At 63.5% G+C, this 57,671-nt stretch carries 44 protein-coding genes and 2 tRNA genes (2 of these 46 cut by a window edge); 27 read left to right on the forward strand and 19 right to left on the reverse strand.

The features are described 5' to 3' along the window. The 3 genes from JAO73_RS16450 to arsS all read left to right on the forward strand — a co-directional run. Positions 1–568, forward strand: the 3' portion of a protein-coding gene (locus JAO73_RS16450; protein WP_198978233.1) for an NAD-dependent epimerase/dehydratase family protein. 431 nt of this gene lie to the left of the window's left edge; the window shows 568 of its 999 coding nt (coding positions 432–999); its start codon lies off the left edge, out of view; the stop codon is at positions 566–568. Then, entirely contained in the window at positions 561–1,400 is an 840-nt protein-coding gene (locus JAO73_RS16455; protein WP_198978235.1) for an SDR family oxidoreductase, read from the forward strand. The genes JAO73_RS16450 and JAO73_RS16455 overlap by 8 nt, the downstream gene beginning before the upstream one ends. A 128-nt stretch (positions 1,401–1,528) precedes the next feature. Then, positions 1,529–2,575, forward strand: coding sequence for an arsenosugar biosynthesis radical SAM (seleno)protein ArsS (gene arsS, locus JAO73_RS16460; protein ID WP_198978295.1), 1,047 nt, complete (start codon positions 1,529–1,531; stop codon positions 2,573–2,575). A gap of 70 nt (positions 2,576–2,645) precedes the next feature. Here the strand turns inward: arsS and JAO73_RS16465 are convergent, their stop codons facing one another. Next, complete coding sequence (locus tag JAO73_RS16465; RefSeq protein WP_233169249.1) at positions 2,646–3,272, reverse strand: TIGR04282 family arsenosugar biosynthesis glycosyltransferase; 627 nt, start codon at positions 3,270–3,272, stop codon at positions 2,646–2,648. Between the two features lie 399 nt (positions 3,273–3,671). On the opposite strand from JAO73_RS16465, the gene JAO73_RS16470 reads away from it, so the two are divergent. Both JAO73_RS16470 and JAO73_RS16475 read left to right on the forward strand, forming a co-directional pair. After that, a complete protein-coding gene (locus tag JAO73_RS16470; protein ID WP_198978236.1) occupies positions 3,672–5,882 on the forward strand; it encodes a T9SS type A sorting domain-containing protein in 2,211 nt (736 codons plus the stop codon). Between the two features lie 66 nt (positions 5,883–5,948). Next, positions 5,949–8,174, forward strand: a complete 2,226-nt coding sequence (locus JAO73_RS16475; protein ID WP_198978238.1) for a T9SS type A sorting domain-containing protein — start codon at positions 5,949–5,951, stop codon at positions 8,172–8,174. A gap of 80 nt (positions 8,175–8,254) precedes the next feature. Here JAO73_RS16475 and galB read toward each other — a convergent pair whose 3' ends face one another. Next, complete coding sequence (galB, locus tag JAO73_RS16480; RefSeq protein WP_198978239.1) at positions 8,255–10,732, reverse strand: beta-galactosidase GalB; 2,478 nt, start codon at positions 10,730–10,732, stop codon at positions 8,255–8,257. A 244-nt stretch (positions 10,733–10,976) separates the two neighbouring features. Between galB and JAO73_RS16485 the strand changes: the two genes are divergently transcribed. Together JAO73_RS16485 and JAO73_RS16490 are read left to right on the forward strand one after the other, a co-directional pair. Continuing rightward, positions 10,977–13,814 (forward strand): TonB-dependent receptor, encoded by a 2,838-nt coding sequence (locus JAO73_RS16485; RefSeq protein ID WP_198978241.1) that lies wholly within the window; start codon positions 10,977–10,979, stop codon positions 13,812–13,814. A gap of 57 nt (positions 13,815–13,871) precedes the next feature. After that, positions 13,872–15,398: a beta-helix domain-containing protein gene (locus JAO73_RS16490; protein ID WP_198978242.1), complete on the forward strand. Its 1,527-nt coding sequence runs from the start codon at positions 13,872–13,874 to the stop codon at positions 15,396–15,398. Between the two features lie 97 nt (positions 15,399–15,495). Here JAO73_RS16490 and JAO73_RS16495 read toward each other — a convergent pair whose 3' ends face one another. From JAO73_RS16495 to mutS, 4 genes are all read right to left on the reverse strand, one after another. After that, positions 15,496–16,857: an RCC1 domain-containing protein gene (locus tag JAO73_RS16495; RefSeq protein WP_198978244.1), complete on the reverse strand. Its 1,362-nt coding sequence runs from the start codon at positions 16,855–16,857 to the stop codon at positions 15,496–15,498. Between the two features lie 182 nt (positions 16,858–17,039). Next, a tRNA-Leu gene (locus JAO73_RS16500) sits at positions 17,040–17,122 on the reverse strand. Positions 17,123–17,211: 89 nt separating this feature from the next. Further along, positions 17,212–17,287 (reverse strand) — tRNA-Gly (locus tag JAO73_RS16505). Positions 17,288–17,418: 131 nt separating this feature from the next. Further along, on the reverse strand, positions 17,419–20,106 hold the full coding sequence (mutS, locus tag JAO73_RS16510) for a DNA mismatch repair protein MutS (protein WP_233169255.1): 2,688 nt from the start codon (positions 20,104–20,106) through the stop codon (positions 17,419–17,421). A gap of 222 nt (positions 20,107–20,328) precedes the next feature. Between mutS and JAO73_RS16515 the strand changes: the two genes are divergently transcribed. From JAO73_RS16515 to JAO73_RS16525, 3 genes are all read left to right on the forward strand, one after another. After that, positions 20,329–20,862, forward strand: a complete 534-nt coding sequence (locus tag JAO73_RS16515) for an RNA methyltransferase (RefSeq protein WP_198978249.1) — start codon at positions 20,329–20,331, stop codon at positions 20,860–20,862. Between the two features lie 146 nt (positions 20,863–21,008). Then, positions 21,009–23,864 carry a M36 family metallopeptidase gene (locus JAO73_RS16520; RefSeq protein WP_198978250.1) on the forward strand — a complete coding sequence of 952 codons (2,856 nt, stop codon included), beginning with the start codon at positions 21,009–21,011 and terminating at the stop codon, positions 23,862–23,864. Positions 23,865–23,978: 114 nt separating this feature from the next. Further along, the gene (locus JAO73_RS16525; protein ID WP_198978251.1) at positions 23,979–24,419 is read left to right on the forward strand and encodes a hypothetical protein; all 441 of its coding nucleotides are present in this window, start codon (positions 23,979–23,981) and stop codon (positions 24,417–24,419) included. A gap of 78 nt (positions 24,420–24,497) precedes the next feature. Here the strand turns inward: JAO73_RS16525 and JAO73_RS16530 are convergent, their stop codons facing one another. After that, positions 24,498–25,268, reverse strand: a complete 771-nt coding sequence (locus JAO73_RS16530; protein ID WP_317173424.1) for a TerC family protein — start codon at positions 25,266–25,268, stop codon at positions 24,498–24,500. A gap of 87 nt (positions 25,269–25,355) precedes the next feature. Further along, entirely contained in the window at positions 25,356–25,847 is a 492-nt protein-coding gene (locus JAO73_RS16535; protein WP_190928636.1) for a YajQ family cyclic di-GMP-binding protein, read from the reverse strand. Positions 25,848–25,949: 102 nt separating this feature from the next. Between JAO73_RS16535 and JAO73_RS16540 the strand changes: the two genes are divergently transcribed. Continuing rightward, positions 25,950–26,417 carry a GNAT family N-acetyltransferase gene (locus JAO73_RS16540; protein ID WP_198978253.1) on the forward strand — a complete coding sequence of 156 codons (468 nt, stop codon included), beginning with the start codon at positions 25,950–25,952 and terminating at the stop codon, positions 26,415–26,417. Here JAO73_RS16540 and JAO73_RS16545 read toward each other — a convergent pair. Next, positions 26,414–26,719 (reverse strand): Mpo1-like protein, encoded by a 306-nt coding sequence (locus JAO73_RS16545; RefSeq protein ID WP_198978254.1) that lies wholly within the window; start codon positions 26,717–26,719, stop codon positions 26,414–26,416. The genes JAO73_RS16540 and JAO73_RS16545 overlap by 4 nt on opposite strands. A 106-nt stretch (positions 26,720–26,825) precedes the next feature. Between JAO73_RS16545 and JAO73_RS16550 the strand changes: the two genes are divergently transcribed. Beyond that, positions 26,826–27,302, forward strand: a complete 477-nt coding sequence (locus tag JAO73_RS16550) for a PaaI family thioesterase (protein WP_317191239.1) — start codon at positions 26,826–26,828, stop codon at positions 27,300–27,302. Positions 27,303–27,373: 71 nt separating this feature from the next. Here JAO73_RS16550 and JAO73_RS16555 read toward each other — a convergent pair whose 3' ends face one another. Together JAO73_RS16555 and JAO73_RS16560 are read right to left on the reverse strand one after the other, a co-directional pair. After that, positions 27,374–28,372: an NYN domain-containing protein gene (locus tag JAO73_RS16555; RefSeq protein WP_317173422.1), complete on the reverse strand. Its 999-nt coding sequence runs from the start codon at positions 28,370–28,372 to the stop codon at positions 27,374–27,376. 407 nt (positions 28,373–28,779) lie between these two features. Further along, positions 28,780–29,520 (reverse strand): metal-dependent hydrolase, encoded by a 741-nt coding sequence (locus tag JAO73_RS16560; protein ID WP_198978256.1) that lies wholly within the window; start codon positions 29,518–29,520, stop codon positions 28,780–28,782. A gap of 227 nt (positions 29,521–29,747) precedes the next feature. Between JAO73_RS16560 and mfd the strand changes: the two genes are divergently transcribed. Further along, positions 29,748–33,161, forward strand: a complete 3,414-nt coding sequence (mfd, locus tag JAO73_RS16565) for a transcription-repair coupling factor (RefSeq protein WP_198978258.1) — start codon at positions 29,748–29,750, stop codon at positions 33,159–33,161. 74 nt (positions 33,162–33,235) lie between these two features. On the opposite strand, the gene JAO73_RS16570 is transcribed toward mfd, so the two are convergent. Then, positions 33,236–33,601 (reverse strand): VOC family protein, encoded by a 366-nt coding sequence (locus JAO73_RS16570; protein WP_198978259.1) that lies wholly within the window; start codon positions 33,599–33,601, stop codon positions 33,236–33,238. Positions 33,602–33,752: 151 nt separating this feature from the next. On the opposite strand from JAO73_RS16570, the gene JAO73_RS16575 reads away from it, so the two are divergent. The 3 genes from JAO73_RS16575 (at position 33,753) to JAO73_RS16585 (ending at position 35,342) form a co-directional block, all read left to right on the forward strand. Continuing rightward, a complete protein-coding gene (locus tag JAO73_RS16575; RefSeq protein WP_198978260.1) occupies positions 33,753–34,094 on the forward strand; it encodes a hypothetical protein in 342 nt (113 codons plus the stop codon). A 99-nt stretch (positions 34,095–34,193) separates the two neighbouring features. Continuing rightward, positions 34,194–34,883, forward strand: a complete 690-nt coding sequence (locus JAO73_RS16580) for a DUF6624 domain-containing protein (RefSeq protein ID WP_198978261.1) — start codon at positions 34,194–34,196, stop codon at positions 34,881–34,883. A 9-nt stretch (positions 34,884–34,892) separates the two neighbouring features. Next, entirely contained in the window at positions 34,893–35,342 is a 450-nt protein-coding gene (locus JAO73_RS16585; RefSeq protein WP_198978262.1) for a GNAT family N-acetyltransferase, read from the forward strand. Between the two features lie 51 nt (positions 35,343–35,393). On the opposite strand, the gene JAO73_RS16590 is transcribed toward JAO73_RS16585, so the two are convergent. Continuing rightward, positions 35,394–36,095 carry a DsbA family oxidoreductase gene (locus JAO73_RS16590; protein WP_198978263.1) on the reverse strand — a complete coding sequence of 234 codons (702 nt, stop codon included), beginning with the start codon at positions 36,093–36,095 and terminating at the stop codon, positions 35,394–35,396. A gap of 154 nt (positions 36,096–36,249) precedes the next feature. On the opposite strand from JAO73_RS16590, the gene JAO73_RS16595 reads away from it, so the two are divergent. Both JAO73_RS16595 and JAO73_RS16600 read left to right on the forward strand, forming a co-directional pair. Continuing rightward, a complete protein-coding gene (locus tag JAO73_RS16595; RefSeq protein WP_198978264.1) occupies positions 36,250–37,236 on the forward strand; it encodes an aldo/keto reductase in 987 nt (328 codons plus the stop codon). 80 nt (positions 37,237–37,316) lie between these two features. After that, positions 37,317–37,802, forward strand: a complete 486-nt coding sequence (locus JAO73_RS16600) for a YdeI/OmpD-associated family protein (RefSeq protein ID WP_198978265.1) — start codon at positions 37,317–37,319, stop codon at positions 37,800–37,802. A gap of 75 nt (positions 37,803–37,877) precedes the next feature. Here the strand turns inward: JAO73_RS16600 and JAO73_RS16605 are convergent, their stop codons facing one another. Beyond that, positions 37,878–38,315 (reverse strand): DUF2141 domain-containing protein, encoded by a 438-nt coding sequence (locus tag JAO73_RS16605; protein WP_198978266.1) that lies wholly within the window; start codon positions 38,313–38,315, stop codon positions 37,878–37,880. A 190-nt stretch (positions 38,316–38,505) separates the two neighbouring features. On the opposite strand from JAO73_RS16605, the gene JAO73_RS16610 reads away from it, so the two are divergent. From JAO73_RS16610 to JAO73_RS16620, 3 genes are all read left to right on the forward strand, one after another. Then, positions 38,506–38,922 carry an META domain-containing protein gene (locus JAO73_RS16610; protein ID WP_198978267.1) on the forward strand — a complete coding sequence of 139 codons (417 nt, stop codon included), beginning with the start codon at positions 38,506–38,508 and terminating at the stop codon, positions 38,920–38,922. Between the two features lie 90 nt (positions 38,923–39,012). Further along, entirely contained in the window at positions 39,013–40,344 is a 1,332-nt protein-coding gene (locus JAO73_RS16615) for an NAD(P)/FAD-dependent oxidoreductase (RefSeq protein ID WP_198978268.1), read from the forward strand. A 127-nt stretch (positions 40,345–40,471) separates the two neighbouring features. Beyond that, complete coding sequence (locus tag JAO73_RS16620) at positions 40,472–40,879, forward strand: VOC family protein (RefSeq protein WP_198978269.1); 408 nt, start codon at positions 40,472–40,474, stop codon at positions 40,877–40,879. 14 nt (positions 40,880–40,893) lie between these two features. On the opposite strand, the gene JAO73_RS16625 is transcribed toward JAO73_RS16620, so the two are convergent. Continuing rightward, positions 40,894–41,496, reverse strand: coding sequence for a DUF4136 domain-containing protein (locus tag JAO73_RS16625; protein ID WP_198978270.1), 603 nt, complete (start codon positions 41,494–41,496; stop codon positions 40,894–40,896). A 324-nt stretch (positions 41,497–41,820) separates the two neighbouring features. On the opposite strand from JAO73_RS16625, the gene JAO73_RS16630 reads away from it, so the two are divergent. Together JAO73_RS16630 and JAO73_RS16635 are read left to right on the forward strand one after the other, a co-directional pair. Next, complete coding sequence (locus tag JAO73_RS16630) at positions 41,821–42,657, forward strand: alpha/beta fold hydrolase (protein ID WP_198978271.1); 837 nt, start codon at positions 41,821–41,823, stop codon at positions 42,655–42,657. 206 nt (positions 42,658–42,863) lie between these two features. Further along, entirely contained in the window at positions 42,864–44,195 is a 1,332-nt protein-coding gene (locus JAO73_RS16635; protein ID WP_198978272.1) for a Gfo/Idh/MocA family protein, read from the forward strand. A 191-nt stretch (positions 44,196–44,386) separates the two neighbouring features. On the opposite strand, the gene JAO73_RS16640 is transcribed toward JAO73_RS16635, so the two are convergent. Further along, positions 44,387–47,257, reverse strand: coding sequence for a TolB-like translocation protein (locus JAO73_RS16640; protein ID WP_198978273.1), 2,871 nt, complete (start codon positions 47,255–47,257; stop codon positions 44,387–44,389). Between the two features lie 180 nt (positions 47,258–47,437). Between JAO73_RS16640 and JAO73_RS16645 the strand changes: the two genes are divergently transcribed. Then, positions 47,438–47,989, forward strand: coding sequence for a YceI family protein (locus JAO73_RS16645; protein ID WP_198978274.1), 552 nt, complete (start codon positions 47,438–47,440; stop codon positions 47,987–47,989). Positions 47,990–48,132: 143 nt separating this feature from the next. Next, positions 48,133–48,579 carry a hypothetical protein gene (locus tag JAO73_RS16650; RefSeq protein WP_198978275.1) on the forward strand — a complete coding sequence of 149 codons (447 nt, stop codon included), beginning with the start codon at positions 48,133–48,135 and terminating at the stop codon, positions 48,577–48,579. 17 nt (positions 48,580–48,596) lie between these two features. On the opposite strand, the gene JAO73_RS16655 is transcribed toward JAO73_RS16650, so the two are convergent. The 3 genes from JAO73_RS16655 to JAO73_RS16665 form a co-directional block, all read right to left on the reverse strand. Continuing rightward, positions 48,597–49,601, reverse strand: a complete 1,005-nt coding sequence (locus JAO73_RS16655) for a fatty acid desaturase (protein WP_198978276.1) — start codon at positions 49,599–49,601, stop codon at positions 48,597–48,599. Positions 49,602–49,696: 95 nt separating this feature from the next. Beyond that, complete coding sequence (locus JAO73_RS16660) at positions 49,697–52,210, reverse strand: TonB-dependent receptor plug domain-containing protein (protein ID WP_198978277.1); 2,514 nt, start codon at positions 52,208–52,210, stop codon at positions 49,697–49,699. Positions 52,211–52,283: 73 nt separating this feature from the next. Further along, positions 52,284–52,682, reverse strand: a complete 399-nt coding sequence (locus tag JAO73_RS16665) for a hypothetical protein (RefSeq protein WP_190928583.1) — start codon at positions 52,680–52,682, stop codon at positions 52,284–52,286. 349 nt (positions 52,683–53,031) lie between these two features. Here JAO73_RS16665 and msrA point away from each other — a divergent pair, with 349 nt between their 5' ends. Both msrA and JAO73_RS16675 read left to right on the forward strand, forming a co-directional pair. Then, complete coding sequence (gene msrA / locus JAO73_RS16670) at positions 53,032–53,712, forward strand: peptide-methionine (S)-S-oxide reductase MsrA (protein WP_198978278.1); 681 nt, start codon at positions 53,032–53,034, stop codon at positions 53,710–53,712. Between the two features lie 141 nt (positions 53,713–53,853). Then, on the forward strand, positions 53,854–57,671 hold the 5' portion of the coding sequence (locus JAO73_RS16675) for a PAS domain-containing sensor histidine kinase (protein ID WP_198978279.1). Its footprint extends 412 nt past the window's final position; only the first 3,818 of its 4,230 coding nucleotides appear in the window; the start codon lies at positions 53,854–53,856; the stop codon falls past the right edge of the window.

The following is a 57,671-nucleotide window of genomic DNA, read 5'->3' on the forward strand; positions in this document are numbered from 1 at the left end:
CGACTACATGGACAGCAAGTTGGCTGCTACCGAAGTGGTGCGCCGGGTCGTCCGGGCTGAGCAGTTGCCCGCCGTGCTTGTGCACCCCACTTTCATGCTGGGGCCCGGCGATGCCAAACCCACCTCCAACGCGCTGCTGCTGGAGCTGTACCGCGGCCGCCTGCCCGGCTACCCGCCCGGCGGCAAAAACTACGTGCACGTGCGCGACGTGGCCGTGGCCACTGTGCACGCGCTACGCATGGGCCGGGTGGGCGAGTCGTACATTCTGGGAAATGAAAACCTGAGCTACCGCGAAGCTTTCCGGCTGATTGCCGGCTGTTTAGGCGTAGCGGCTCCGCGCTGGCCCATTCCGCCGGGCCTGGCCACAATCTACGGGCAGCTCTGCGACGTAAAGACCTGGCTAACCGGCCGGCCGGCCCAACTGAATGTGGCCATGGCGGCCGTAGCCAACGACGGTCATTACTTTACCGCCCAAAAGGCCGTGGCCGAACTGGCCCTGCCCCACACCCCCATCACCCAAGCCGTTGCCGAGTCCTTTGCCTGGTTTAAAGCCCACCACTATGTCTGATGCCGGATTGGCCGGGCGCTCCGTTCCATTTGCCGGCCGGGTGGCCATTGTCACGGGTTCGGAGTCGGGCATTGGGCGCGAAACGGCGCGTCTGCTCTGCGAAAGCGGAGCTGCCGTGGTGCTCAACGGCCGCAACGCCGAGCGGCTGGCCCACACCCGCGCCGCCCTCGAAACGGCCGGCCACTCAGTGGCCAGCTGCGTGGCCGACGTGACCGACTACGCGGCCTGCGAGCAGCTCGTCAATACGGCCATCGACGCTTTCGGCCGGCTCGATATTTTGGTGACCAACGCCAGCATCTCGCAGCGCGCCTACTTTGCCGACATGCAGCCGGAAGTATTCAAGCAGGTGATGGACAGCAACGTGTACGGTTCGGTGTTTCCGCTCAAAGCGGCGCTGCCGCATTTGGTGAAGTCACGGGGCAGCGTCACGTTTATTTCTTCCATTTCGGCTCTGAACGGCATGCCCAGCGGTTCGGCCTATTGCGCGGGCAAGGCGGCGGTGGCCAACCTGGCCCACACCCTGCGGCTGGAACTGGCCGATACGGGCGTGCATTTTGGGGTAGTGCACATCGGCTTCACCCAGAACGACCCCGAAAAGCGCGTGTTGGCCGCCGACGGCCAGCCCGTGCCCATTGCCCACCGCCCGCCGCGCTGGCAAAAAAGCCAGGCCCAGGTGGCGGCTATTATTTTGCAACACATCCGTCGGCGGCGGCAGCGCACCGTTATTTCGGCCCTGGGGCAATTGATTGTGCTGGTACACACCTACTTTCCCCGCCTCGGCGACTGGGTGGTGCGAACCACCATGCGCCGGATGCGACATTTTTACGAATGACGGGGTTGGTAAATCTGCCAGCTTCGGCTTTCTCGTAAGGTTCGGCAGCCGGCTTCGCCCAATAACTTGCGCGGCCTTATGCGGTTGCGTTTAGCCGCACTACCTGTGTTCTCCCCTTAAGTAGCATGATTAAGTCCCTCAAAGCCACCGGCAACCAGCTTGCCGATTCTGCTTTCCAGCTCACCGTGCTGCGCCGCGAGGTGGCCGAAACGCTGCACCTGCCGCTGTTTCATGAGAAGCTGCGCGACGCCGGGTTGTTTCCGCTGCAGCCCGTGGCGCCGGCCGTGCTGCAAATCAACGTGGGCAAGATGTGCAACCAGGTGTGCAAGCACTGCCACGTAGACGCCGGCCCCGACCGCAAGGAAATCATGACCCGCGAAACGATGCAGCACTGCCTCGACGCGCTGGCCCAGACCGATATTCCGACCGTTGACCTGACCGGTGGCGCCCCCGAGATGAACCCCGATTTCCGCTGGTTTGTGGAAGAAATCAGCAAGCTCGGGCGCAAGGTGCTGGTGCGCTGCAACCTCACCATCATCGTGGCCAACAAGAAATACCACGACCTGCCCGAGTTTTTCAAAAAGCACGGCGTGGAAGTGGTGAGCTCGCTGCCCTTTTACAGCGCCGCCAAAACCGACAGCCAGCGCGGCGACGGCGTGTTCGAGGACTCCATCCGGGCGCTGAAAATGCTGAACGCCGTGGGCTACGGCCAGCCCGGCTCCGGCCTGGTGCTGAACTTGGTATACAATCCCGCCGGCGCCTTCCTGCCGGGCTCGCAAAAGGGCCTACAAGACCAGTTCAAACGCGTACTGCTGAAGGACCACGGCATCGTGTTCAACGAGCTGTTCGCCATCACCAACATTCCCGTGAGCCGCTACCTCGATTACCTCATCGAGTCGGGCAACTACGCGGGCTACATGGAAAAGCTGGTGAACGCCTTCAACCCCGTGGCCGCGGCCGGCGTGATGTGCCGCAATACCATTTCGGTGGGCTGGGACGGCGGCCTCTACGACTGCGACTTCAACCAAATGCTGGACCTGCACGTGGCCAGCACCGTGCAGCACATCCGCGACTTCGACGCCGCTGCCCTGGCCCAGCGCCCCATCGTCATCAACCAGCACTGCTACGGCTGCACGGCCGGCAGCGGTTCCAGCTGCGGCGGCACCGTGGCGTAAACGTCGCAGCTGCATAAAAAGAGCGGGCGATGCTTCATCGAAGCATCGCCCGCTCTTTTTATGCAGCTACTTATAAGGCCTTGGCTGCGCGCCAGGTAGCCAGGTCACGGCCGGAATCCACGTCGTGCAACATGGGCAGCTGGGCCACACTCAGACCCAGGCGGGCGGCATCGGCTAGGGTGTCGGGCAGTACGGTGGCGGTGCTCCAGTCTTTATTGGCGAATAGCTCCAGGTGCAACGCATTTAATCCTAATAGATAGTAGCCGCCGTCGTCGGCCGGGCCTACCACCATGTCGTGGCTGGCCAGCGCTGCAAAAGCGTCCTGAAGCAGCTGCTGGGTCAGGCCCGGGCAATCGGTGCCAATGATGGCGACCCGCGAGGCACCACCTGCAAACGCTTGTTCGAAGGCGTGGCTCATGCGTTCTCCGAGCGACTCTGCGGGCGGCTGCACTCGCCAGGGCAGGCCGGGCCATTCGGGGCGCGGGGTGCTGGCGTCGGCGGCGGGCGCGGGCGCTTCGGCCAGCCACACCGTGGCGGGCACCTGCGCGGCCGTGACGGCGGAAGCGGTGATGGCTAATAATTCGCGGTACACGGCCAGGGCGGCTTCATTGCCAATGTCGGCCGCCAGGCGCGTTTTTACGCGGCCGAGGACGGGCTCGCGGGCAAATACGAGGAGGTGGTTGGTGGGAGATGACAAATCAGAGCGGCTGATAACGGAGGGGTTGAAAACAGTAGCAACGAAAAAAAGCCGCTTACGGCTTTCCCAAAGCTCGCACTTTACGGACAAAGCCTTTCTGCGCGTGGCTTTGGGCGTGATGGGCCGGCAGCAAGGTGTCGTTGCTGGTAAAAATCATTACATATTCGCCAGGAAAAAATATTAAGCCATTGACTTAGTAACGATTACGGTAAACCGCAATTTCCCATATCAATTATTTCACACATTTTCAAGCAATTCCCCTAAAGAATGGAACCAAAATTGCGCATAGCATAACCACCATACTCAGGGCTTATTCTCAACTTCTTCCGCAGCCATTACGCTGTGTTGAGGCCAGGACTCAAGTGCCTGTAGCATCCTTCCACTTTAGCCGATTTTTGTATGAAGAACCGTCTACCTTCTGTTCTTTTCTCGCTGTTTTTCTGGGTTTTTCTGGGCGGCCTGCCGGCGGCACAGGCGTCGCACCTGCTGGGCGGCGACATGACCTACAGCTCGTTGGGCAATAACCAGTACCGCGTCAGGTTCCGCGTGTATCAGGACTGTTCGGGCGCGCCCACCACGGCTTTCACGCTGGAATGCCGCACCGGCGGCTGCAACACCCTGGCAACGCTTACGGCACCGCTCGTGCAGCAGGGCGCCGCCTTTGAGCCGGCGCCGCTCTGCGCCACCACGGCCGGCACCTGCCAGAATCCGGCATCTGCCTACGCCCTTTTTCGCTTCGTGAGCTACGAAGCCACCGTGACGCTCCCGCCGGGCCAATGGACGCTGAGCACCGTCCAAAACGCCCGGCCCGTCCTGGCCAACATAGTATCTGGTGACCTATACGCCGAGGCCTACCTCGACAACCGGGGCAGCGGCGTAAGCAACAACACGCCGCACTTTGATGCCGACGACATTCCGGTGCAGTACATGTGCTGGAAGCAGCTCACCACCTTCAGCTTCTCGGCCCTGGAGCCCGACGGCGACTCCGTGGCGTACTCGCTGGCGGCTCCCCTGCAAGGCTGTGGCATGCCGGTTACTTATAAAGCAGTGCCTCCTCCATTGGAGCAGTTTCCCACACCCGGCCCTTGCATACTGACTATTCCCGGGTTTTTACCGGGGGTTTATTCGCCCACCTACCCCATCCGCCTGGGCATAGACACAGTCGGTGCCTGCCCCGTCAGAACGGGCGTGGTGCGCACCCTGCGCTTCAACCGCGAAGCCCGCACCATTACGCTTATGCCCGGCATCTACAACGCCGCTGCCACGTCGGCCAGCGGCGACAACAAGTACCTGCTGGCGGTGCAGGCCGACGAGTACCGCCGGGTGAATGGCGTGCTGCGGCTGATTGGCCGGATTCGCCACGAGATTGTTTTCATCGTGGTAGACTGCGGCGGCAATTCTGTGCCGAATGCCGTGCAGGTCGCCAATCAAACTGCCAACTCGGGGGCCCGCATCATCAACACGCCGGACACTACCCGGATTGATGTGGAGGCCTGCAGCTACTCGCGCCTGACGCTCGACTTCACCGACCCCGACAACCTGCGCGTGCCCAGCGTCGGGCAGCTGCTCACCGTCACGGTTCCGGCTGATATCAATACCAACCCGCTGCTGCTGGCCGGGGGCGACGTAGGCACGTTCAGCCTGAGCGGCAACGGCACCGCGCGTCCGCAAGGCACCCTCTACCTGCAGCCGCTGGCTACGGCTGCGGGGCGCACCGTGCGCCTCAACGTGCGCGTGGAAGACAACGGCTGCCCCGTGAAGGGCCGGCAAAACCGCGTGATTGTCATCAACGTGCGGCGGAGCGTGCGGGCGGGCATCGTGCCTGCAGGAGGCTCGGCCCCTGCCGCGGCCGTGAGCCTGCCGGCGGGCAGCACACTGGTGCTACGAGGGCTGGCCCAGCGGCCGGACTCCTTGCGCCGGCTGGCCACTGGCACCACCGTGGCCCAGGCCTACGGCTACCAGTGGCGGGTGCAGGGCAACGGGCTCGACCCGGCCCAGGCCAGCAGTGCGGCCACCACGGTAGCCCCCACGATGAACAGCCGCTATTTCCTGACCGTAACTCCCGCCGGAGGCTTTGGCCTGGGCTGCGCCGACACCACGTCCATCCTGGTGACGCTGGTGCCGCCGCTGGCACCCGTCGTAACGACCAACGGCACGACGCTGAGCAGCAACTACGCCACCGGCAACCAGTGGTACCTCAACGGACAGCTAATTCCGGGCGCTACGGGCCAAACCATTACGCCCACCGCAGGCGGCGTCTACACGGTAGTGGTGACGGTGGTGGTTGGCGGCGTACCCTACACCTCGCCGCCATCAGCGCCGCGCACGGTGCTGGGCACTCAGCGCGCGCTGCCCGGCAGCAGCCTGAGCGTGACCCCCAACCCCACACCCAACGGCCGCCTGAGCGTCACCCTCACTGGCTACGCCCAACCCGTGACACTGGCCGTTTTCGACGCCCTGGGCCGCCAGGTGATGGGCTTCGCCGTCAGCAAGCCCAACCCGCAGGGCATGACCCAGGAGCTGGATTTGAGCAGCTGCGGCAAGGGCATGTACCTGCTGCAGGTGCGCACGGCCGCCAGCCTCGAAACCCGCCGCATCGTGCGTGAATAGGATTATCAGACAATCGCAGGCATCCTATTTCCTGTTATTGATTCACTATCCTTCTCAATTTTCTCGATGAAAAAACCTCTATCCTTCCAATTCCTTTTTTTGCTGCTTGGTCTGCTCCTGGGCAGCGCTCGCGAAGCGTGGGCGTCACACCTCTGGGGTGGCGACATCACGTATGTGTCGTTGGGCAATAACCAGTACCGCGTCAAATTCCGGCTGTACCGTGACTGCAGTATACTGGCCCCCGGCCCCAACGACTTCCTGCTATCCTGCCGCAATGGCGGCTGCAACGCCACGGCTACCGTCACTACCCAACTGGTGCAGCAGGGTCCGACCGAACCGGCCACTCCTTTCTGCGCGGCGCTGTCGGCGGGGCCCTGCCAGGGCCCCGCGGGCCTGCCCAACTACGACATATACCTATGCGCGGCAACCGTAACCCTGCCCCCTGGCAACTGGACGCTGAGCACCTCTAGCAATGCTCGTCCGACGATGGCCAATGCGGCGGCCGGCGACTTATACGTGGAGGCCACGCTCGACAACCGCAACCAGGGCAGCACGGCCGTGGCCAACAATTCGCCCCAGTTCGGCCCGCAGGACGTGCTGGTTCAGTTCGCGTGCCGCAACCAGCCCACTACGCTTTCCTTTCCCTGCACCGAGGCCGACGGTGACTCCCTGGCGTATACACTGGCCGCGCCGCTGCGCGCCTGCGGCACGCCCATCACCTACAATGCTTACCCGGTGCTAGCTCAGACGATGGTGCTTACCAGCAACCCATTGTGTGTCTTCAACTTTCCCGGCGGCGCTGGCCCGTACAGCCCTACTAACCCAATTGCCCTAGGCGTCGACACGGTTGGTACGTGCCCTGTTTTAACGGGGGTGCCGCGCACGCTTAGCTTCAACCAGCGGGCGCGCAGCGTTACGTTCACACCGAACGTATTTGATGCTACAGCCCCGCCAGTTCTGGGAAACAATAAATACCAGCTTGCCATGCTCATCACGGAGTACCGCCGCATCAACGGCGTGCGCCGCGTCATCGGCACGGTGCGCCGCGAGGCGACGGTGATTGTGATAGACTGCGCCGGCAACCTACCGCCCAACCCGCCCACGGTGAGCACCCAGGCCGTGGGCTGCACCTTTAACAATGGTCCCGATACCGTGCGCATCGACGTGCGGGCGTGCAGCTACGCCCGCGTGCAGCTCAACATCAGCGACCCCAACAACCTGCGCACCCCCAGCGCCAACCAGCCCCTCACCGTGAGCGTGCCCGCCGACCTCAGCACCAACCCGCTGCTACTGGGCGGGGGCGACGTGGGCACGTTCAGCCTCGTGGGCAATGGCACGCCCGCGCCGCGCGGCACTTTCTACCTGCAGCCGGCGCCCGCGGCGGCGGGCCGCACCGTCTACTTCACCCTGCGGGTTGATGACAACGTGTGTCCCTATCCCGGCCGGCGGAGCCAAGTGGTGGCCATCCAGGTGTTTCGCGGCTACACGGCGCTCATCACCAACCCGGCCATGGGCGCGGGGCCGATGACTATTTGCCGGGGCAGTTCGCTGGCGCTATCGGGCGTGGTGGTACGGCCTGATTCGGTGCGCAACCTGGCCATGGGCACCACTCTGCGGCAAACCTACGCCTACCAGTGGAGCACCAGCTCCGGCGGCGACGGCCTGCCGGCCGTGACCACCACGCCCAGCATCAGCGTAAACCCCACGCTGACCACTCGCTACTTCCTGCGCATCACGCCCAATGTGACGTTCTGGCCGGGGGTGTGTGAAGACACCACCTCCGTATTGGTGCGGGTGCTACCGGGGCCGCCCGCGCCCACTGTTTCGCGTAGCGGCACGCAGCTCACCAGCAGCGCCCTGACCGGCAACCAGTGGTACCGCGACAACGTGCTGCTACCCAGCGCCACTGCCCGCACCCTCACGGCCACCACCAACGGGACCTACACCGTCACGGCCACCGTCGTGGCGGGGGCCACAAGCTGTACCTCGCCCATGTCGGCACCACTCACGGTGCTCTCGGCGGCGCGAGCCCTGCCCGGCAGCAGCCTGAGCGTGGCGCCCAACCCCACCCCTGACGGCCGCCTCAGCGTCACGCTCACCGGCTACGCCCAACCGGTTTCGCTGACGGTCATGGATGCCCTGGGCCGCCGCGTGAACGAAACCACAATAGCAGCGCCCAACCCGCAGGGCGCCACCCGCGAGCTGGATTTAACCGGCTTCGGCGCGGGCCTGTACCTACTGCAGGTGCGCACGGCGGCCAGCCTAGAAGTTCGCCGCATCGTGTGTGAATAGCCTTTTATCACCCGCTTTTCGGCAATAAAAAAGCCGGCTGCTTTCGTCAAGCAGCCGGCTTTTTTGCTTTTACAGAAGACTTACTTAGCAGCCGTCTTCAGTTGCAGCGTGCCGGCCTGCAAGCCGGCGCCAGTCACTTTCAGCTGCACGTCGCCAGCCTTATTGCCGGCCTGCACAATGGCCACCATCTGGCCGTGAAAGGCGTGCATCTGCGGCTGGTGGAACAGTTCCAGGCTGGTGGGGTCGCCGTTGGCCATGGCGCGGAAGCGGCCGGCGCCGGTTACGGCTACCTGCAACTGGTCGGCAGCATCGGGGCAGAGGTTGCCGTCTTTATCTTCTACGCGGGCCGTGACGTAGGCCAGGTCCTGACCGTCGGCGGCGAGGGTGCTGTGGTCGGCCACCAGCCTGATGTGGTGGGGCTGGCCGGCGGTGCGCACGGTTTCTTCGGCCACGGCCTTGCCCTGAGCATCGTAGGCCACCACTTTGATGCTGCCGGGCGCGTATTTTACGTCGTTCCACATCAGGCGGTAGCGGGTTTGGGGCTTGTCGGACTTGGCTTTGGTTTGGCGGCCCTGGCTTACGCCGTTCACGAACAGCTCGGCTGAAGGGTAGCTGGTGTAGCAAAACACGGGCGTGGTCTGGCCCTCGCGGCCGGGCCAGGTCCAATGCGGGAGCAGGTGCACGGTGGGCTGGGCGGTGTTCCAGCGGGCGCGGTAGAGGTAGTACCGGTCTTTGGGCATACCGGCCAGGTCCAGCATGCCGAACATGGAGCTGTGCGAGGGCCACTTCTCGTCGTAGGGCGTGGGCTCGCCGAGGTAATCGAAACCGGTCCACACAAATTCGCCGATGACATTGGCAATATCGTCCTGCTGCACAAATTCCTCGTCTGGCGTCTGCGACCAGCTGCACGCCTCCAGGTCGTAGGACGAGCATTGGTTGTCGTCGTACTTCTTCTCCTTGGCCGTCACCACCGGAAACTTGTAAACGCCCCGCGAGCTCACCGTGGACGCCGTTTCCGAACCCAGCAGGAAGCCCTGCGGCAGCTTGCTCAGCGCCTCGGCGTAGCGGTGCGGCTTGTAGTTGAAGCCGGGAATTTCCACCGCTGGCGCCATGCCGTACTTGAAGTCGTCGTCGAAACGGTCCATGCCCGCCGCGATGGGGCGGGTGGGGTCTTCGCGGCGCACGATGTCCTGCAGGCGCTTGGCCAGGATGGGGCCGTTGGGGTTGCTCTGGTCGGGCACCTCGTTGCCGATGCTCCACATGATGACCGAGGGGTGGTTGCGGTCGCGCTGCACCATGTTCACCAGGTCCTTTTCGGCCCATTGGTCGAAGTACTGGCTATAGCCGTTTTTCACCTTCGGCGCCTTCCACTCGTCGAAGGCCTCCACCATCAGCATGAAGCCCATTTCGTCGGCCAGCGCCACCAGCTCGGGCGCGGGCATGTTGTGCGAGGTCCGGATGGCGTCGCAGCCCATGTCCTTCAGCAAGGCCAGTTGCCGGCGCAAGGCGGCCGTGTTCACGGCCGCGCCCAGCGGGCCGAGGTCATGGTGGTTGCACACGCCTTTGAACTTGCGCGGCTGGCCATTCAACGAAAAGCCTTTGCCCGCTTCAAACTTGAAGGAGCGCACGCCGAAGCGGGTACGGTACTCATCTTTTAGCGTCTGGCCGGCATACAACTTGGAAGCAGCCGTGTACAGCACCGGCGTCTCGGGCGACCACAGTTTCGGCTGCGGCAGGTCCAGGTTTTGCTCAAACTCAGGCTTGCCGGTAGTCCCTAGGTTGCTGGTGGTAGTGGCCACTACTTTGCCGGCCGCGTCGCGGATTTCGGTCACGAGGCGCAGCGCCGGGCGGGTGCCCGTCGGCACTGCTACCTGCGTGCGCAGCTTCACTTTGGCCGACTGGGCCGTGATATCCGACGTGGTGAGGTAGGTGCCCCACACCGGAACGTGCACGTCGTCGGTCACGATGAGGTGCACGTTGCGGTAGAGGCCGGCGCCGGGGTACCAGCGCGAGGCTTCCGACTGGTTTTGCAGGCGCACGGCCAGCGTGTTGTCGGCGCCCGCTTTCAGGAAGGGCGTGATGTCGAAGGAAAACGAGTTGTAGCCGTAGGGCCAGCTGCCCACCTCTTTGCCGTTCACGAAAACGTGGGCGTTGCTCATGGCCCCGTCGAACAGCAACACGGCCCGCTTGCCAGCTTTGAAGCCGGGCACGGCCAGCTTGCGCCGGTACCAGCCCGTGCCGATGAACGGCAGGCCGCCCGTGCGCCCGGCTTTTTGGGTGGCCGTCTTTTCGTTGTTCTGCTCGATTTTGACCGTTTGCAGGTCGTTGTTGCCGTCAAACGGGCCGTAGATGGCCCAGTCGTGCGGCACGCTCACGGTCTGCCATTTGGCGTCGTTGAAGCTGGGCTGGGCAGCGTTGGGCTGCTCGCCTTTGGTGAATTTCCAGTCGGTGGTGAGCAGGTATTCCTGGCGGGCCTGGGCAGCGGCGGGCAACGTCGGCGCCAGCAGGGCCAGAGCGGCCACACCATGCAGGGCCCAACGGGTGAGAGAATGATTCATGCTAAGTCGGATAGGTGGGGCCGACAAGTTACCCTTGCCGGAGCGGGCAAAGGTCTGCCTTCTGCTGCGAAGCCGCAACGCTACCGCCTTACTACGCAGATTACCGCAGCCTTTCACCGGCCCTTATTAACTCCTTGCTGAACAATAATTTGCTGCGCAATAAACCCCGTATTACCGGACGTAACATTATAGTAAACCAGACAGCATATTGTGGCAACAGGAGACGGGGACCTTTGCACCCATTATGCAAAACACCAGTATCCGCAGCATTTTTTCGCTTATTCTGTGCCTGGTTTCGATTGCCTCGGCCGTCGCGCAAGGCACGGGCAGCATCAAGGGCACGTTTAAGGACGGGACCACGCAGGAAGCCATCATCGGTGGCACAGTACGCCTCGAAAACAGCACCATTGCCGGGCCCACCGGCATCGACGGCAGCTACTCGCTGGAGAAAGTACCGGCGGGCAAATACACGCTGGTGATTTCCTCGGTGTCGTACAAAACCGTCTCGATTCCCAACGTGGCCGTGACGGCCGGCAAGACCACGGTGGTCGACGGCAACCTACAGGCCGACACCAAGGCGCTGGACGAAGTGGTGGTGAACGGCGTGCGCCGCACCAACACCGAAATCTCGGTTATCAACGAAATCCGGCAGGCCAGCGTGGTGGTCAGCGGCGTGTCGTCGGAGCAGATTGTGAAAACCCAGGACCGCGACGCGGCCGAGGTGGTGCGCCGCATTCCGGGCGTCACCATCGTCGACAACCGCTTCATCCAAGTGCGCGGATTGAGCGACCGGTACAACACCGTGTGGCTGAACGACGTGAGCGCGCCCAGCTCCGAAACCGACCGCAAGTCGTTTTCCTTCGACATCGTGCCCAGCTCGCTGCTCGACCGCGTGCTGGTGTTCAAAGACCCCTCGCCGGAGCTGCCGGGCGACTTCGCCGGCGGCCTCGTGAAGGTGTACCTGCGCAAGCCGGTGTTCAACGAGAAGCTTCTGACGGTGAACTACTCCACCGGCTTCCGCGACGGGACCACGGGCCAGGATTTCTACACCGACAAGACGCAGGCCGGCGACGCTTTCGGCTTCGGCGCCACCAAGCGCGAACTGCCCAACGGCTTCCCGCAGCTGAACTCGGCCTACCAGCAATACGAGCGGGATTTCTACGCCCGGCAGCTCGAAAACACCTTCGCCATCTACAAAATGAAGGCCATGCCCGATGCGCGCTTCAACCTGTCCTACCTCGACCAGTTCAAGCTGGGCGGGCTGGAAATCGGCAGCGTAACCTCGCTGAACTACACCAACGCCTACACGCACTTCAACATCGACCGCAACCTGTACGACGTGACGGGCAAGCGCACCGACCAGTTCAAGGACGACCAGTCGACCAACAACGTGCGCCTCGGCGCCATCCAGAACTTCAGCCTGCAGCTTGAAAATGGCGGCCGCCTGGAGTTCCGCAACCTGTTCAGCCAGCAGGCCCGCAACCAGCAGGTGACGCGCCAGGGCCTCGACGACAACGGCACGCTGAACCGCCGCAGCTACCAGGCCGGCTACCAGGGCCGCACCACCTACACCAGCCAGCTGGCCGGCACGCACATCTTCAACAAAGAGAAAACCCACTTCGACTGGGTGGGGGGCTACGGCTACTCCAGCCGCAGCGAGCCCGACCTGCGCCGCGTGTCCTACCAGGTGTCGCCCTCCACCGGCGACAACCGCCCCGCCACCCAAACCGTGCTCACGCCCGGCGCTGGCCAGGTGGACGTGAACAACGCCGGCCGCCTCTACCAAAACCTCGACGAGCACATCTTCACCGCCACGGCCAACCTGAAGCAGAAAGTGGCTCTCGGCGCCCGCGAGATGGAAGTGGCCGGCGGCACCTACCTCGAATACCGCAAGCGCAGCTTCAACGCCCGTGCCTTTGGCTACTCACTGAATGCCAACGGCATGCAGGGCCTGAAGAACGAAGACGTGGGCAATATCTTCAACCCGCAGAACATTGGCAGCGACGGCTTCCGGGTGGACGAAGACCAGAACTCGACCTACCACTACTCGGCCACCAACGAGCTGGAAGCCGCTTACGTGTCCTTCAGCCTGCCGCTGGGCGAGCAGGTGAAGCTGCTGACCGGCGCCCGCTACGAGCGCAACGTGCAGTCCATCAGCACGGGCATCAACGGCCAGCCGGTGAAGCAGGACGTGACCACCAACTTCGTGATGCCCTCGGCCAACCTGAGCTACAACTTCAGCGAGAAAAGCCTGCTGCGCGCCTCTTACGGCCGCACCCTGAACCGCCCCGAATTCCGCGAAGCCGCGCCCTTTTTCTTCTACGACTTCGATTTCAACGTGCTGAACTACGGCTCGCTGTACCTCAAGCCCGACAGCCCGCTGAAAGTGGCAACCATCGACAACGTCGACTTCCGCTACGAGCTGTACCCCTCGGCCGGCCAGCTCATCCACATCGGCGCGTTCTACAAGCACTTCACCAACCCCATCGAAAACGTGGTGGTGCTGACCTCGAACCTGGCCTACACCTTCGCCAACGCCCCCAGCGCCTATGCCTACGGCGTGGAGCTGGACCTGAAAAAGGACCTGGAGTTCCTTACTCCCAGCCTGAAAAACCTGTCGGTGGTGTTCAACGCCTCGCTGATTAAAAGCCAGGTCAACCTCGGCGACAACATCGTGGCCTGGAACAAGAAGCGCGCCCTGCAGGGCCAGTCGCCCTACGTCTTCAACGGCGGCCTGTACTATCAGACGCCCAACAACAGCTGGCAGGTGGCGGCCCTCTACAACGTGTTTGGCCCGCGCATCCTGTTTGCCGGCAGCGACCAGTACCCCGACGTGGTGGAGCTGCCGCGCCACACCATCGACCTGACGCTGACCAAAACCCTCACCGACCGCCTCTCGCTGAACGCCGGCGTGCAGGACCTGCTCAACCAACGCACCAACCTGGTGCAGGACTACAACAACGACAAAACCTACTCGGCCGCCGACCCCTCGCTGAGCAGCTACCGCCGCGGCACCTACTACACCCTGGGCCTGCGCCTGAACCTGGAGCCGCGCCGCGCCGCCACCACGCCCCTCCCCTAGCACTCCCCGACTGGCTTTTGCCCCTCACCCCGAACTGGCTTTCACTTTTCCCCTTTTATGAAAAAGAACACGCTTTCGCTCTCCTTCGCCGCCCTGTTGCTGCTGGGTGTGGCCTCGTGCAGTAAGAAAGACATCACTCCGGCGCCCAACATGACGGGCAGCGGCACTTCCAACCCCGGCGGCGGCGGCACCAACAGCGGTAACGCCGTGGTGGTCGACGCACCCATCACCACCAGCACCACGTGGTCGGCCAGCAAGCAGTACCTGCTGAAAGGCTACGTGTACGTGCGCTCAGGCGCCACGCTCACCATCGAGGCCGGCACCATCATCAAAGGCGACAAAGACACCAAGGGCGCCCTCATCGTGGAGCCCGGCGCCAAGCTCATTGCCATCGGCACGGCCACCAAGCCCATTGTCTTCACCTCGAACCAGCCCAAAGGCTCGCGCAACTACGGCGACTGGGGCGGCGTCATCCTGGCCGGCAACGCGCCGGTGAACACGCTGGTGGGCGGCAACCGCCCCACCATTGAGGGCGGCCCCACCACGCAGTACGGCGGCACCAACGCCACCGACGACTCGGGCACCCTGCAGTACGTCCGCATCGAGTTCGGCGGCGTGGCCTTCTCGCCCAACAACGAGGTGAATGGCCTCACGCTGGCCGGCGTGGGCAGCGGCACCACCCTCGACCACATCCAGGTATCGTACAGCGGCGATGATGCTTTTGAGTGGTTTGGCGGCACCGTGAACGCCAAGTACCTGGTGTCTCACCGCACGTTCGACGACGACTTCGACACCGACAACGGCTTCTCGGGCAAGGTGCAATTTGCCATTTCGCTGCGCGACCCGCTGCAGGCCGACCAATCGGGTTCCAAAGCGTTTGAGTCCGACAACGACGCCAACGCTTCCACCAACGGGCCCCAGACTTCGGCGGTGTTCTCCAACGTCACGGCCATCGGGCCCATCCTGAACCCCTCGGGCTCCACCTACAGCCCGCAGTACACGGCCGGCGCGCACATCCGCCGCAACTCGGGCATCAGCATCATGAACTCCGTGATTATGGGCTACCCCACCGGCGTGCTCATCGACGGCGCCCCCACGGCCGGCACCATTGCCCGCAACGATGCCCGCTTCAAGAACAACATCGTGGCCGGCTCCCTCACGGGCTCCAACTCGGTGGGCGGCCAGCGCAGCATCCTCTACGTGGGCCCGAGCGGCGGCGCCGGCAGCCTCACCGTCAACAACGTCATGGCGTCCGACTCCTCGGCCTGGGGCGCCGCCATCGGCCCGCTCACGTGGTTCAAGGCCAGCACCAACCGTCGCTACGCCACCGCCGACAACGTGCAGCTCCTGAACCCCTTCAACCTGACGGCTCCGAGCTTCCTGCCGCGCACGGGCTCGCCCATCGTCACGGTATCGCCGGCCACGGCGCCCGTAGCCCCCGCCAGCTTCACCGACATCAAGCTGACCGATGCATTCTTCACGCCGGTCAACTACATCGGCGCCCTGGCCGACCCCAATGCCGCCGGCGCCACCAACTGGCTGGCCTCCTGGACCAACTTCGACCCGCAGAACACGGACTACTAAGTCAGGAAGCGCCCGCCGTTTCGGCGCTACTTACTGCAAAAGCCAGGGCCGCATTGGCCCTGGCTTTTTGTTTTGGCATAGCGGAAGCGGGCTTATGTCATGGTCGGCAGAAGCGTACCGTCCGCGTAGCGTTTCCTGTTTGCAAGCGCAGCACGTACCAGCCCGGGGCCAGTTCGCTCACCGGAATTCGTCCTTGCGTGGCGCCGCCCAGCGCTTGGCGCCACAGCCGTTGGCCCGTGAGGGAAAAGATTTCCACGCACGCGTCAGCCTCCGGCTTCGGCCCGGTGTACGCATAGTGTACTTCGTTTCCGGAAGCCACCGTGGGGAACAGGCTGAACTCACGGTCTGCAGCGGTGCGGGCCACCGCCAGGGGCCCGTTGGGGCCAAAGATTTGCAACGGAACCGTGCTGTAGGCCGGAATGCCCAGCTGGCCCCAGTTGTTGTTGCCCCAGGCCCAGAGCGAGCCGTCTGTTTTCAGGGCCAGGGTGTGGCCCTCACCGGCCGAGATGCCCGCGGGCAGCCACGTAGCCCCGGCGCCCACCTGCACCGGGCTTGTCCGGTTAGTGGTGGTGCCGTCGCCGAGTTCGCCGGAGGTGTTGATTCCCCAGGCCCAGAGCGAGCCATCGGCGCGCACAGCCACGGTGTGATTGCCGCCCACGGCCACGCCCCGCCACGTGGTGGCGGTTCCTATCTGCACGGTGGTGGGCCGGTCCACGGTGGTGCCGTCGCCCAGCTGCCCCACGCCGTTGCCGCCCCAGGCCCAGAGCGTGCCATCGGCGCGCACGGCCACCGTGTGAGAATAGCCAACGGCCACATGCTGCCACGTAAACGGCCCGCCAACCTGAACCGGGGTGTTGCGCTGCACCAGCGTGCCGTCCCCTATCTGGCCATACATGTTATTGCCCCACAGCCACAGGGTGCCGTCGGATTTGATTGCGGCGGTGCAGTCGGCCCCAGCGCTTGCGCTTTGCCAGCTACCCGCCCCGAGTTGGGCTACGTTAACATAGAGGGCGCCGCTCCCGTTGCCCGCTTGCCCGTACTGATTACGCCCCCACACCCACAGCGTACCGTCGGTCCGAATGGCAGCCGTGTGGTAATTGCCGGTCGAAACGCTGCGCCAGGTGGTGGCAGTGCCCACCTGAATGGGATTATTGTACTGCGTCACCGAGTTCTGCCCCACTTGCGCATAGGCATTGTTGCCCCAGCCCCAGAGCGTGCCGTCGGCCTTCACGGCCATGGTGTGGATGTACCCCGCAGCCGCGGTCAGCCAGCTGGCCGTGGTTATCCGGACGGGGACGCGGCGGTTGCTGGTGGTGCCGTCGCCGAGTTGGGCGTTATCGTTGCGGCCCCACGTCCAGAGCGAGCCATCGGGCCGCACCGCCACCGAGTGGAAAGCCGGCTGCGCCACCGCTAGGCACGGCAGCAGCACAAGGCAAAGAATTCGTAAAATGTGTTTCATGCAAAGGGCACGCTATGGAAAAACGCTCCAAGGTAAGTGCCAATGCGTATCGAATGAGTTAGCCTCCGCGCCGCAAAGCCCTTGCAGCCAGCTTCTCACCCGCCTGTGGCCCCTCGTTCTCCCTGTGGTTCTATAAAGGGCAAAGCCCCCTTTGCATCGGGGCAAAGGGGGCTTGCTTATCGTACCGGAGACGGGACTCGAACCCGTAAGCCCGTGAAGGCAAGGGATTTTAAGTCCCTCGTGTATACCATTCCACCACTCCGGCGTGGGCTGGCATCGGCCAAAATTAACCCAAAAACCGTAGGGTTGGCGGTAAACAAAAAACGCTGCCCGAAGACAGCGTTTTTTTATTCTTGGAGCGGGAGACGAGGTTCGAACTCGCGACCTCGACCTTGGCAAGGTCGCGCTCTACCAACTGAGCTACTCTCGCGGGGGGTTCAGAACTACTTTCGTAGCGCTGAATGGTGCGACAAAGGTAAGGCGTTTTTTTGGCGACGCAAGGGGTGAAAGTGGAATTTCTCTTTACCGAAGCCTTTCCGCTTCATTTTCAGGCCGAAAAAATTATCCTTTGCCCAAGGTCAGTTTCAGTTCGTTCAACTTCATCAACGCTTCGATGGGCGTGAGCGTGTTCACGTCGAGGTGCTGCAGCAGCTCCCGAATGCGCTCCAGCGCCGGGTCCGAGGGCTCGAAGATGCTGAGTTGGGCGCGCGGCGCCGTGGCCACGGCCGCCGTGGCGCGCGGCTTGGGCTGGGCCGGCACCTGCGCCGGCGGCACCGCCAGGGCTTGGCGCCCGCCAGTTGCGTCAATGCCGGCCAGCACGTCGTCAAACTCCGTGGCCCCGCTATCCTCCGCTCCGGCGCTGGTGCGCTCCACTTCCAGGTGGTGCATGATTTCGTTGGCCCGCAACACCACCGAGGTGGGCATGCCCGCCAGCCGCGCCACGTGAATGCCAAAGCTGTGCTCCGAGCCGCCGGGCTGCAGCTTGCGCAGGAATAGAATGCGGCCGTCGGCTTCCTTCACGGCCACGTTGTAGTTGCGTACCCGCGGGCAGTCGTCGGCCAGCTGGTTGAGCTCGTGGTAGTGGGTGGCGAAGAGGGTTTTGGCCTTGGCTTTGGGGTTGTTGTGCAGGTGCTCCACAATGGCCCAGGCGATGCTGATGCCGTCGTAGGTGCTGGTGCCGCGGCCGATTTCGTCCATCAGCACCAAGCTGCGGTCGGAGAGGTTATTCAGGATGGACGCCGTTTCGGTCATTTCCACCATGAAGGTGCTTTCGCCCTTGCTCAGGTTGTCGGAGGCGCCCACACGGGTGAAAATCTTGTCGATGATGCCCACGGTGGCTGCATCGGCGGGCACAAAGGAGCCTATCTGGGCCAGTAGCACAATGAGGGCCGTCTGGCGCAGCAGCGCCGACTTGCCGGCCATGTTGGGCCCGGTTATCACCACAATCTGCTGCTCGTCCTGGTCGAGGCAGATATCGTTCGGGATGTAGCTTTCGCCGGGCGGCAGCTGGCGCTCAATCACGGGGTGGCGGCCGGCTTTGATGTCGAGCACGGTGCCGTCGTTCACCACGGGCTGTACGTAGCGCTGCTGCCGCGCCGTGAGCGCAAAGCTGGCCAGGCAGTCCATCACGCCAATGGCGCGGGCATTCTGCTGAATCTGGGGCACGAAATCCAGCGCGGCCAGCACCAGCTCATTGTAGATGTTCTGCTCGATGACGAACAGTCGCTCCTCGGCGTTGAGGATTTTTTCCTCATAGGTTTTTAGCTCCTCGGTCACGTAGCGCTCGGCGTTCACCAGCGTTTGCTTGCGAATCCAGGACGTGGGCACTTTGTCTTTGTGCGCGTTGGTCACTTCGAGGTAGTAGCCAAACACTTTGTTGTAAGCCACTTTCAACGACGAGATACCGGTGTTGCGCTGCTCCCGCTGCTGCAGCTGCAACAGGTAGTCTTTGCCCGAAAACGCCAGGGCGCGCAACTCATCTAGTTCGGTATCGATGCCGGAGTTTAGCACGCCGCCCTGGTTGGTGAGGATGGGCGCGTCGGGCTTGATTTTGGTGAGGATTTCCTGGCGCAGCGTGGCGCAGGGGTTGAGCTGGTCGGCCAGCTTCACCAGCGCTTTCACGCCGGAAGCGGCCAGGCGCTCGCGCATGGGCGCCACAGCTTCGAGGGCGCGGGCCAGTTGGAGCAGCTCGCGCGGGTTCACGCGGCGCACGGCCACTTTGGAAATGAGGCGCTCCAGGTCGTTTATCTGGCGCAGGTGCTGGGTAAGGTCGGCCAGCAGCTCGTCGTCGGCCACCAGCGCGGCCACCGTGTCCAGGCGCCGCTGAATCTGGCTTACCTCCTTCAGCGGCAGCACTATCCACTTGCGCAGCAGGCGCGCGCCCATGGGCGTCAGGGTCTGGTCGAGCACGTCGATGAGGGGCACGCCGCCGGGGTGCTGGGCGTGCACCAGCTCCAGGTTGCGCACCGTGAAGCGGTCGAGCCACACGTACTTGTCTTCTTCCAGGCGGCCGAGGCTGGCGATGTGCTGGATGTCGGTGTGCTTGGTTTCGGCGAGGTAGTGCAGGATGCAGCCGGCCGCAATCACGCCCTCTTTCAGGCCATCCACGCCAAAGCCCTTCAGCGAGGTGGTGCGGAAGTGCCGGGTCAGAGTGTCGTGGGCGTAGTCGGGGCCGAAAACCCACTCATCGAGCGCATAGGTGCAATAGTCGGGGCCGAAAGTCTGCTCAAACTCGCCGCGGCTTTTCTTGCAGAACAACACTTCGGCGGGGCTGAAATTCTGCAGCAGCTTGCCTAGGTAGTCGAGCGTGCCTTGTGCCACCAAAAACTCGCCGGTACTAATATCCAGAAAGGAGATGCCCGCTTCTGACTTGCCGAAGTGAATGGCCGCGAGGTAGTTATTGGAGCGGCGTTCGAGCACGTTGTCGTGCATGCTCACGCCGGGCGTCACCAGCTCGGTGATGCCGCGCTTCACGAGGCCCTTGGCCTGCTTGGGGTCTTCGAGCTGGTCGCAGATGGCCACGCGCTGCCCGGCGCGCACCAGCTTGGGCAGGTAGTTGTCGAGGGCGTGGTGCGGAAAGCCCGCCAGCGGAATCTCGTTGGGCGTGCCGCCGCCGCGCTTGGTGAGCGTGATGTCGAGGATGCGGGCGGCCGTCACGGCGTCTTCGCCGAAGGTCTCATAAAAGTCGCCCACCCGAAACAGCAGCACCGCGCCGGGGTGCTGCTGCTTGAGCAGGTAGTACTGTTTCATCAGGGGCGTGTCGACGGGCGAGCCGGGCGCAATGTGGTCGGGGCCCACGGACTTGATGACGAACTGTTTTTTGGGAGCAGACAAAACGGAAGCAGTAGGAACGCGCTTCGGCGCATTCAATCGTTGAAATAATCGGCCCGGCCGGGCTTTCATCCCCCGCCGCAACATCGGCATCAACGCCAAATGCGCCGCGGCGCGTTCCGGCACGAATACCTTTGCCCCATGCGAAAACTCACAATGGCCGAGCTGAACCGGGCCTCGGTTGATGACTTCAAAAGTACGCCCAAAAGCCCCGTGGTTTTGGTGCTCGACAACGTGCGCAGCATGCACAACGTGGGCGCCGTCTTCCGCACGGCCGACGCTTTTGCGCTCGAGAAAATCTACCTCTGCGGCATCAGCCCGCGTCCGCCGCACCGCGAAATCACCAAAACGGCTTTGGGCAGTGAAGATTCGATGGCCTGGGAATACCACGCCGAAACCGGGGCCGCCGTGGCCGCGCTAAAAGCCGCCGGCTACCAATTGGTGGCCGTGGAGCAAACCACCGGCAGCGTGCCGCTGCCACAGTTCCAACCCCAGACCGACCGGCCCCTGGCCCTGGTGTTGGGCAACGAAGTATTCGGCGTCGACGACGCCGTGCTGGCCCTGTGCGACACGGCCGTGGAAATCCCGCAGTTTGGTACCAAGCATTCGCTCAACGTGGGCGTGGCCGCCGGGGTAGTGCTGTGGGACGCCTTGGTGAAGTTGCGCGTGGTGTAACTCCGCTGCAACTTTTCCCAATATCTACCTCCCTTATGCTTTCCAAATGAAAAGATTATATTAAATTTGGCAGTGCTGTCTTGCCCAAAGGCAGGTTCATGTTTTAATGCTGTTGTAATTTCCTCTTCACCCTCTTTTTTCTTTATATGGTTTTTTCCTTTACGAAGTCCCATGGCGGGTTGCTGCTGGCGTTGGCGCTGGCGCTCCCAGGGGTGTCCGTAGCGCAGTCGGGGGCGCCGTCGGCACAAGCGCTGGCGTATTTCACCGCTCAGGGCGAGCGTCAGGGCCTGCACGGCGGCGACGCCACCAACCCCTCGGTCACGAGCTCTTATTTTGACCAGAGCAGCGGCCTCACCCACACCTACCTGCGTCAGCGGGTGAACGGCGTGGACATCTACGGCGCCGTGGGCGACGTGCACACCGACCGCTCCGGCAAGCCCGTGCTCATGCACCAGGGCTTCGTTGTTGACGCCGCCCGCTTGGCGCCGTCGCCCGTGCCCACCCTCACGCCCGAGCAGGCCGTGAGCGCGGCCGCCAAGGCCCTGCAGCTGCCTAAGCCCGTGGGCCTCACGCTGGTGCGCGACGCCCGCGCCGCCGACGGCTTGCTGTTCAACAACGGCGGCATCTCGGAGTACGACATTCCGGTGCGCCTGCTGTACTTCCCCGTCAACGGCCAGCTCAAGCTGGTGTGGGACGTGAACATTGCCCAACTCGACCAGCAGCACCACTGGACCGCGCGCGTGGACGCCCACACCGGCCAGTTGCTGGACAAAACCGACTTCGTGGTGAGCGAGGAAATCTCGTTCCAGCAAATCACCGCCCGCGCCCTGCGCTCGCGCCCGGCGGCCGTTACCGCCCCCTCGGCCAACCGCGGCGGCCTGGGCGCCGCCAACAGCATGACCGTGCTGCCGGTGCCGGTGGAAGCCCCGACCTTCGGTACCCGCTCGTCGGTGCCTTTCCCGGGCGCCACCAGCGCCAATGCGGCCTACTCGCCCTACGGCTGGCAAGTAGCTGACCCCCGCGCCACGGTGGCCGGGGCCAGCATCTTCCCCACCAGCTACAGCCGCCTCGGCGCCGGCGTGTACCTCACGCGCGGCAACAACGTGGCCGCCTACGACGACAGCCCGTCCACAACCAGTGGCAACGGCAACCTCCTCTCCAACACCAACTCGCCCGATGGCGGGGCCACGTTGGACTTCGACTTTCCCTTCAACCCGTCTACTTCGCCCAAGCTTAGCTCGCCGGCCATCATCACCAACTTGTTCTACTGGAACAACATGTTGCACGACGTGATGGCCAGCAAGGGCTTTGACGAGGCTTCGGGCAACTTCCAGTACAAGAACGCCGGCACCCAGGGCCTGGGCGGTGACTACGTGCGCGCCGAGTCGCAGGACGGCAGCGGCCGCAACAACGCCAACTTCTCGACCCCGGTAGACGGCCAGCCCGGCCGCATGCAGATGTACCTGTGGGACAATGCCCTGCGCCCCTCCTTCACCATTACGGCGCCGGCAGCGCTGGCGGGTTCCATCAACTACGGCACGGCTGACTTCGGCCGTTCCATCGCCACGCTGCCCGCGGGCATCTGCGGCACCATTGTGGCCGTCAACGACGGCGTGTCGGGCAACAGCGGCCTGCACGGCTGCGCCACGCCCTACCTGAACACCCGCGACGTGAGCGGCAAGATTGCGCTGATTATGCGCGGTGGCTGTGCTCAGCTGACCGGTGGTGCGCGCACGCCTAGCTCGTTTGCAGGCAAGGTGCGCCGCGCCCAGCAAAACGGCGCCATCATGGCCATCATTATCGACTCGGTGGCCACCAACACGGTGCTCTCGAATATGACCGGCACCGACACGGTGGGCATTCGCATTCCGTCCATCTTCCTGTCCGGCGTCGATGGCGCCCGCATCCTGGCTTCGCTGCGCGCCGGCACCCCGGTAACGGGTTGCGCCACGGCATCGCCCGATTACGACGGCTCACTCGATAACGGCATTGTATCGCACGAATTTGGCCACGGCATCAGCAACCGCCTCACCGGCGGCCCGTCAAACTCGAACTGCGTGACGCAGCAGTACCTGCCCAACGGCAGCAGCACCGCCGCTACTACGCAGTGCATGGGCGAAGGCTGGAGCGACTTCTTCGCGCTGTGGATGACCACGCGCGTGGGCGACTTGGGCCGCACGCCGCGCGGCACGGGCACGTACGTGGTGGGCGAAGCGCCGACCGGCGCGGGCATCCGCTACAAGACCTACACCGACGACATGGCCGTCAATAACTACACCTATGGGGTGGTGGGCACTGGCAACTATAACGAAACCCACGCCCTTGGCGAAGTATGGGCTACGGTATTGTGGGACCTGAACTGGCAGTTCATCTACCGCTATGGTTTTAACCCGGATTTCCTGGCCCAGACCGGCGGCAACAACCAGTTCCTGAAGCTGGTGCTGCAGGGCTGCAAACTGCAGGTGTGCAACCCCGGCTTCCTCGACGGCCGCGACGGCATCCTGCGCGCCGATTCGCTGCTGAACAACCACGCCAACTCGGCCCTCATCTGGACGGTATTTGCCCGTCGCGGCATGGGCAAGAGCGCCCAGCAAGGTCCCCGCGTAGCCGTGAATGGCTACCCCAACGGCCTTCCCGGCCTCACGGGCATTGTGGCGGCCTTCGATATGCCCACCGGCGTGCGCCCCGTGTCGCTGCTGAACCCTTCCACCATGCCGCTGGGCACCCAGAGCGCCAGCGCCATCAACGGCAGCCTGGTGTCGGCCTACCCCAACCCGGCCCAGAACGTGCTGACCGTGCAGGCCCAACTGGCCAGCAAGTCGCAAGTACAGGTGAGCCTCATCAACCTGGTGGGCCAGGCCGTGATTTCGACCACGACCAACGTGGCCGACGTGCAGCGTGGCCTCGAGCTGAACACCAGTACGCTGGCAGCCGGCTTGTACGTGGTGCGCATCACCACGTCGGAAGGCATCTTCACGACCAAAGTGCAGGTGAAACACTAAGCGCGTAGCCTTTGCCACTCGCTGCAAAAGCGGGCCCGACGGAAGCGTCGGGCCCGCTTTTTTGTTGTAGGCTTTTCCACCTTTCGGCTGCGCAGCTGCGGGCCTTCTTCTCCCATGACCATTTCATCCGTTCACACCCCCACCCGTCCCGAGGCCGCCGCGGCCCTGCTGGCCCTACGGCCCGTAGTGCCCAGCGCCGAGCCCGCCCCTGCGGACGAGAGCTCCGTGGGCCATTTCCTGCACGCCACGTTGCGCCCGGTGCTCAAGCTGCAAAACGACTTGCTGCTGGCCGTGGTGGCCGATTTTGTGCTCGACCACCACATGCCGCTGGCCACGGCCAGCCCCACCGACCAGCAGCGCCAACTGGCCGAGTTGCTGTCCCGCAACACCAAGCTGCGTTACACGGTGGTGGGCATGGTGTCGGGCATGTTCACGGCCGACGAGTACGCCTTTTACCGCGCCCACCGCTCCGAGCTCAATCGCCGCCTGCTGGAACTGGCCCAGCGCCGCGTGCTGGACCAGACTGCTGCCGTGGTGGCGCTGGCGGCTACGTAACCGATAGGATAGCCGCAAACGAAAAGCGCCCCATTAACCGGAACTCCGGCCAATGGGGCGCTTTTCTGTTGAAATACTTTAATCGAACTTCGAGTCGCGCAGGTGCACGGGCTTGCTCTTTTTGCGCAGGCGCAGGTTGAGCAGCTCCACCACCAGCGAAAAGGCCATGGCGAAGTACAGGTAGCCTTTTTCTACCTCTTTGTGGGCGGCTTCCATCACCAGCATGAAGCCAATCATGATGAGGAAGGACAGGGCCAGCATCTTGATGGTGGGGTTGTTGTTCACAAAATTGGCCACGGCCCCGCTGAAGCTCAGCATGATGCCCATGGCGCAAATCACTGCCGCAATCATCACCAGCACGTTGTCGACCAGGCCCACGGCGGTGAGGATGGAGTCGAAGCTGAACACGATGTCGATGACGATGATTTGCAGAATCACGCTCATCATGGTGGCTTTGGGGCCTCCACCGGCTTCGTCCTCTTCCTCGCCCTGCAGCTTGGTGTGAATTTCGGTGGTGCTCTTGTACATCAAAAACAAGCCCCCGGCCAGCAGAATCAGGTCGCGCCCGGTCACGCCGAAGGGCTGGTCCAGCCACGGAAAATCGGGCAGGTGAAACAGCGGATTGCGCAGGCTCACAATCCAAGAAATACTCAGCAGCAAGCCAATGCGGAACATGAGTGCCAGCAGCAGCCCAATGGTGCGCCCGCGCGCCTGCAATTCTTTCGGCAGCCGGTTGACGACGATGGAGATGAAAATGATGTTGTCGATGCCCAACACGATTTCCATGAACGTGAGGGTCAGCAGGCTAACCCAGGTGGCGGCGTGGGCAAAAGCTCCGAAATCGTACACTGTTTTGAATAAAAAATGAGGTATGCAGCACGAGGAATGAGCTAAATGGGAATGCTTCATTCCTCATTTTCCGCCCCTCCGTGTTCGCTAGGATTTCATGTTCACGAATTGCAGGGGCAGGCCGATGTCGGCCTTGCGCAGCACGGCAATGGCGGCCTGCAGGTCGTCGATTTTTTTGGACGTCACGCGCACCTGGTCGTCCTGCATCTGGGCTTCCACCTTCACCTTGGCGTCCTTGATGGCCTTGATGATTTTGCGGCCGAACTCCTTGTCGACGCCGGCGCGCACCTTGATGGTTTTCTTGATGAGCTGGCCGCTGGGCTGCTCGTCGGCCGTGAAATCGAGGCTGGTGCCGTCGATGCCCTGCTTCACCACGCGGCCCAGCAGGATGTCTTCGAGGGCCTTGATGCGCATGGAGTTTTCGGACGACAGCAGGATGGTGTTTTCCTTTTTGTTGAGTTCGATGCCGCCCTTGGTGTCGCGCAGGTCGTAGCGGGTCTGGAGTTCTTTCTGGGCCGTGTTCACCGCGTTTTCCAGGGTTTGCGGGTCCACTTTGCTCACAATGTCGAAGGAGGCCATAGCGGGAAGAGAAGTAGTTTTGGAAAGAGAAACCGGCCGGGGCCGGGGCGTAAAGGTAACGCCCCGCACGGACCGGGGTTGCCCGTTCTTCATTCTTTCCTCATGGCTTCCGTTCCTGCCGTTCGTCCGCCCCGCACGCCCGCCGAGTGGGCCGCCTACTACCAGCTGCGCTACGAGGTGCTGCGCCGCCCCTGGCAGCAGCCCCGGGGCTCGGAGCGCGTGCCCGCCGACGACGAGCCCGGCACCCTGCACGCCCTGCTGCTGGCCGAGGAAACCGCCGAAACGCCCACGGCCCTGGCCGTGGGCATGCTGCAGCCCACCGGCAGCGGCCACCAGGGCCAACTGCGCTTCATGGCCGTGGCGCCTGCGGCGGCCGGCACCGGCCTGGGCAGCCGCGTGGTGGCCTACCTCGAAAGCCAGGCCCGGGCCGCCGGCCTGCGCGAAATCATGCTGCACTCGCGCGACTCAGCGGTCGGCTTTTATGAAAAACACGGCTACGCGGTGGTGGAGCCCTCGCACACGCTGTTCGGGGTCATTCCGCATTTTCTGATGCGCAAGCAGCTCTTCTAGAACTTTTCGCGGCCGCGCCACAAGTCGGCGTAGAGTTTAAAATCGCCGAGCAACGAATACCAGGGGTGTTGAAACGTGGCCGGCCGGTTGTGCTCCACGAAGAAATGCCCCACCCAAGCCAGCCCGTAGGCCGCCACAATGCCCGCCACCAGCCACTCCCACCGGCCCGTCAGGACCAACAGCACGAAGCAAACCAGAAAAAGGGACGTGCCGATGAAGTGCAGCACCCGCGTGCCGCGACGGCTGTGCTCGCGCAGGTAGCGGGGGTAAAATTCGGCAAACGTGAGTGGCAGGGCTGACATGGGCTACGGAAGCGGCAATTGGGCCCGCAACCTTCCCAAGTTCGGCAAATGCCGCGGATTTTCGCCCAACTTGCCACCTCAACCGCTTCACTTTCCTCAGGTACCCGTGTCCGAATCCCGCCCCGCTCCCACCCTGGCCGCCATGGTGGCCGCCTACAACCACATGAACCACTACGGCCGCACCAACGGCATGGCCCTGACCGTGCCCGAGCCCGGCCGGGCCGAATACCGCATGACCGTGCGCGACGAGCACCTTTCCTCCCCTAACACCTGTCACGGCGGCGTGCTGGCCGGCCTCATGGACGCGGCTTTGGGAGCGGCCGCGCTGTCGCTGGCCTTCACCACGCTTGAATTTGTGTCGACGGTGGAGTTCAAGATGAATTACCTGCACGCCGTGCACCTGCACGACGAGCTGGTGGCCCGCGGCACGGTCGACCACGCCGGCAACACCTTGGTGGTGAGCAGCTGCGTTATCTACCGGGTGAAAGAAGGCCAGGAAGAGGTGGCCGTGGCCCGCGGCCTGGGCACTTTCAACCGCTACCCGGCCAACAAGCGGGATTTCGCCAAGCTGGTGCTGCAGTAACCCAGCAGTGAATCAATAAAAAAGCCCCGGTTCCATACGAACCAGGGCTTTTTCAATAAAGGCGTAGCGTTTTACAGCTCGGCCGAAGCGTGCACGCTCACCGGCTCGTAGTCGTCCTCGCCGTCGCTCATTTGCGGGGCGGGCACTTTGCGCACGTTGCGGGCGCAGTCCTCGTCGCGGTGGTTGCGGCCCACGGTGAATTCCACCCAGTCGCCTTCGCGCAGGTCGTTGAAGTCGCCTTCGGTCAAATCAGCGTAGCTGAAAAACAGGTTGTTCGGCGGCATCACCACGAAGCCGAAGCCGTTTTTTAGGTTTTTGATGGTGCTCATGCCCAGCGTGCCCACGGGGCCGGCGGCGGTGGGGCCGGTGGGGCGGGCCAGCTTGGGCGCAGCGGCCGTGCTGGGGGCAAAGGCGGCTGGCTCGGTCTGGTTCACAAACAGGGCTTCCACCACTTCGTCCTGCTGCTGCAGGCCGCGGTCGATGACGTCGTGCATGGCCACGGGGTAGGTCACCTGCTCCAGCAGCTGCTGCGAGGCGCGCGTCACGCGGGTTTCGCCCTTGAAGTCTTCGTATTTGAAATCCCAGTTCAGCAGCATCACGCGGGTGCCCACGGTGTTGAGCTTGCGGATGAGGGGCACGTAGTCGCTGTCGCCGGCGATGAGCACCACCACGTCGAGGGTTTTGTGCAAGGCCAGCTCCAGGGCTTCGAGCGAGAGCCACACGTCGATGCCTTTTTCCTGCAGGCGGCCGTCGCGGGTTTTGAGGGCCATGTAGTGCGTTTGCACGCCCAGGTTCATCAGAATGTCGTCGAGCAGGCGGTCGTGAAACAGGCGGTCCTTGTCGCGGGCTTCGGTGGCGGAAAGGCGGCCGCGGAAGAAATGGGCGTCGGTGATTTGAGCCAGACGCACGTCCACGTCTTCTTCTTCGGCTACCTGGTGGCGGATGTATTCGTGCAGTCCTTCGAGGCTAATGCGGGCCTTGCGCTCGTGCTGGAAATAGTAGTAGTCGCTAATTTTTAGAAAATAGTTGCCGTCATAGAAGACACCAACCCGAATCAAAGGGCTGTTCATCTGGTTCATGAGTATGGAATGGGGTAAAGTTAGAAAAAGTGTTTTGAGTGGGACAAGTTGTTGTGAATGAAGCAGAACGGCCGCCGCCACCGCGGCGCCGAAGCTCCGCGGTACAGTTTGCCAGCCAGGATAGCACTACTTAGTGGAGCGGAAGCCGGCCTGGTATAGTGGCCGGCGGCTCGGAGGGTCTAGTTTAATGGTAGCGTAAAAGGATGACTCGGGGCGGTATCGATTGAAAACGCTGGATAGTAGCACGTATCAATGCGAATACAGCCGTAATTCGTCGGCATATCTGCTGCGAAGCTAATGGTCTTGGCTGACTTATGCAACAGTAGGCTACTCAGGCCCAAACGCCGTGCCGGAGCCGCTTCGGGTCAGGCGCCAGCGTGGCGTTGTGTTGCAGTCGGTTAGAACCCCATGCGGCCCACCACCAGCCCCAGCACCAGCAGGCCGTAGCCGGCGCAGATGGCCACCTCCAGCATGTTGCCCGAAGCCGACCCGGTGCTGATGAGCGGTATCTTGAAAGAGTAGTCCGATACGGGCAAAAACCACCGCACGCCCGCTTTGGTGAGGGTATCGGCCACGAGGTGCGAGGCGTAGCCGCCGCCGGCAAACAGGGCCACGCCGTGCCAGCCCAGGTGCTGGTTGGCCAGGTGGCCGATGTACGTCCACAGGCCCGTGGCCCATATGGTGTGCGTCCAGGAGCGGTGCGCGGTGAAAGGCGCCAGCGCCACAAACGTTCCCAATAAGCTTAGCCACAGTTGCTCGGTGTAGAGGCCCGCCACCACCGTGCCCAGCCCCGTGAACAGCAGCGCCAGCCGCCGCGCCGAGCCCCCCTGCATGCCCACGCCAATGAGCCCAAAGGCCAGGGCCACCGTGTAATACAGCCGCTGCTCCGAGCCCACGCGCAGCTGGAAATAAGCGTAGGCAGCAATGGCCAGCGCGCCGGCGGCAAAAGCCCAGCGCACGTAGTTCTGCGTGAAGCCGAGGCGCTTGCTGAGGCGGCTCTCGGGGTGGTCGAGGTCGGGCGCAAGGCTAGAGAAGCCGGCCAGCGCAATGCCAGGCACCGAAAACGGCAGGCCGGGCACCAGCCCCGCAATGGCCACGCCGGTGATGAGGCCAATGGCCAGGTGAGAAGAGCCGCGCATTGCTTTATGGTTGCTGATTTCTTGTGGGTAGTGTGAAGGCAAAACAGGTAACTAGCAACCAGCAACCAGCAACGAGAAACCAGCAACCAGAAACGTGTGACCAATGGCCGCGAAGCTACGGGCAGCCTTGGAAACCTTCGCCACCTTTGCCGTGTATTTACCCCCGCAGCCCGACCAGGATTTTCCTTGGCCGGGCTAGTTCATTTGCCCGCCTAGCCCACTTTTCTGTGCAAGTAGCCGATTTTCTCCGCCTCTATCGCCTTTCGCCCGAGCTGCAAACTCTGGCCGCCCGCCTGCGCGGCGCCGCCAAGCCCGACCCCAGCAGCGTGCGCCTGCATCTGCGCGGCTTGGTGGGCAGCCAAGACGCTGTGGTGGCCGCCGCCGTGGCCCACGGCCAGCACCCGCACGTGTTCGTGCTGCACGACAAGGACGAGGCCGCCTATTTCCTCTCCGACCTGCAGCATCTACTGCCGGAAGGGCCCGAGGCGCTGCTGTTTCCCAGCTCCTACAAGCGGGCCTACCAGTTTGATGAGACCGAAAATGCCAACGTGCTGATGCGCGCCGAAGTGCTGAACCGCGTGAACACGACGCGCAACGCCGGCACCGGCAATAGCGTGTTTATTGTGACGTATCCGGAGGCGCTGACCGAGAAGGTTATCAACCGGCAAAGCCTGGTAAAGAACACCTTCAACGCCAAGGTGGGCGACAAGCTGGACGTGAATTTCCTGGGCGAGCTGCTGGGCGAATACGACTTCGAGAAAACGGATTTCGTGTACGAGGCGGGGCAGTACGCGGTGCGCGGCGGCATCGTGGACGTGTTCAGCTACGCGAATGAACTGCCCTTTCGACTGGAATTATTCGGCGATGAAATCGAGAGCATTCGCACGTTTAATCCGGAAACGCAGCTGTCAGTGGAGCCGCGGCCGAGCATCAGCATCATCCCGAACGTGCAGACTAAAATGCTGCACGAGACGCGGGAGGCTTTTTTCGATTTTCTGCCGCGCACGGCCTGCATTTGGCTGAAAGATGTGCGCCAGACGCTGGACGTGGTGAGCGAGCTGTACGAGAAGGCGGAGGCCAACTTTGAGCAGATGCTGAGCGAGGCGCACGGCATGCAGATTGTGAGCAAGCCGGCCGATTTGTTTGAATCGGGCAAGAACTTCAAGAAGCTGCTCGATGAGTTTGCGGTGGTGGAATTTGGCAAGCGCTTCCACTTCAAAAATGCCGAAACCTTCCAGTTCACGGCCAAGCCGCAGCCGAGCTTCAATAAGGAATTTGAGCGCATGGCCAAGAACCTGCGCGAAAACCAGTTGCGCGGCTTCACCACCATCATTGCGGCCGACACCGTGCGCCAGGCCGACCGGCTGCGCACGATTTTCGACGAGCTGGACAACAACGTGAAATTCCAGCACCTGCTGCTGGCGCTGCGCGAGGGCTACGTGGACGAGCAGCTGGAGCTGGCCGTGTACACCGACCACCAGCTATTTGAGCGCTACTACCGAGCGCAGGAAACCAAGAAATTTTCGAAGAAGAAAGCGCTGACTTTGCGCGAGCTGAAAACCCTGCAGCCCGGCGACTACGTGACGCACCAGGACTACGGCATCGCGCGCTTTGCGGGCTTGACGCAGGTGGATATTAACGGGCAGATTCAGGAGGCCATCCGGCTGGTGTACCGCGACGACGATGTGCTGACGGTGAGCATTCACGCCCTGCACAAGATTGCGAAGTACAGCGGCGCGGAAGGCTCGCCGCCCACCATGAGCAAGCTGGGCTCGCTGGAGTGGGAGAACAAGAAGAAGTCGGTGAAGAAGAAGGTGAAGGACATTGCGGCCGACCTTATCCGGCTGTATGCCAAGCGCAAAACCGCGCCGGGCTTCGCTTTCTCGCCCGACGGCTTCATGCAGGCCGAGCTGGAATCGAGCTTCATTTACGAAGACACGCCCGACCAGGCCAAGGCCACCGAAGACGTGAAAAACGACATGCAGCAGCCCCACCCCATGGACCGGTTGGTGTGCGGCGACGTGGGTTTTGGCAAGACCGAAGTAGCCATTCGGGCGGCTTTCAAGGCCGTGGCCGATGGCAAGCAGGCGGCCGTGCTGGTGCCCACCACCATCCTGGCCATGCAGCACTACAAGACCTTCCGCGACCGACTAGCCACGCTGCCCGTGACGGTGGAGTACATCAACCGATTCAAGACCGCCAAGCAGATTAAGGAAACGCTGGCGCGGGTAGCCGAAGGCAAAACCGACATTCTTATTGGCACGCACCGGCTGACTAACAAAGACATCAAGTTCAAGGACCTGGGTTTGTTGGTGATTGACGAGGAGCAGAAGTTCGGGGTGAAAACCAAGGACAAGCTCAAGGAGCTGAAGGTGAACGTGGACACGCTCACGCTCTCGGCCACGCCCATTCCGCGCACGCTGCACTTCTCGCTGATGGGCGCCCGCGACCTGAGCGTAATTGCCACGCCGCCGCCCAACCGGCAGCCGGTGCAAACGGAGCTGCACGTGTTCGACGAGATTCTGATTCGTGACGCCGTGGCGCGGGAGCTGAAGCGCGGCGGGCAGGTGTTCTTCGTGCACAACCGCGTGAAAGACCTCGACGAGCAAGCTGCCATGATATTGCGCATGGTGCCCGATGCCCGCATCACCACCATTCACGGGCAGATGGAGGGCGACCTGCTGGAAAAGCGCATGATGAAATTTGTGGAGGGCGAGTACGACGTGCTGGTGAGCACCAACCTCATCGAGTCGGGCCTCGACATTCCCAACGCCAACACCATCATCATCAACCGCGCCCACCTGCACGGCCTGAGCGACTTGCACCAGATGCGGGGCCGCGTGGGCCGCTCCAACCGCAAGGCCTACTGCTACTTACTAACGCCACCGGTGGCCAACCTGCCCTCGGATGCGCGCAAACGCCTGAGCACGCTGGAGGAATTCTCGGATTTGGGCGCGGGCTTCAACGTGGCCATGCGCGACCTGGACATTCGCGGCGCGGGCAATCTGCTGGGCGGCGAGCAGTCGGGTTTCATCAACGACCTGGGCTATGAAACCTACCACCAGATTCTGGACGAGGCCGTGACCGAGCTCAAGGAGACCGAATTCCGCGACTTGTTCCTGGGCGACTCCACCCAGCGGCTGCAAGCGGCGGCCGGTGCGGGCCGCTCGCGCGAGTGCAACGTGGAGACGGACCAGCAGGTCCTCATTCCTGAGAAGTACGTGAGCAACGTGTCGGAGCGCCTGCAGCTCTACGCCAAGCTCGACCGCGCCCAGAAGCCGGAGGAGCTGCAGAAGCTGCTCACGAGCATGACGGACCGGTTCGGCCCGCTCCCGCCCGAGGTGGAACAGCTGGCCGACATCGTACGGCTGCGCTGGCAGGCCTGCAAGGTGGGCTTCACCAAAATCACGCTCAAGCGCGACACGCTGAAGGGCTACCTAGCCGCCAGCGAGGAGCACAAGGCCTACTTCCAGGGCGAGCAGTTCGGCACCATTCTCAACTACGTGCAGACGCACCCGCGCACGGCCAAGCTGAAGGAACACAAGGAGCAGCTCATCGTGACGTTCGACGAGGTGCGGTCCATTCAGCAGGCCAAGCGCGTGCTCAGCGAGTTGGGCAGCGAGGAAGCCGTGACGGCATAATGCTGAACAGGACCCGTATTACTGCCAAGACGCGACCCTCCGCGTCTTGGCAGTGACCGACGGGCCAGCCTGCCCTACCGAGCAAACTCCCCGATGTGCCAGAGCACGCCGGAAGGGTCGTGCACGAAGCATTCTTTGCCCCAATCGAAGGTTTTGACTGGCAGGAGCCGCACGCTGGGATAGGCGACAGGCAGGTCGAGGGCCACGAGCTGGGCCCAGTATTGGTCCACATCTTCTACTTCCAGAAACACCATCGTGTTGTCGACCCATTCGGCCACGTAGGCGTTCTGGAGGTAGAAGGCAAAGCTTCCCGCCGAAAACACCGACAGCGTGGGCGACAGCACCTGTTCGCGAAAGCCCAAGGCGGCGTAAAAGCTGCGGGAAACGTCGAAGCTGCGGGCGCCGATGAAAGGGCGCATGGACTTGATAACCGGCTTCATGCGAAAGCATAAACGATGAGCCGACAAGATACCGGAACGGGCAGAAAGACCGTGCAAGCGGGTTAGCTAAATCGTAGGGTTTTCAAGCCAACGGTGCTCCCGCAAATGCCGTAAGACCCACAGTTCCTTTCCGCATTTCCCTTTCCTTTTTATGAAAAAGCTCCTCATCCTGGCCGCGCTGGCGGCGGGCGTCACCACGGCTTCGGCCCAAACCACGCCGCCTTCGCAGGGCAAAACCAGGTCGGCGGCGCAACGCGCGTCCAGCAGCAACTCCGACACCCCGGCGCCGACGGCCACCACCATCGCGCCCAACACGAAGGTGAGCGGCAAGCGCACGGGCCAGAAAATCAACACCGCGCCGGCCACGGGCGCCACGCGCGCCTCGCGGTCCAGCTCCACCACCCAGTCGGCGCGGCAGGGCGGTGGCACGGGCAGCGGCAACATCGAAACGATGTCGAAAAACAGCAACGCTAAACCGGGCGCGAAGAAATAATCCGCCGGAATTAATCGTTGGGGCCGGCCCGTTGTTAGCGCAGCGGGCCGGACTTTTTTGTCCGGCCCGTATCTTGCCCACCCGCCTTTATTGCCGCGTATGAAAGTTGTTGTGTTGGTGACGTTGCTGCTGTCGGCGGCGGGCTCGGCGCGGGCCCAGGCCGCGCCCAATCCGGCGCTCAAGCGCGAGCTGGACAGCATTTACACGGCCGACCAGCGCTGGCGCCTGATGCTGTTTGACCGCCGCATCAGCCGGCGCCCCGACTCGCTGGCCACGGCCTTGGGCGTGACGAAAGTCCGCCTGCTGCCCTACATCATGCGCCAGATGCAGCACACCGATTCGGCCAACCTGGTGCGCGTGCGCGCCATCGTGAAGCAATACGGCTACCCCGGCAAGTCGCTGGTGGGCGAGCCCACCAACGAGGCCGTGTGGAACGTCATCCAGCACTCCGAAGTCATCAAACAGTACCTGCCCGTTATCAAAAAGGCGGCTGACAAGGGCGAGCTGCCCTTTCGGCTCTATGCCCAGATGCTGGACCGCCAGCTCATGCGCGACGGCAAGCCCCAGCTCTACGGCACGCAGGGCATGAGCTACAGCCACACCGACCGCGCCACTGGCCGGCGCGAAGGCCAGCCGCCGTTCATCTGGCCCATCAAAGACCCGGCGGGCGTGAACGAGCGGCGTCGCCAGGCCGGTTTCGCCACCACCGTGGAGCAAAACGCCACCGCCCTCGGCATTGCCTACCGCGTGGTGACGCTGCAGGAAGTTGCCAAAATGCCCAAAGACTAACCATTGCCCATGACCATCCGCTGGCACTGCATCGCCTTCGACTCGTTTCCGCCCCTCATTCTCTACGACGTGCTGCGCCTCCGCTCCGAGGTGTTTGTGGTGGAGCAAAACTGCGTTTTTCAGGACATCGACCGCCAGGACCTTGACGCCTACCACTTGCTGGGCTACAGCGAAGGCGGCGAGCTGGTGGCCTACGCCCGCCTGTTTCCGGCCGGCAAGTCCTACGACGATGCCAGCATCGGCCGCGTCATCGTGGCGCAGCCCTACCGCAACTTCGGCCTGGGCCGCGAGCTGATGCGCCAGGCCCTGCTGCATTCGGATGCCCTGTTTGGTCCGCAGCCCAACAAAATCGGTGCCCAGCAACACCTGGAAGCCTTTTACAACGGCTTCGGGTACGAGCAGTGCGGGCCGATGTACGTGGAAGACGGCATTCCGCACATTCCCATGCGGCGGGCGTAAGCAGAGCCAAACACAATACAAAAAACCGTCATGCTTTCCTGCGACAGCTGTTTAGTCACAACCCTCCGGCCCGCAAGCCGGGCCATCGGCAACGGTCACCAGCGCCGGTTTGGCGGGCTTGAACTCGTCGTAGACTTTCTCCAGCACTTCGGCAAACAGCTCCGTGGGCTGCGCGCCCGACACGGCGTATTTGTCTTCGAACACAAAGAAGGGCACGCCGCGCACGTTGATTTGCTGGGCCTGGTATTCGTCGAGGCGCACGGCGTTGGCGTACGTGCTGTTGGTCAAGGCTTCGCGGATTTCGGCGGCGTCGAGGCCCACTTCGGTGCCGAGCTGCACCAGCGTGTCGAGGTCGCCAATGTTTTGGCCTTCGGTGTAGTAGGCGGCAAAGAGGCGCTCTTTGGTGGCGTCCTGCTTGCCGTGGTGGGCGCCTAGGTGAATGAGCTGATGCGCCAGGAAAGTATTGGCCGGAATGGCTTTCTCGAAGTCATAATTTAGGCCGACTTCTTTGGCCACGTTGGTCATGTAGTCGTTCATGCGGCGCCCTTCGGCGGGCGAAACGCCCTTCTTCTTGGCCAAGGATTCGTGGATGCTTTCGCCGGGCACGGCTTCAAAATTGGGGTCCAGCTCGAAGCTGTGCCACACCACTTCCACCTCGTCGCGGTGCGCGAAGTCTTTCAGTGCATTCTCAAACTTGCGCTTGCCCACGTAGCAGAACGGGCAAACGACGTCGGACCAGATTTCAACTTTCATATCGTTGGGATTTTTGCAGCAATGGAAGTGGCTACAAGCAGCGGGAGTACAGAAAAGTTTCGGGGGAGAAAGGGCTTTGGCAACAACCTTCGGCCCCAAACCTTAGTTAACAAGCCCGGCCCGAAAGCGGCCTTTCACCCGACCAATCCCCCTTATGGAATACCAAGAACTAGGCAACTCCGGCGTCATTGTTTCGCGCATCACCTTTGGCAGCTGGGCAGCCGGCGGCTGGATGTGGGGCGGCACCGAGCAAAACGACGCCGTGGGCGCCATCCGGGCCAGCTACGACCTGGGCGTGACCAGCATCGACACGGCCCCCGTGTACGGCATGGGCTTCAGCGAAGAAATTGTGGGCGAGGCCATCAAAGACCTGCCGCGCGACAAGGTGCAAATTCTGACCAAGTTTGGCATGCGCTGGGACCTGGCCAAGGGCGACTTCGCCATGAAAACCAAGGACAACGACGGCCACGACCTCGACGTGTACAAATACGCCGGCCGCGACAGCGTCATCAAGGAGTGCGAAAACAGCCTGCGCCGCCTCGGCACCGACTACATCGACCTCTACCAGCAGCATTGGCCCGACGTGACCACGCCCATCGACGAAACGATGGAGGCCCTGAGCCGCCTCATCGAGCAGGGCAAGGTGCGCGCCGGCGGCGTGAGCAACTACTCGGTGGCCCAGATGCAGGAAGCGGAAAAGACCCTCACCCTCGCCTCGAACCAGGTGCCCTACAGCATGGTGCGGCGCGACATTGAGCAAGACGTGGTGCCGTATTGCATCGAACACCACAAGGCCATTCTGGTGTACAGCCCGCTGCAGTTGGGCCTGCTCACGGGTAAGATGAAGCCCGGCCAGGAGTTTGGCGAGGGCGACCTGCGCCGGGGCCACCGCCTCTTCACGCCCGAAAACGTGAAGCGCGTGAACGACGTGCTGAACAAGATTCGCCCGCTGGCCGAAACCAAAAATGCCACCCTGGGCCAGCTCGTGCTGCGCTGGACGCTGGCGCAGCCCGGCATCACGGTGGCGCTGGTGGGCGCCCGCAACCCCGAGCAGGCCGTGCAAAACGCCCGCGCCATGGATTTCGAGCTGACGTTTGAGGAAGTCGACTTCATCAACAAGCAGCTGCGCGAATTGGCGTAATGCAGCTTCGCCCCGGCAAGGAGCGGAAGGAAGCAACCATTGGCACTTTTACTTTTGTGCCGCACCCCTCCCCTGCTGCCATGGCACTTTCCGTTTCTTTTCGTGCCCAGCTGGAGCCGGGCGGCCCCAGCTTCATGCCCACCCAAACCATTGTGGTACCCGCCGACGTGCTGGCGGCCCTGGGCGGCAAAAGCGCGAAGCGCGTCGTCGTCGGCATCAATGGGCACTTGCTGCGGCTGGGGCTGCTGCCACTGGAAGGCGGCGGGCGCTACCTCATGGTGAACAAGGACGCGTGCCGCGCGGTGGGCATCGCGCTGGGCCAGTGGCTGGACGTGACCATTGCACCCGACCCGGCCCCCGACCACGTGGACCTGCCCGATGAGCTGGCCGAAGCCCTGGCCGCCTGGCCCGAGGCCGAAGCCGCCTTCCAGCGCTACAGCGGCGCGCACCGCCGGGCCATGGCCCGGCTGGTGGCCGAGGCCAAACAAGCCGAAACCCGCGCCCGCCGCGCCGTGACCCTCACGGAACGACTGGCGCGGGGCCTGCACCCGTTTCGGGGCGACTGAGAACTTCACCAAAAAAGCCGCACCTGGAATTTCAGGTGCGGCTTTTTTACCGAGTGGTGTCCCGTACAGGCTGGGCTAGTCTTTCAGCACGATGCTGACCACTTTGCCGGGGCCGTCCACCATAAACTTGCACTCATCGAAACCGGGCGCGGCCACGGTGGGGCGCACGTTGTTGGAAAAAGCATACGGCTCGGTGGGAATGCCGAGGAAGTTCTTGTCGATTTTGTCGTTGTTGTTCAAATCCTGAGTGATGGCCACGGCCCACTCGCCCTGGGGCAGCTCCACGGGCAGCGTGAACTCACTCTTGCCGGCCGGCTTCACGGTTTTGGAAAATGCCCACTTGCCGCTTTTCAGAAAACCTTCGCGGGTGTTGTAGAAATACAGCTTCACCGCCGAAGTGGTGGACACCAGCGAGGTAACGGTCACGGTGACGGGCTGGGGGGCGTTGGGCGCGGGGGCCGCGCTCAGCAGCAAACCACCAGTAAACAGCGAAGCAAGGAACAATACAGTCATAAGCGGAAGGCGAAACGGTGGAAGTAGGCTGGCAACACCTTCGCTTACGGAAAGAGTTCGGTAACAGCCGGTTTTACAAGCATATTCAGCCACTTGGGTGGGGTAGACGGCACCGTTTTTTTCGCTACTATTGCAACAGTCTTTCACGCATATCTTCATCCGTCCGATGACTTTCCGGCGCCTGCTCCCCGTGGCTTTCCTTGCAACCCTGGCCCTGAGCAGCTGCGAGAAAGACGAAAGCGCCGCACCCGCCGCGCCGCTCACCGGCCGCTGGACGCTGGCCACCATCGACGCGTTTCCGGTGGCGGCCTCCAGCTACTCGGGCACGGCCCGGTCCTACCTCGAATTTCAGGACCTGGGCAAGGCCGTGGTGGGCCTGGGGCCGTGCAACAACTTCAGCGGCCGCTTTGCGCTGGGCCCCGGGCAGGCCCTCACGCTGACGGCCCCGATACCGACGCGCGTGGCCTGCCCCGTGCAGCAGCTCGAAAGCCAGTACCTCGACAACCTGGCCCTGACGGCGCGCTACGAAATCAGCGACGGCCAGCTGCGGCTGTTCGATGCCACGGCCGCCGCGCCCCGGCTCACGTTTCGGCGGGCCGGGCAGTAGCGCGCCGGGCGGCCGTGCCGGCAACCCCATGCGCGCAAACGCGGTAAGCAGCACCATGGGGCTGCTCGGGCCCGGCACTAGTGATTCGCAATGGAAGGGTTAACGAAAATAGACGACCTCGGCAAGCCGCGCGTGGTGATAGTGGGCGGCGGTTTTGGCGGGCTGGAGCTGGCCAAGGCCCTGGCCCACGCCCCCGTGCAGGTGGTGCTGATTGACAAGCAGAACTACCACACTTTCCAGCCGCTGCTCTACCAAGTGGCCACGGCCGGGCTGGACGAGGGCGACATCGTGTCGCCGTTTCGCAAAATCCTCAACGAGCAGGACAACTTCTACTTTCGGCTGGCCGAGGTGCTGTCGGTCGATGCCCAGGCCCAAATCGTGGAAACCAGCATCGGCTGCGTGCGCTACGACTACCTGGTGCTGGCCACCGGGGCCACCACCAACTACTTCGGCGACGAGCAAATGGCCAAAAATGCCATCGCCATCAAGAGCGTGGAAGACGCCATTGAGCTGCGCAACACGGTGCTCTCCAACTTCGAGCAGGCCCTGCAGCTCGGCGACATGGAGCAGCTCAACAGCCTGCTCGACTTCGTGATAGTGGGCGGCGGCCCCACCGGCGTCGAGATTGCCGGCGCCCTGAGCGAGCTGCGCAAGCACGTATTCCCGAAGGACTACCGCGAAATTGACTTCAAGGAAATGGACATTCACCTGGTGCAGAGCGGGCCGGTGCTGCTGAAGGGCATGTCGGCCAACGCTTCGGCGCAGGCGCTGAAATCGCTGCAGGAGTTTGGGGTGCAGGTGTGGCTGGAGGCGCGGGTGAAGTCCTACGACGGCTACACCGTGACGCTCAACAACGGCCAGCAGCTCATTGCGCGCACGCTCATTTGGGCGGCCGGCGTCACGGGCGCGCCCATCAAGGGCCTCGACGCCACTTGCCTGCTGCCCGGCAACCGCTACGCCGCGGACGTGTACAACCGCGTGCAGGGCTACGAAAACGTCTTCGCCATCGGCGACATCGCCCTGATGAAAACCGACCAGTACCCCGACGGCCACCCCATGGTGGCCCAGCCCGCCCTGCAGCAGGGCCGCCTGCTGGGCGAGAACCTCCACCGCGTGCTCACCAACCAGCTCATGCAGCCCTTCACGTACCACGACAAGGGCGCCATGGCCACCATCGGCCGCAACCACGCCGTGGCCGATGTGAAGCTTTTCGGCAAAGAATACCACCTGCAGGGCATCTTGGCCTGGCTGGCCTGGAGCGCGGTGCATGTGGTGTCGCTCGTGGGCTTCCGCAACCGCCTGATGGTGCTGCTGCAGTGGACCTGGAGCTACCTCAGCTACGACAAGGGCCTGCGTTACATCATCGGCAAAACCAAGTCGACGCTGGTGGAAACGCGCGTGGAGGACAAGGCGATAGTGTGAGGAAGCAGTGGCAGGCCCAAAATCGTTTACGCACTCCTGCGCTTTGGCCACCAGATGCTTACTGCCTTTTATTTTGTCGATATTGAGCCCGTTTGCGCTCAGCGCGTTCTCAACGAGCAAAATAAGTATGGAAGAACAGCATGACACTCCCCGCCCTGCCGCCCCTAAGGTGACGGGCATCGGCGGCATTTTCTTTTTCTCCGACAACCCGGCCGCCACCCGCGACTGGTACGCCCGCCACCTGGGCCTGGAAGTGAACGACTACGGCGCCACGTTTGAATCGCGCAGCGCCGAGCGCCCCGACGAGGTGCAGCAGCTGCAGTGGAGCCCTTTCCAGCGGGGCAGCGACTACTTCGCGCCGTCCACCCGGGAGTTCATGATTAATTACCGGGTGCAAAACCTGGAGGGGCTGGTGCAGCAACTGCGCGCCAACGGCGTCACCGTCCTCGACGACATCGCCGCCTACGACTACGGCAAATTCGTCCACATTCTGGACGCCGACGGCAACAAACTGGAGCTCTGGGAGCCCAGCTGATGCGCCGCGACGGTTCAGGAGCCGGTTTTGCCTTTGGGGAATTTGTCGAGAATGTCGCGCGCGGCATCGGCAAACTGGTTGCCTATGCGGGCGGGGTCGTCCACGGCCTCGCCCATCGAGCCGCGCCACACCAAGTTGTTGGTTTTGGCGTCGATGAAGTCGAGCACCAGCGTGCCTTCGCGGTATTGCTCGGTGCGGCTGGTTTGGTAGTAGGCCGGCGAGTACCAATAGCCGTAGTTCACGGGCAGTAGGGCGCCGCGGTAGCGCACTAGGTAGGGGTAAGCAAACGCCGACGGCGGCGGCGTGGGGTTCATCACGGTGCGCTCGGCCTGCTCCACAAACAGGTGCGTGGTGAGGTAAAAGTCGGGGTTGCGCTCCACGCGCCGCAGGCCGCGCTTGCCCAGCTCGGCCTCGATGGCCTGCTGAATGTTGGCCTGCGCAATGGGGCTGCGCAGCAGCGGGTTTTGGTCGCCGGGCGCTTTCACTTCGGTTTCGGCCCAGGCGTAGGTGTGGTAGTTGTTGAAATTGACATCGGCGCGCTGCTCGACGTTCACGGCGGGCGCGCAGGCGCCGAGCCACACGAGCAGCACGGCTGCCCAGACAAGCGAATGCTTCATGGCACAGAAAGATGAGTAGGTGGAAAGGAGAAAGCACCTATGCTTACCCGGCCGGCCAGGCAAAGGTTATGGCTCAGTTTAGTGCGCCCAGGCCCTGGTAAGGGCCTTTCATACAGCCGGCACTGGCCGCTTTCGCTCCAAAAAATTATTGCGCCACAGCCCAAGCGTGCCATTTCACAACCCATTGGCATGCTGGTAGCAAATAATCAACAAGCGCTATAACTACTCGCCGTCCCTCGTGATATTTCTCATTTCCGGAATCCACATTATCAAAAGCCGGCGTATGTTGCGCCTCTTACACCTTTCTTTACCTACCCCCACAATATGAACCCACCCGCTACTTCCATTCTCGAACGCAGCAACGTTACCATTTCTGGCGCATCCGGCCCCAACACCCCCGCCATTGTGTTTTTGCACGGTCTCGGCGGCGACCAAAGCGACTGGCGCTTCGTGGCGCCCCATTTCGAAGACCAGTATCAGGTGGTGCTGCTCGACTTGATTGGGGCCGGCAAGTCGGACCAGGCGGCGTACGAGCCCACGGCCAAGCACGGCACCCTGGCCGGCCACGCCGACGACCTGCTGCAGGTGCTCAGCGCCCTGGCCCTGCACGACGTGGTGTTCGTGGGCCATTCCGTGGCTTCCATGATTGGCGTGATTGCGGCCGTGCGCGAACCCGAGCGGTTTTCGAAAATGGTGCTGGTGTCGCCCTCACCCCGCTTCATCAACGAGAACGGCTATTCCGGCGGCTTCGAGCAAAAGGACATCAACGAGCTGTTGGCTGCCATGGAAGGCGACTACACCGGCTGGGCCAACGGCTTTGCTCCCGTGATGATGGGCCAGAAGGAAAGCCCCGAACTGGTGATGGCCCTCACCAACAGCTTTGTGCGCACCAACCCCGAAATCGCCAAGCACTTCGCCCGCGTCACCTTCTTTTCCGACACCCGCGCCGAGCTGGGCTTCCTCACCATTCCCACGCTCATCGTGCAGTCGGCGCACGACATCATCGCGCCGCTGGCCGTGGGCCACTACATCAACGAGCAGCTGGCCGATAGCCGCATGAAAGTGGTGGAAACCAGCGGCCACTGCCCCCACCTCAGCGCCCCCCAGGAAACCCTGTCGGCGGTGGACCATTTCCTGCACCACGAAACGCGGCTGCGGTAAGTAACGCACGGGTTTTGTCGGCTGTCATCCTCATCTGACGTCCGAGAAGAATGTGGTCTTCAAGTTTTCACAAAGCCCCCGCCCCCAGCGGGGGCTTTTTCGTGCCCTACCTCCGGGAACGATTGCGCAAATATCTCCGCCGTTGCCTGGTGGTTTTCAGCCAAAAGAACAGCAACTTCACCGGCCCAACCTCATTCCCACCGCTGATGGAACGCCGCACTTTCACCCAACTCACCGGCAGCGCCCTGGCCGGCTCGCTGCTCACCAACAATGCGCTGGCTTCGGCCCTGGCGCCGGCCAAGAAAACCCGCGTGGCCATGGTGGGCACCGGCCACCGCGGCCTGGGCATGTGGGGCGTGGACGTGCTGAAGGAGCACGGCGACAAAATGGAATTCGTGGGCCTGTGCGACATCAACCCCGGCCGCGTGGAAACCGGCAAGAAGATGCTGGGCGTGAGTTGCCCCACCTTCACCGACTTCGACCAGATGATGAAGCAGGTGAAGCCCGACGTCCTCATCGTGACCACCGTGGACGCGACGCACAACCAATTCATCGTGAAGGGCATGGAGTACGGGGCCGACATCGTGACCGAAAAGCCGATGACGACCGACGAGAAGAAGTGCCAGGAAATCATCGACGCCGAAAAGCGCACCGGCAAGAAGGTGAAGGTGACCTTCAATTACCGCTACTCGCCGCACCGCCAGAAGTTGTTTGAGATGCTGCGCGCCGGCGTCATCGGCACCATCACCTCGGCCGATTTCCACTGGTATTTGGATGTGCACCACGGCGCCGACTACTTCCGCCGCTGGCACCGCCTGCGCCAAAACAGCGGCTCGCTGCTGGTGCACAAAGCCACCCACCACTTCGACCTGCTGAACTGGTGGCTCGACTCGGACCCCGAGGAAGTGTACGCCTACGGGCAGCTGAATTTCTACGGCAAAAACAACTCGTTCCGCCACACCCACTGCCGCCCCTGCCCGCACAAAGACAAGTGCCAGTTCTACTGGGACGTGACCAAGGACGCGCGCCTGACCAAGATTTACGTCGACAACGAAAAGTACGACGGCTACCTGCGCGACGGCTGCGTGTGGAAGGAAGACATCGACATCTTCGACAAGATGGCCGTGCAAATCAAGTACGCCAACCAGGTGCAGGTGAGTTATAGCCTCACCACCTACTCGCCCTACGAGGGCTACCGCATTGCCTTCAACGGCACCAAGGGCCGCCTCGAAGCCTGGATTAAGGAGCGCCAGACCTGGGACGAGGAGGCTTTCGACGAAATCCAGTTCACGCCCAACTTCGGCAAGCGCGAAATCATCCGCATCCCCAACAACGAGGAGGGCCACGGCGGCGGCGACGTGCGCCTGCGCAAGCAAATCTTCCAGCCCGGCGCCGACCCCTACCGCCAGTCGGCCGGCACCCGCGACGGGGCCATGTCCTGTCTGGTCGGCATCGCCGCCCGCCACAGCATCGACAGCGGCAAGCCCGTAAAAATTGGCGACCTCACGACGCTCAAGCCGCAGAGCGTGCGAGCGTAAGCGGGGTCGTTTGTCATTGCGAGGGCGCAGCCCGTGGTAATCCGTCCTGTATTAACCAGACACTTTCAGAACGTGAAAAGCCCCGCACTGAGTCGTGCGGGGGCTTTTATTTGAGTTTGTCACATTATTTGGTTAGTCGCTGAGAACAGGACGGATTGCCACGGCCTGCGCCCTCGCAATGACACGGAGTTCTACAGCCGAATATCAAACGCCAGCGCCTGCACCACCCACTGCCGCTGCACCGAGCTATACACCACCCGCACGCCGCCCTCGATGGGCGTGCGCAGGCGCAGCACGTTGAACTGCACCAGCGCATCGAACCCGACGTTTTGATAGTCGAGCCCCACGTTGATGCCGCGGATGGCGCGGCCCTGGGCCACGTCGCCGAACACGGTGGCGCGCAGGCGCTGGATGTAGAGCAGGCGCCCCAGCTCCCAGTGCGTGAAGGCCAGCGGCAGGTAATAATCGAAGCTGCCCACCCGCAGCCGGTCGAAGCTGGTGTAGCCCTCGCCGCGCGGAAACGACACGGCCGGCGCGAACTGGTACTGCGTTTGGTCCTGCCACTGGTAGCCGGCCCGCAGGCGGATGGCGTGGTTGCGCGAAAGCCCCGGCAGAAACACGCTGCCCTGCAGGCCGGCCTGCGACGCATTCAGGCTTCCGCCAAAGGGAGTGGTGCGGTAGGTGCCCAGCAGCGAGCCGCCCCACTTCGGCGCCACGCTGCGGGCGCTGCGCTTCAGCTGCGTGACGTAGCTGAGGGTGCCTTGCACGGCGTTGAGCGGCCGGTTGGGGCCGACTTCCGTGACCCGCCGCAGGGGCAGGTCGTAGCCGTACACCTGCTCGTGCAGCAGGTAGGCCCCCACCGTCAGCCCCTGCAGGTATTTGGAATGCGTGAGGGTGAGCGGCAGGCGCAGCCCCGCGCTGAAGCGCAGGTACTGCCACTGGTCGCGGTACGTAACGCCCTGGCTGATGAGGGCGGCGTCGCGCCCGCCGTAGGTCATGTCCACGTCCAGCACCGGGAAGCGGCCTTGGTAGCTCAGGGCGCTGGTCACGCTGAAGGTGCGCTCCACCTGGTCGTAGCCCAGCCCGGCAAATACCTGCGTGGTATTCAGCAAATCTTGCGAGCGCAGGCCCACGGCCACGGCGTTGCCGGTCGGGCTTTGCACCACGCCGTAGCTGAACAGGTTGAACGCGTGCCGCAGCGGTGAGTAGCGGTTCACGCCGTAGCGCGGTCCGGCCGAGTCGGGCCGGGCCAGCAGGCGGGCCACTTCGCGGCCGGCCGGCTCCCGGGCCGTGAGGGCATCGGCATACGGGCCGATGGCGTCGGTAGCGGCCACGGGCACGGGCACCCAGGCAGTGCTGTCGAGCGGCATCTCGACCACGCGGGCGCCGGTGGCGCGAAAATCGTGAAAGGCCAGCGTGCGGCCGCCCGGCGCTACGGCAGCCTGGTAGGCGCCCAGCGGCCGGGCCGTGACGCGGAAGGTGCGCCCGGTGCGGGCCTGCACGGCGTAAATGTTGTCGACGCCGCTTTGGGCCGAATTGTAGAGCACAAAGCCCTGCCAGGGCTGCGGGTTGGCCAGGTTCACGTTGGCCACGGGCAGCAGCGGGCGGGCGGTGCCGGCGGCGGGGTCGATGAGGACGATGGTTTTGCCGGCGGCGCTCAGCGTCACGGCCACCAGGCGGCGGCCGTCGGGGTGCCAGCGGGGCTGAATGTAAAGGTCGTTGGCGGGGTTGGGCAGGGTTTGCAGTTCGGCGCCGGTTTGGGTGTCGAGGACGACGAGGGCGTGGTGGTAGCTGGCGTCGGTGCGGGCGGCCACCAAGCGCGTGCCGTCGGGCGAGAGGGCCGCGGCCGAGTAGCGCCCGCCTTTGCCGATGCGCGTGAGCTGGCCGGTTTTCAGGTCCAGCACCTTCAGCTCCGAGGCAATGCGCTGGCCCCAGCGGGCGTGCTGCTGAAACTCGGGCCACACGGCCTTGCCGCCGTTCACCGACAGCATTTCGGGAATGTTCAGTTGGCCGGGCACGAACACCTTGCGCTCGGCCCCGCGGCGGCTGAGCAGCACTAGCTGCGGAATGTAGTCGAAGCCGGTTTTCAGGGCCAGCACGGTGCTATCGGAGGTGTACTGCGGGTATTGGTACTGGGTAAAAACCCGCTCGGTGGCTTCCACTCGCAACTCTTGCGCGGGCGTGGGCGCGGGTTGGGCGGCCTGCTGGGCGCGCCATGTGGAGTCCAGCTCCGTCATGGTGCGGCCGTAGAGCTGCTCCACGGTGAGGCCGGTGGTGCGCCGGATGCCGTTGGAAAACGAGAACGGGTAGAACGGAAACTTGTAGTACTCGTCCAGCGCCTTCGCCCAGGCGTTGGGGCCGTAGTGCGTCTTCAAATACGACGTCATGAAATAGCCCAGCACGTACCAGTTGGGCACGTTGTCGCGCAGCGAGCCATTCACCGCTTTCTGGTAGGAATAGCGCCGGCCGGCCAGCAGGTTGGCCCGCAGGCCCACCCCGAAGCTCGGGATGCGCCCGCGCCCGCTGCGCGTGAGGGCGGTTTCGGTGCCCACGGCGTCGCCCTCAAAAAACCACTGCGGCACGCCTACGGCGGCCACGCCCAGGGCGCCGTCGCCCAGCAGTGGGCTCAGCACGCGGCCCACGCCCTGGCGGGCTTTCTCGAACTGCCCCACGTGCCGGAACTCGTGCACCACCAGCCCGTCGAGCCAGTCAACAGTGCCCAAATCCAGGGCCTGCTGCGGGGTGATGAAAAACTCGGCGTGCCGCGGCAGAAACGTTACAAAGCCGTTGCTGACCGTGGTCTGGGCCTGCATCACCACCGAAATGGGCCGCGGGCTCACGCCGAGCGTGGCGCCGTTGGGGCCGTGCAGGCGCTCGAGGCGGGCGGCGGTGCGCTGCGCCGCCGAGTCGAGCCCGGCCGGGTACAGCACCCGGAAGTGCGGCGTGCGCACTTCCTGCCAACGCAAATCGGGCGGATTTTGCGACAACACGGGCAGGCTTTGGGCCGGGGCCAGCCGGGCCACCAGCAGGCCCAACACCCCCGACAACAGCAAACGATGCATAGAAAAATGAGTCAGCAGAAAACGAAGCCTAAATAACGCCACGGCTAGGCTTGCACTCACTCAATTGCTACCAGCTTTGCCAGCGGATGAACTTTAAAAAAATAATTCATGTATCGACATCAAATGTACCAACATTGGTTACATTTGCATCCACTTTTAACCTTATCAACTTCAATCGCCATGTCTGAAACCGCCACCGCCGCCGCTACCAAATGGGCCCTCGACCCCACGCACTCCGAAGTGCAGTTCAAAATCAAGCACCTCGTGATTTCTACCGTCACGGGCTCGTTTAAGTCGTTCCAGGGCACCATGCAGAGCCCCGGCGACGACAATTTTGAAAACGCCCAACTGGAGTTTTCGCTCGACGTCGACAGCATCGACACCAACCAGGAGCAGCGCGACGGCCACCTCAAGGGCGAAGACTTCTTCGACACCGCCAAGTACCCCACCATCAAGTTCGTGTCGACGTCCTTCGTGAAAGACGGCGACGCCTACAAAGTGACCGGCAACCTCACCATGAAAGACGTGACCAAGCCCGTGACCCTGGAAGCCGAATACGGCGGCTCGGCCGTCGATTTCTACGGCAACCACAAGGCCGGCTTTGAGGTGACCGGCAAAATCAACCGCAAAGACTTTGGCCTCACCTGGGGCGCCGTGACGGAAGCCGGTTCCATTGTGCTGGGCGACGACGTGAAGCTCATTGCCAACGTGCAGTTTGCCAAGCAGGCGTAAGCCAGCGTTTGCAGAAGCGAAATCAGCCTCAAAAAAGGGCCGCCCACACAGGGCGGCCCTTTTTTGCCTCCATGCAACGCAATGCATCACCGGCCGGTCAGAAAAGTATGGCTGGAAATTCCGGCGCTGTTCATCTTCTTTTTATGCCTCGTTTCTCCTCTTTCCTGGGATTGCCCCTGCTGGCCCTGGCCGCTGGTGGCCTGTCGGGCTGTGACAAGACCGATACCGCTGCTCCTTCGTCGGGCCCCACCGTCTGTTTTCCCGCGCCGTCTAGTGTCTGCTTCTCGGGCGTGGTGTTGGCCGACCGGTGCTGGGACGGCGTGCTCATTCAGGTCGATGCTCAGTTTCCCATCGGCCAGCGCGTTGCCTGGCCTGACAGCTTGGGCAATACCAACGTCATTGCCGCCACCAACACCGCCGATTTCAACAGCCTAAACCGACGCGGCCAGCGCATTTACTTCACCTACAACACCGACCCCACCCGCAAGGCCACGCTACGCGCCTGCACCACCGACCAAATCCCGCTGGCCGTCCCACACCTTGTGCTGGGCAGCATTTCGGGCGTACCCTGCGTGGTGCCCAACCCGTAGGCGCAAAACAGTCATTGCTACGCCGACAGCAGTTCCTTGTCCGGCACGCTCTGGTCTTTGAGGGTGGCCGTGCCGCGCTCCTTGCGCGTGATGCGCGAGTAGAGGCTAATTTCCTGGTCGAACAGGAAGCGGAAAAACAGCTTGGTGTAGCTGGTGTGGGCCAGCAACGGCTCGTAGAACTCGGGCGCCAGGGCCTTGATTTTGGGCAGGTTGTTCCACGGAATGCTGGGCATGTCGTGGTGCTCGTTGTGGAAACCCACGTTGAGGTTGATGCCGTTGAGGCGGCCGTAGTAGGAATACGTTTCCTGCTCGGGGCTGAGGGTGAGGTAGTGTTCCTGAATCCAGCGGGCGCCCAGCGGGTGCAGGCCCACCGAGAACCAGAAGCTCAGGAACAGGTACAGCAACGCCGTCCAGCCGAAGAAATACACAATGGCCACGTCGAAGGCCACCTGCGCCACAATGTTGGCCGCCACGTACTTATCGATGGTGGCCACCTCGCGGCAGCGCGCCGTGCGAATGACCTGAAACAGCGGAAAGAAAAATAGCCAGATGGCCTTGCCAATGCTGTAGTTGTGAATCAGCTTGGCCTCGTACCAGTCGGGCAAGTCCGCATCCAGTTCGTGCACGCCCTGAAACACGTGGTGCTTGATGTGGAAATTCTTGAAGCTGATGGCCGTGGGGAATACCGACGGAAAGTTGGCCAGAATGCCGGTGGCCACGTTCTGCCACAGCTTGCGGAACACCAGGTTGTGCGCCGCCTCGTGGATGACCACAAACAGCGTGTGCGAGAAAAACGCCCCCACCAGGTAAGCCACCGGAATGGTCCAGTACCAAGCTTTATCGCGCAGAAACCAGGCCAGCGCCACCTGGGCCAGCACGCAGCCCAGCCCGATGAGGAAAGTGGTGGGGTTGCGCGTCATCAGCTGCTTCACCTCGGGGTGGGCTTTGATGATTTGGCGGGTGCGCACGCGGTGCGGCTCGGTGGCCGTGGCCACGGTGAAGGCGGTAGGTGCTGGGGCCATACGAAAAGAACTGAAATACAGGCGTGCTGGAATGCCACTGCGCCCGGGCTTTCAGACAAAAATACGGCAAATAGGTTCAGCCTCCGCAGGCGGCACTACTCCACCTTAAGGCTGCCGCTGCCCAACACGGGCTGCCCGTTGCCGGCCATGCCCTCGGCCGAAAGCCGGAAGCTGCCTATGGCATCGGAAGTAAAGAAGGTGAGTTCGGCCTGCCCGGACGCGTCGGTGGTCACCGTCGGGTTCCAGTAGAGGGTGGCCGCGCGCAGGTCGGGGTACTCGCGCTTGGTTTTGGCTTGGTCGTAGCGAGGCACGTAGAACTCGCGCCCGCAGTAGTAGCCCGGCACCCGCATGCCCGCCATGCCCGGCGACTGCACCAGGCCCGCCGGGTAGCGCGGGCTGCCGCGCCGGGTATAGATGGCGATGACGCCCCCACTGCCCCGGCTGCCAAATAGTGCCGCCTGCGAGCCCTTTAGTATCTCAATGGTTTCAATGTCGGACACCGGATAGTACTGAATGACGTCCAGCGTCACCGGCACCCCATCCAGCAAGTACAAGGGCTCGTTGCTCCCCGAAAGCGACGTTATACCCCTAATTAATACTTGGGGGTTGGCGTCGCTACCGGCCACCGACACGCCCGGCACACGCCCCTGCAACGCCTGCAACGCCGTGAGGCTGCTGTTGGAGGCCGGAATGTCATCCATGCGTATCACCTTGGCCGCCGACTGGGGGTACAATCGGCGCGGGTCCGTGGCCTCGGCCCGCCGTCCCTTCACGGTCACGTTGTTGAGCAGGATGGACTTGGTGGTATCCAGCCGAAAGCGGTACTGGGCTTCTACCTGGGTCTGACTGCGGCGCAGGGTGGCGGCCAGCTCGGCCGGGGGCTGCAGCGGCAGCGGCGGCAAGGGCCGCGCGGGCGCCGCCGGGCCCCGGTCGAGGTTGACGAGCAGGTTGCTGCCCCCTTTGTCTTTCCGTGCCTGGATAACCACATGGGTGGTGTCGTTGCACGCGCCCAGGCCCGTGAACAGGAAGCGGCCCTCGGCATCGGTGGTGATGCGCAGCAGGGTTTTCTGGGGCTTGGTTTGCAAGTAGGTAAGCTCGGAATTGGGGGTGGGCTTGCCGTTGCGCTGCGTTACTTGTCCGCGCAGAGTTAGGGACTGCTCGGCGCCGAAGTCGGGCACTTTGCCGGCCGGCTCAGCCTGCCACGTGAAGCGGCGCCACCCTTGCGTGAGCAGCAGCTGGTCGAGGTGCAGGGCAGTTTCGGGCGTGGGGCTCTGGAAATAGTAGCCTGGCGCTTCCACGTAGCCGGTCAGGTCCGAGGTCAGGAGCAGGTGCGAGGCAATGGTTTCGGCACCGGCCACGACGGCCCCGGCGTCGGTGACGGCCACCGAGAGGCGCGTAGCGGCGGGCACGCGCTGGCCGGCAGCATCGGTCACACTCAGGCGCACGCGCACAGGCTGCCGCGGGCCGTAGCTGGCACGGTCGGGGGCCAGGGCCACCCGCAGGCCGGGGTCGGTCTGGGCAAACGCCAGGCGCTCGGCCAGTGGCTGTCCCTGCCCATCAAACAGCGTGAACTGCACAATGCCGGCGGGAAATTTCGACTTGGGAATGCGCGTGGTGAAGGGCTCGTCGCCCGTCACTTGGCCCGCGCCAGCGTAGGCCACCGTGCCCCGCACCTGGCCCAGCAACTGCACCGGCCCGCCGCCCGTGCCCCGCTGCTGAATGGTGACCAGAAAGGCGCTGGCCAGCGTGAGCACGTGCAGCGTGTAGCCGCTGGCCTGCACCCCGGGCAGCGCCACCGACACCGGCCGGCCCGCCGGCGCCACCACCGCGCGGTAGCGCTGCCCGGCCACCGCCTTCAGCACAAACGAGCCCATGCCCAGGTGGCTGCTGCGAAAAGTGGCCACCTCGTGGTTTTGCGCGTCCAGCACCTTGCCCTCCACGTCGAGCCCCCGGCCGTAGTAGTCGGCAGCTTTGAAGGCCACCGTGTTGTCGAGGCCGGCCACCAGGCGGCCGCCTTCGGGAAAAAACTGCACATCGGGCGCCTGCGCCACGGTGGCAGCCACGGAGCGGGCCGCGGCGGCCTGCTTGCGCAGGCCATACGGCGTGGCGCCGGCGCCCGTCGGGACCGTGGCCGCGGGGTACACTTCCAGCCGCCGGTCAAAGAAAAAGCCGGGGGCGGCGTTGCGCATCCAAGCGGTGTATGCGCGCAGGCGGTAGGTGCCGGGGCGCAGCGAGTCGGGCAGGGCAATGTCGCCGTGCGCGCGGCCGTCGGCGAGGCGCAATTCGCGGCGGGCCGCCACGCGCCCGTTGGCAGCCAGCAGGTCCACGTGCAACACCCGGCTGATGGTATCGGGCTGGTGGGTATCGGCCGCCAGCACGTAGGCGCTGAACCACAGTGTTTCGCCTACGGCATACACCGGCTTATCGAGGTGTAAATAGGCTTTTTCGGGGTGGTTCTCGGCGTAGTACAACTTCACGCGACTTACCAAGCGCTGCAGCACCGGGGTTTCGGGCGGCGGCAGTTGCCAGGCCCCAAGTCCCAGCATCAGTGCCCCCAATGCCCCAACAAGGGCACCCGCGCGGGTGCCCAAAACGGTAGAAAAAGCCATGGCCACGCGCAGCAGGAAAAGTAGAACGACACTGCAGCACCAAATATAGCAGCAGGTGGTGCGCGACCGGACCCTACATCTGTTGCAGCCAGGCCTTGGCCGTGTCGAGGTCGTCGAAGGTGGAAACGACCGGGTTGCCTTCGGCAAACTGCAGGGTGAGGTCGGTGGAAAGGCGGCTGTAGAGGTTGGGCGAGTACACCCAGGCAAAATACTGCAGGCCCGCCTCCGTCATGGCTGGAAACCACACCTTGCCGCCCCACTCAGCGGCCTCGCTCCACATGCTGGTCACGCGGGTGTTGTCGTTCAGCACTTTGTGGCAGCGCTGCTGACGCAGCAGGCGCAGCATGTCGAGGGCACCGCGCTGCACGCTGACAAGGTCTTGGTCGCCTTGCCAGTCGGCCAGGAGCCACTCGTTCAAATGGTCGTAGGAAATGGTAATGTGAGATTCTTCGAGTAACGTTTGCAGCGACATAGCGGAAAAGGAAGGACAGTGGGCCCTGCTACGACAAATACGTAGTCAGAGATACAGGCCGAGGGCAAATTACTATGCAAAAAACCGCGTGTGCCCGTTTCAAAGCCCCTGCTGTCCCGAACAAATACCTACCACCCACCCCGCTCGCCCAAGCGGTGCCCCCTGTCGGCACGGGGAGAAAGACCTGCTTTTCAAGCCAAACTTTTCCGGCTCGGTTTAGCTTATGGGCAAGCCGGACTGCGCCCGGCTTCGTATGCTTTTTTCAGGCGCAGGGCGGCTGTAAGGCGTGGGGCCGGCGAGCGTCTACCCAGCCACAGGCCCCTGCCCCCAGTTTGTCACCAGCTATTCCATGAACAACCGCATAAAATCCCTGATTAGCCTGAGCTTGCTCTCGTTCCTGTTTGCCTGCGGCTCGCAGCCCGCCGCCGAAGCCCAAGGCCAGCGCCCGCCGCGCTCCACGGCCGGCTTTGCCCCCGCCAATCTCACGGGCCTGGCCGTGGCCACCTTTGCCGGCGGCTGCTTTTGGGCTCAGGAAGAAGCCTTTGAGGAAATAAAAGGCGTGAAGCAAGTGGTGAGCGGCTACGCTGGCGGCACCAAGGCCAACCCCACCTACGAGGAAGTAGCCGACAAAACCACCGGCCACACCGAGACCGTGCAGATTTACTACGACCCCAAAGTGGTGACTTATCAGAAGCTGGCCGACATCTTCTTCACCGCCTCGCACGACCCCACCCAGCTCAACCGCCAGGGCCCCGACGCCGGCCCCGAGTACCGCTCGGCCGCCTTCTACCGCACGCCCGAGGAAAAGAACATTCTCGAAGCCACCATTGCCCGGGTAAACGCCTCAAAGCAGTACGACGGCAAAATCGTGACCGAAGTCGTGCCCTTTCAGAAGTTCTGGCCCGCCGAGGTGGAGCACCAGGGGTACTACCGCCTGCACCCCGAAAACCCCTACCTTGAGCACGTGTCGGCGGTTAAGGTCGAGCACGTGCGGAAGGCCTTTTCGAAAGACCTGAAGAACCCGCTGTAGGGTCCCGGCGCTTTTTGTCGCTATTGGCCCCGGCCCACCGGCCGGGGCCTTTTTGCGCCCGCGCGCCCTACGCCCGCGCCGACCTATCTTTGGAAACAGAAGCGGCGCATTATCGGCTGCTTGCTGCCGCGTTTGCCTGCTATGCCCGCCCCTGCCGTTCGGCCCGTCCTCGATTTTGAGCTGCTGTTTGAGATGCTGCCCGCCCCCCACGCGGTGCTGGCGCCCGACGGCACCGTGTGGGGCCTGAACGCGGCCATGACGGCCCTGCTGGCCACCGAAGAAACGGCCTTGGTGGGGCAGCCCCTGTCGGCGCTGCGCGCGGCGGCGGAAGCCGCTGGCACCGTGCTGGCCGAGGCCGCCGCGTGGGCGAACGCGCTGCCCGCCGTGCGGGCCGGTGCCCCGCAAATTCTGCTGCCGGCGCTGGCCACGGCGCCCGGGCGCGGGCCCGGCAGCTACTGGGAAGCCACCCTGCAACCCGTGCCGCTGGCCAGCCCGCGCTACCTGCTGGTGCGCCTGCTGGACGTGACCGGCCAGCTGCACAGCCAGCGCGCCGCCGAGCTGGAGCACGAGCAATTCCGCTTTCTGGCCGAAAACCTGCCGCAGCTGGTGTGGGCCACCTCGCCCAGCGGCGAACCGGAATTCACCAACCAGCGCTTCATCGACTACACCGGGCACGACGTGCTGCGCCTCGACGAAGCCGAACGGACGGCCCTGTGGAGCCGCATCATCCACCCCGACGACCTGCCGGGCATGTACGCGCGCTGGGGAGAAGCCCTGAATTCGGGCCAGCCTTTTGAGGTGGAATTCCGGCTGCGCGGCACCGACGGCGAGTACCGCTGGTTTCTGTCGCACGTGATGGCGCACTACGATGCCGCCGGGCAGGTGCGCCGCTGGTTTGGCGCCTGCACCGACGTGGACGCCCGGCACCGTGCGCAGTTGCAGCTGGAAGGCCAGCAGCGCCTCATGCAACGCATTCTCGACCTGTTGCCGCTCACCATCAGCACCATGGAAGGGCCGGAACTGGCGTTCAGCTTCCTGTCGGCCCGGGCTCAGGAAACCATGGGCCCGCGCGCCGTGGTGGGCCGGAGCGTGGCTCAGAGCCTGCCCGAAGTGGCCGCCCAAGGCTACCTGGGCCTGCTGAACCGCGTGCGCGAAAGCGGCCAGCCCCACTTTGGCATCGAGGAGCGCACCGAGTTGCTGGACCCTGCCACGGGCCAGCTTGAAGAACGCTACCACGACTTCGGCTACCTGCCGCTGCGCGGCGAAACCGGCACCGGCGTGTTGGCCTACGGCATCGACGTGACCGAAAAAGTGCTGGCCCGCCAGCGCAGCGAGGCCCTGCAGGCCGAAGCCCGCGCCGCCGACCAGCGCCTGCGCCGCGTGACCGAGAGCTTGCCCTTCATCACCTTCATCAGCGACCAGGAAGGGCAGGTGCTCTACCTCAGCCCGCAGTGGTACGCCTACACCGGCACCACCGCCGACGACGACCTGGCCCATGCCTGGGATGCCTGCCTGCACCCCGAGGACCGTGCCCGCGTGCAGGCCGCCTACGCCACCGCGCTGGCCACCGGCACGCCCTGGCGCTACGAGCTGCGCCTGCGCCGGCACGACGGCCAGTACCGTTGGTTTGTGAGCCAGGGCGTGCCCGAGCCGCTGGACGACGCCCGGGCCGCCGGCCGCTCGCGCCAGTGGTTCGGCTCCGACCTCGACATCCACGACCTGCACGAAACCCAGCACCGCCTCGAACTCAAAGACCAGCAGTTGAGCCGCATTTTGGAGCAGCTGCCCGCCTACGTGGCCACGTTGGAAGGTCCCGAGCACCGCTACTCGTTCTTCAACCCCAGCTACGCCGAGCTGGTGGGCCACCGCGCCCGCCTGGGCGAGCCCGTGGCCCAGCTGCTGCCCGAGCTGGCCGCACAGGGCCTGGAGGCCATGCTCGACCACGTGTACCAAACCGGCGAAACCCTCGTTCGGCCCGAGCTGGCGCTGCACCTGCACAACCCGGACGGCTCCCACCCCGAAGTGTACATCGACCTGACCTACATTGCCTTGCGCGATGAGCAGGGCGCCGTGAACAGCGTGCTCAACTTCTCGAAAAACGTGACGGTGCGCGTGCGCGCCCGCCAGCAGGCCGAGCGCCTGGCCGCCGAAATGAGCCGCCGCGACGAGCAGGTGCGCGCCATCACGGCCTCGGTGCCGGTGTTTATTTTCAACTTCGACCCCGCCGGGTCCATCACTTACACCAACCCGTACTTCTACGAATACACCGGCTTGGACCCCGCCGGCCCGCCCGACGACGCCTGGCAAGTGCTGCACTCCGACGACCGCGCCGCCGTGGCCGCGCTGGCCCAGGCCGCCATGGTGCGGGGCGAGGCCTGGCAGGCCACGTTCCGGGTGCGGCGGCGCGACGGCGAGTTGCGCTGGTTCCAAACCAAGGCCCAGCCCTACGCCGACGAGGCCGGCCAGCCGGCCGGCTTCAGCGCGGCCACCGTGGAAGTCCACGACCTGCAGCAGCGCACCGAAGAGCTGACCCGCAGCCGCCTCGAATTTGCGGCCCTGGCCGACAACATTGCCCAACTGGCCTGGATGGCCGACCCCACCGGCTACATCGACTGGTACAACCGGCAGTGGTACGAGTACACGGGCACCACCCTGGAAACCATGAAAGGCGATGGCTGGAAACAAGTGCACGACCCGGCGCTGGTGGAAGGCATCACCCGGCGCTACCTGGCCAGCATTGCGGCCGGCGAGCCTTGGGAAGACACCTTCCCGCTGCGCCGGCACGACGGCGAGTACCGCTGGTTTCTGAGCCGGGCGCGGCCCATCCGCGACGCGGCCACCGGCGCGGTGGTGCGCTGGTTTGGCACCAACACCGACGTGACCGAGCTGCGCGCGCTGCAAGACCGCCTCATCGAGAGCGAAGAAGAGCTGCGCATTCAGGCCGAGAGCATTCCGCAGCAGGTGTGGACGGCCCGCCCCGACGGCACCGTGGATTTCTATAACCACCGCACCGCGGCCTACGTGGGCGTGTCGATGGAGAAAAACGGCGCCGCGCACTGGCTCGAATTTGTGCACCCCGACGACCGCGCCCCCATGCAGACGCGCTGGGAACAGGCCATGGCCTCGCAGCGCTATTACGAGGCCGAGTTCCGCCTGCGCCGCTACGACGGGCAGTACCGCTGGTTTCTGGGGCAGGCCCAGGCCCGGCGCGCGCCCGGCGGCCAGGTGCTGAAGTGGTACGGCACCAACACCGACGTGCACCAGCAGCGCCACCTGCAGGAGCAGGTGCTGGCCAGCCAAGCCCGCTTCCAGCAGCTGCTCGAAACCCTGCCCCAAATGGCTTGGACCTCGCGCCCCGACGGCAGCGTGAGCTACTACAACCAGCGCTGGTACGACTTCACGGGCGGCACCTTCGAAGAGCTGCAGGACTGGGGCTGGGAGCGGTTCATTCACCCCGACGACCTGCCCGGCACGCTGCGCCGCTGGCAGCACAGCCTCGCCACGGGCGAGCCTTTTGAGGCCGAGCACCGCTGGCGCGACCAGAAGGGCGTGTACCGCTGGTACCTGGCGCGGGCCGAGGCCATTCGCGACAAGTCGGGCGCCATTGCCGTGTGGGTGGGCGCCAACACCGACGTGCACGAGTTCAAGCAGGTGCAGCAGCAGCTGGAAGAGCAAAACGCCCGGCTGGTGCGCACCAACGAAGACCTCGACAACTTCGTGTACACGGCCTCGCACGACCTCAAGCAGCCCATCAACAACATGGCGGGCATTTTTGAAGAACTGACCCGCACGGCCTATTTCCGCGACCCCGATGCCATCAAGCTCATTGCGTACTTTGAGCGGGCGCTGGCGCAGATTTTCAGCACCATCGACGACCTCAGCGCCATCGTGCGCGGGCAGCGCCAGCAGCAGGAAGTGCCCGCCGAGGCCGTGGCCCTGGCCCCCTTGGTGGCCGAAGT

Origin of the sequence: Hymenobacter miniatus, assembly GCF_016427455.1 — a bacterium.
GTDB classification, from domain to species: Bacteria; Bacteroidota; Bacteroidia; order Cytophagales; family Hymenobacteraceae; genus Hymenobacter; species Hymenobacter armeniacus.

Excerpts from the sequence above, each read along its gene's own strand:
- JAO73_RS16470 (WP_198978236.1), top strand. The coding sequence starts at position 3,672 with ATGAAGAACCGTCTACCTTCTGTTCTTTTCTCGCTGTTTTTCTGGGTT.
- JAO73_RS16545 (WP_198978254.1), bottom strand. The coding sequence starts at position 26,719 with ATGTCAGCCCTGCCACTCACGTTTGCCGAATTTTACCCCCGCTACCTG.
- JAO73_RS16625 (WP_198978270.1), bottom strand. The coding sequence starts at position 41,496 with ATGAAGCATTCGCTTGTCTGGGCAGCCGTGCTGCTCGTGTGGCTCGGC.
- JAO73_RS16615 (WP_198978268.1), top strand. The coding sequence starts at position 39,013 with ATGGAAGGGTTAACGAAAATAGACGACCTCGGCAAGCCGCGCGTGGTG.
- JAO73_RS16535 (WP_190928636.1), bottom strand. The coding sequence starts at position 25,847 with ATGGCCTCCTTCGACATTGTGAGCAAAGTGGACCCGCAAACCCTGGAA.
- JAO73_RS16515 (WP_198978249.1), top strand. The coding sequence starts at position 20,329 with ATGCGAAAACTCACAATGGCCGAGCTGAACCGGGCCTCGGTTGATGAC.
- JAO73_RS16520 (WP_198978250.1), top strand. The coding sequence starts at position 21,009 with ATGGTTTTTTCCTTTACGAAGTCCCATGGCGGGTTGCTGCTGGCGTTG.
- JAO73_RS16590 (WP_198978263.1), bottom strand. The coding sequence starts at position 36,095 with ATGAAAGTTGAAATCTGGTCCGACGTCGTTTGCCCGTTCTGCTACGTG.
- JAO73_RS16525 (WP_198978251.1), top strand. The coding sequence starts at position 23,979 with ATGACCATTTCATCCGTTCACACCCCCACCCGTCCCGAGGCCGCCGCG.
- JAO73_RS16645 (WP_198978274.1), top strand. The coding sequence starts at position 47,438 with ATGTCTGAAACCGCCACCGCCGCCGCTACCAAATGGGCCCTCGACCCC.
- JAO73_RS16600 (WP_198978265.1), top strand. The coding sequence starts at position 37,317 with ATGGCACTTTCCGTTTCTTTTCGTGCCCAGCTGGAGCCGGGCGGCCCC.
- JAO73_RS16560 (WP_198978256.1), bottom strand. The coding sequence starts at position 29,520 with ATGCGCGGCTCTTCTCACCTGGCCATTGGCCTCATCACCGGCGTGGCC.
- JAO73_RS16635 (WP_198978272.1), top strand. The coding sequence starts at position 42,864 with ATGGAACGCCGCACTTTCACCCAACTCACCGGCAGCGCCCTGGCCGGC.
- JAO73_RS16640 (WP_198978273.1), bottom strand. The coding sequence starts at position 47,257 with ATGCATCGTTTGCTGTTGTCGGGGGTGTTGGGCCTGCTGGTGGCCCGG.
- JAO73_RS16495 (WP_198978244.1), bottom strand. The coding sequence starts at position 16,857 with ATGAAACACATTTTACGAATTCTTTGCCTTGTGCTGCTGCCGTGCCTA.
- mutS (WP_233169255.1), bottom strand. The coding sequence starts at position 20,106 with ATGAAACAGTACTACCTGCTCAAGCAGCAGCACCCCGGCGCGGTGCTG.
- JAO73_RS16605 (WP_198978266.1), bottom strand. The coding sequence starts at position 38,315 with ATGACTGTATTGTTCCTTGCTTCGCTGTTTACTGGTGGTTTGCTGCTG.
- galB (WP_198978239.1), bottom strand. The coding sequence starts at position 10,732 with ATGAATCATTCTCTCACCCGTTGGGCCCTGCATGGTGTGGCCGCTCTG.
- JAO73_RS16490 (WP_198978242.1), top strand. The coding sequence starts at position 13,872 with ATGAAAAAGAACACGCTTTCGCTCTCCTTCGCCGCCCTGTTGCTGCTG.
- JAO73_RS16630 (WP_198978271.1), top strand. The coding sequence starts at position 41,821 with ATGAACCCACCCGCTACTTCCATTCTCGAACGCAGCAACGTTACCATT.
- JAO73_RS16540 (WP_198978253.1), top strand. The coding sequence starts at position 25,950 with ATGGCTTCCGTTCCTGCCGTTCGTCCGCCCCGCACGCCCGCCGAGTGG.
- JAO73_RS16555 (WP_317173422.1), bottom strand. The coding sequence starts at position 28,372 with ATGAACAGCCCTTTGATTCGGGTTGGTGTCTTCTATGACGGCAACTAT.
- JAO73_RS16660 (WP_198978277.1), bottom strand. The coding sequence starts at position 52,210 with ATGGCTTTTTCTACCGTTTTGGGCACCCGCGCGGGTGCCCTTGTTGGG.
- JAO73_RS16620 (WP_198978269.1), top strand. The coding sequence starts at position 40,472 with ATGGAAGAACAGCATGACACTCCCCGCCCTGCCGCCCCTAAGGTGACG.
- JAO73_RS16570 (WP_198978259.1), bottom strand. The coding sequence starts at position 33,601 with ATGAAGCCGGTTATCAAGTCCATGCGCCCTTTCATCGGCGCCCGCAGC.
- msrA (WP_198978278.1), top strand. The coding sequence starts at position 53,032 with ATGAACAACCGCATAAAATCCCTGATTAGCCTGAGCTTGCTCTCGTTC.
- JAO73_RS16475 (WP_198978238.1), top strand. The coding sequence starts at position 5,949 with ATGAAAAAACCTCTATCCTTCCAATTCCTTTTTTTGCTGCTTGGTCTG.
- JAO73_RS16595 (WP_198978264.1), top strand. The coding sequence starts at position 36,250 with ATGGAATACCAAGAACTAGGCAACTCCGGCGTCATTGTTTCGCGCATC.
- JAO73_RS16455 (WP_198978235.1), top strand. The coding sequence starts at position 561 with ATGTCTGATGCCGGATTGGCCGGGCGCTCCGTTCCATTTGCCGGCCGG.
- JAO73_RS16485 (WP_198978241.1), top strand. The coding sequence starts at position 10,977 with ATGCAAAACACCAGTATCCGCAGCATTTTTTCGCTTATTCTGTGCCTG.
- JAO73_RS16650 (WP_198978275.1), top strand. The coding sequence starts at position 48,133 with ATGCCTCGTTTCTCCTCTTTCCTGGGATTGCCCCTGCTGGCCCTGGCC.
- JAO73_RS16665 (WP_190928583.1), bottom strand. The coding sequence starts at position 52,682 with ATGTCGCTGCAAACGTTACTCGAAGAATCTCACATTACCATTTCCTAC.
- JAO73_RS16585 (WP_198978262.1), top strand. The coding sequence starts at position 34,893 with ATGACCATCCGCTGGCACTGCATCGCCTTCGACTCGTTTCCGCCCCTC.
- JAO73_RS16575 (WP_198978260.1), top strand. The coding sequence starts at position 33,753 with ATGAAAAAGCTCCTCATCCTGGCCGCGCTGGCGGCGGGCGTCACCACG.
- JAO73_RS16655 (WP_198978276.1), bottom strand. The coding sequence starts at position 49,601 with ATGGCCCCAGCACCTACCGCCTTCACCGTGGCCACGGCCACCGAGCCG.
- JAO73_RS16580 (WP_198978261.1), top strand. The coding sequence starts at position 34,194 with ATGAAAGTTGTTGTGTTGGTGACGTTGCTGCTGTCGGCGGCGGGCTCG.